This is a genomic window from Achromobacter sp. ACM04 (genome assembly GCF_014851465.1).
In the GTDB taxonomy this organism is placed as follows: Bacteria; Pseudomonadota; Gammaproteobacteria; order Burkholderiales; family Burkholderiaceae_B; genus Achromobacter; species Achromobacter aegrifaciens.
Genome location: NZ_JACUZS010000001.1, coordinates 502378 through 559853 on the forward strand (window position 1 = coordinate 502378; position 57476 = coordinate 559853).

Here is a 57476-nt window from a genome sequence, read left to right on the forward strand (position 1 = left end):
ATGCTGGAGCGCCTGAATCCCTCCGACGTGCCGCAGGTCAAGAGCGACGCCAGCCTGACCTTCGCGCCGGTGGCCGGCCTGGGCTTCCAGCAGTTCATGTTCAACGTCGCCAACGGCAAGCGCGCCGAGGACAATCCGTTCAAGAACAAGCTGGTGCGCCAGGCGTTCCAGTACGCCATCGACCGCAACGCCATCAGCGAAGTGGCCGGCGGCGGCATCTTCGATCCGGCGCAGCAGCCGTTCCCGCCCGCCAGCCCCTACCACAGCGACAAGTTCCCGCCGACCAAGCGCGACGTCGCCAAGGCCAAGGCGCTGCTCAAGCAGGCGGGCTTTGACCGCGTGAAGGCCGAGGTCATGTTCGGCAACAACACCACCACGTCCTCGATCGCCGAGATCGTGCAGGCCATGGCGTCCGAGGCGGGCTTCGACCTGTCGCTGCGCCCGACCGAGTACGCCGCGCTGCAAAAGGAATCGGCCGGCGGCAACTTCCAGGTCGTGATGCTGGGCTGGTCGGGCCGGGTCGATCCGGACGGCAACATCCACGCCTTCGTCACCTGCAAGGGCGCGCTGAACGATGGCCACTACTGCAACCCGGAAGTGGACAAGCTGCTGAACGAGGCCCGCACCGTGCCCGACGAGGCCAAGCGCCGCGCTATCTACGACCAGGCCCAGACCATCATCCAGGACGAATTGCCCGGGGTGTATAACTACTACCAGCCCTGGCCCTTCGCCATGGCCAAGAAGGTCAAGGGCTTCACGCCTTATCCTGACGGCATGATCCGCCTGAAAGGCGTGACCTACGCGCAGAAGTGATCGCGGCGCGGCAGTCAAGCGCCGCGCCAGCCGGACGCGCCTTGCGCGTCCGGTTGTCGTTTGCGGCGGCAGGGCGCGGTTTATCCTGCGCGTCCCGTCCGCCGTTCCTGTCTTACGGTTTCTCATATGCTTAAACTCATCTTGCGCCGCGTGCTCGTCGCGATACCGACACTGATACTGGTGTCGATGATCGTCTTCATGCTGCAGAAAATCCTGCCCGGCGACCCGGTGCTGACACTGGCCGGCGAAGAACGCGATCCCGCCGTCCTGGACTACCTGCGGGACAAGTACCGCCTCAACGATCCGCTGCCCGTGCAGTACGCCGCCTGGGCCGCGCAGGTCGTGCAAGGCGACCTGGGCAAGTCGCTGCGCACTGACGTCCCCGTCACCACGCTGATCGGCCAGAAGCTGCCGGTCACGCTGCAATTGGCCGCCATGGCCATGTTCTTCGCGCTGCTGATAGGCATCCCCATGGGGATCGTCGCCGCGGTGCGCAAGGGCAAGCCCATCGAAATGGGCGCCAACATCGCCGCGCTGTCCGGCATGTCCATCCCCAATTTCTGGCTTGGCATCATTCTCATCATGGTGGTGTCGGTGCAATGGAAGCTGCTGCCGGCCTCGGGCTATGTGTCGCCGTCCGAGGACTTCTGGCTGTCGATCAAGACCATGCTGATGCCGTCCCTGGTGCTGTCCACGGCCATCGCCGCGTATCTGATGCGCCATACCCGTTCGGCCATGCTGGAAGCCTTGTCGGCCGATTATGTGCGTACCGCCCGCGCCAAGGGCGTATCTCCGCGCAGCGTGGTGCTGCGCCATGCCTTGCGCAATGCGCTGATGCCCATTGTCACGCTGGTGACGCTGCTGTTCGGGGAACTGTTGGCGGGCGCCGTGCTGACCGAGCAGGTCTTCACGATCCCGGGCTTCGGCAAGCTGGTGGTCGACGCCGTCTTCACGCGCGACTACGCGGTGGTGCAGGGCGTGGTGCTCTGCGTGGCGGTGGGTTTCATCATCATGAACCTGCTGGCCGACATCCTGTACATCCTGGTCAATCCCCGCCTGAGGCACTCATGAGCGCAATTCCTGCAACGGCCGCAGCCGTCACGCCGCCCCGCAGCCGCAACCGCGCCTGGGGCAAATTCAAGCGCAACCACATCGCCATGCTGGGCCTGGGGATCGTGCTGTTCTTTGTCGTGATCGCCATCCTGGCGCCGCTGATCGCCAGCCACGATCCCTTCCAGACCAGCTTCACCACCATCCGCAAGGCGCCTTCGGCGTCCTACTGGCTGGGCACGGATGAATTGGGCCGCGACATCTTCAGCCGCATGGTCTATGGCGCCCGCGCCTCGCTGATGGCGGGCCTGGTGTCGGTCCTGATCGCGCTGGCGGTGGGCGTGCCCTTCGGTCTTGCCGCCGGCTATTTCGGCGGCTGGACCGACAGCATCATTTCCCGTGCCACCGAGGCGCTGCTGGCCATTCCCTTCCTGATCCTGGCCATCGCGCTGGCCGCCTTTCTCGGGCCCAGCCTGACCAACGCCATGATCGCAATCGGCGTCTCGGCCGCGCCCAAGTTCATCCGCCTCACGCGCGGACAGGTGCTCGCAGTCAAGAACGAGGATTACGTGCAGAGCGCGCGCGCCCTGGGCGCGTCCGACCTGCGCATCATCGGCCGGCACGTGTTCCCCAACGTGATGCCGCCGCTGATCGTGCAGGCCACCATCACCATCGCCACGGCCATCATCGCCGAGGCCAGCCTGTCGTTCCTGGGCCTGGGCCTGCAGCCGCCGAACCCGTCCTGGGGCTCGATGCTGAACACCGCCAAGAACTTCATGACCCAGGCGCCCTGGATGTCCATCTTCCCCGGATCGGCCATTTTCCTGGTGGTGCTGGGCTTCAATCTGCTGGGCGACGGCCTGCGCGACGCGCTCGATCCGCGTCAGGAAAAGTAATCACCATGGCAACAACAATGGACCCCAAGCGCGTCGTCCAGGTCAACGACCTGACCGTGCGCTTCAAGACCCCCGAGCGCACCGTCGAAGCGGTGCGCAAAGTCTCCTTCCACGTCGACCGCGGCGAAACCCTGGCCATCGTCGGCGAATCCGGCTCGGGCAAGTCGGTGACCTCGCTGGCGCTGATGCGCCTGGTCGAGTATGGCGGCGGCCGGATCGTCAATGGCGGCATGTTGCTGCGCCGGCGCAGCGGCGAAGTGCTGGATCTGCTCAACGCGCCCGACAGCACGCTGCAGCGCGTGCGCGGCGCGGACGTGGCGATGATCTTCCAGGAGCCCATGACGTCCCTGAACCCCAGTTTCACGGCCGGCAACCAGATTGCCGAAGCCCTGCAGCTGCACCAGGGACTGGACGCCGCCGCGGCCCGCGCCGAAACGCTGCGCATGCTGGAGCGGGTGCGCATCCCCGAAGCCCGCGCCATCCTGGACCGCTATCCGCACCAGTTGTCGGGCGGCATGCGCCAGCGCGTCATGATCGCCATGGCCCTGTCGTGCAAGCCCCAGTTGCTGATCGCCGACGAACCGACCACGGCCCTGGACGTGACCATCCAGGCCCAGATCCTGCAGCTGATCCGCCAGTTGCAGGAAGAAATGGACATGGGCGTGATCTTCATCACGCACGACATGGGCGTGGTGGCGGAAGTCGCCGACCGCGTGCTGGTCATGTACCGCGGCGACAAGGTCGAAGAGGGTAGCTCGGACGAGGTCTTCGCCCGCCCGCAGCACGCCTATACGCGCGCGCTGCTGTCGGCGGTGCCGCGGCTGGGCGCCATGCAGGGCACGGACGAACCCGCGCCGTTCCCGCTGCTGCGCGTGGACGACCCCACGGCGCGACCGCAAGCCGCCGCCGCGCCCGTCGCGGCTGCGTCCACCGTGCGCCGCGAGAACGGCCCGGTGCTGAAGGTGCGCGACCTGACCACCAGCTTCGATATCACCGGCGGCATCCTGGGCCGGGTGCAAAAGCGCGTGCACGCCGTGGAGAAGGTCAGCTTCGACCTGTATCCGGGCGAGACGCTGTCGCTGGTGGGCGAGTCCGGCTGCGGCAAGACCACCACCGGCCGTTCGCTGCTGCAGCTGGTCAAGAGCAAGGCCGGCAGTATCGAATTCGACGGCAAGAACATCGGCGCGCTGCGCGGCAGCGCCATGCAGACCCTGCGTCAGCACATCCAGTTCATCTTCCAGGATCCGTTCGCCTCGCTGGATCCGCGCATGACGGTGGGCTATTCCATCATGGAACCGCTGCTGATCCACGGCGTGGCGCGCGGCAAGGCGGCCCAGGACCGGGTGCGCTGGCTGATGGACAAGTGCGGCCTGCTGCCGGAAATGATCGACCGCTATCCGCACGAGTTCTCGGGGGGCCAACGCCAGCGCATCTGCATCGCGCGCGCGCTGGCGTTGAACCCCAAGGTGGTGATCGCCGACGAATCGGTGTCGGCGCTGGACGTGTCGATCCAGGCGCAGATCGTCAACTTGTTGCTGGACCTGCAGCGCGAGCTGGGCGTGTCGTTCCTGTTCATCTCGCACGACATGGCCGTGGTCGAGCGCGTCAGCCACCGGGTGGCGGTGATGTACCTGGGCCAGATCGTCGAGATCGGCCCGCGCCGGGCCATCTTCGAGAACCCGCAGCATCCCTACACCAAGAAGTTGATGGCGGCGGTGCCCATCGCCGACCCGCAGCGCCGCCACCGCGAGCGCTCGCTGCTGGTCGACGAGATCCCCAGCCCGATGCGCAAGCTGGGCGACGATCCGCTGGTCGAGCCGCTGGTCGCCGTGGGCGAGGGCCATTTCGTGGCCCGCCATTCGATCGGGGTCTATTGAGGCAGGTGGCCGCCCGCTGGCAGCCGGTGGCCGCTTGCATCCCCCCCGCTGCGCGCGGGGGGGGGGCCGAAACTAGCGCTTTTCCAGCGCCAGCTTCAGCCCGAAGGCGATGAAGACCGCGCCCGTCATGCGGTCCAGGCCGCGCATCACGGCCGGCCGCGACAGCCAGCGCGCCAGCGGGCGCGTCGCTGCCACCAGCACGCCAAACCACAGTATCCCCAGCATCGCGTGGATGCCTGCCAGCAGCAGGCTGAAGCGCAGCACGTCCGCGCCCGCGGGAATGAACTGCGGCAGGAAGGTGATGTAGAAGATCCCGATCTTGGGATTGAGGGCATTGGTCAGGCAGCCGCGCATGAACCAGCCGCCAGCGCTGGCTGCCGCGGCGGGGGCGGGCGGCGCGGAATCGGGTGCGGCCTGCTTGCCTGGCCGGGCGCCCCACAGCAGTTTCACGCCCAGATAAAACAGATACAGGGCCGCGCAGATGCGCAGCGTGTCATAGGCCAGGGTCGATACCAGCAGCAGCGATCCCAGGCCGAATGCCGCCACCACGCCCCACGCCAGGCATCCGGCGGCGACACCCAGGCCAGCCATGAGCGCGCGGCGGCCGCCCTCGACGGCGGCGGTGCGCAGCACCAGGGCGGTATCCATGCCGGGCGTGACGGTCAGGATGGCGGCGGCCAGGGTAAAGGCGAGCAGGGCGGCGGTGGCGGTCATGGGCGGGGTCCGGTGGCGGGCGCGGCGAAGCGGAGCCGTTCAGTGTAGCGCCGCCGGGCCGGCGCCTGCAGCCGTCTGTGGACGTGCCGCAGCGCCGCAGGCGTTATCATGGCGGCCTTCAGCAATTCGCTACATTCACCGGATTTACGCCATGGCCCTGCGCGCCACCATCTACAAGGCCGAGCTCAACGTCGCCGACACCGACCGTCACTACTACGGCAGCCACGCGCTGACGGTCGCCCGCCATCCCTCGGAAACCGACGAGCGCATGATGGTGCGGCTGGTCGCCTACGCCCTGCACGCGCAGGAAGAGCTGGCCTTCACCAAAGGCCTGAGCGACACCGACGAACCCGACCTGTGGGTCAAGGACCTGACCGGCGCGGTCAAGCTCTGGATCGAAGTCGGTCAGCCCGAAGAACGCCGCATCCTGCGCGCCTGTGGCCGCGCCGACGAAGTCATCGTCTATTGCTACGGTGGTTCCGCCAGCAAGATCTGGTGGGACGGCGTGAAGAACAAGCTGGAACGCACGCGCAACCTCAAGATCGTGAACCTGCCCTCGGAACAGACCCGTGCGCTGGCCCAGCTGGCCGAGCGCACCATGCGCCTGAATGCCAACATTTCGGACGGCGTGGTGTATTTCTCGGCCGACAAGGGCGAGGTCAGCGTCGAACCGGAAGCCTGGCGCTAGGCTCCCGGCCGCCTCAGTCGCAGGCGTCGGCGGCCTGGTTCGCGGGATCGGCGCAGGCGCGCCAGCGGGCCTCGTCCATCGCAGGCAGCAGCAGCACCCGGCTCATCAAGTCCGAATACCAGAAGATCCTGCCAGGCTTGTCGCGCATGGCCTGCCAGACGCGCGCCTGCGCGTCCGCCGCAAGCAGCGCGCGGCCTTGCGCATCGGTCACGCCCTGGGCCAGGATGGTCTGCGTGTCCGGATTCCAGGACTGCATGTCCGTGTCGTCCAGCGGCACGTCGTCGGCGATGCTGACGATGCGCCAGTCATTGCCCGGCACCTCGGTGGACAGCTGGTTCAACTCTTCCCGGTGCACCGGATAAGGGCGGGAGTCAGGGGAGGCGTGCGCGACATGGGCGTAGGATCTGGCGCCATCCCCGGGGGAATGGCGGCGCACATAACGTTGGTCCGGCTTGCCCTGGGCATCATAGGTCTGCACCTGGAACGCGCCGCCTTGCGCGGCGATATCGATGGCGCGCAGCAGGCGGCCCGCGGCGTCGCGCGCGTAGAACCGGCCGGCGGCCGGCTGTTGCTTGTCTTCGCAAGCCTCATTGGTGAAGGCGGTCAGCGCGCCCCGGGCATCGCGTTTCAGGCAGGCCTGGCCGCTTGCCTCGTAGGTGGCGGGCCGGCGGACCGCGGTCTGTTCGTACTCGACCACCCGCGTCAGGGCGCCGGCGCCGTCGTACTCCAGGGTGTAACCGCCCGACAGAAAGGGTGGGCCGTCGCCGCGCCGGGGAAGTTCATAGGATTCCGCGCGGCACAGCCGGCCATCGCCGTCGAAATACAGCCTGGCGGGCGCCCGAGACACGTTGTCCAGCCGGTAAGCGGACCAGTCGACCTTGTCCATCCAGGTCCGGGGCAGCGGATCGCCGGTTTCGTCGACCCATACCGGTTGGTTGCGGGCGGCAATGCGTTCGCCCTGTCGGCCCAGCAGGACACGGTCGCCGCCCAGGCCGACCGAGACGGGCACCGCCTTCAGCGGCACGGGCGCGGTGAAATCGACGGCGGCAGGGCCGCAAGCCGCGAGGGCTGGGCCAGCGTGCGCGATGGCCGCCAGCAGCAGGACCAGTCGCCTAGGCATATTGCAGCGTATCCATGAACCTCACCAGCTCCCAGAATTCCTTGGACACGCCGCCCAGCCGCAGCTTGCCGTCATGTTCCTCGAACAGCAGGAAGGGGTAGGCGTCGCGCTCCAGGGTGCCGGGCGCGGGCAGGCGGTAGGGTTTGAAGTGCTCGGGGTCGTTGAAAAAGGATTCCAGACGGCCGCCGCCATCCACGTGCATGTAACGCACGCGCAATACTTGTTTCTGATACTTGGCCTGCGTTTCCGGGTAGTCTCCGCCGTCGCCCGCCACCACGGCGTCGGCCAGGGCGGCCAGGAAGACACGTTGCAAGCCTGCGTAGTGGATCTCGCCGCTGGTGGAGTCGCCCGGCGCCTGCGCCAGCGTCCTGACCAGCTGGGTGCCGCGGGAACCCGGCACGATGGTCTTCGCGAACAGCCTGTCGATGTCGGCCTTGGCCGGATCGGGCGATTGCCGCAGACGCTGGAGGTCGGCGCGGAAGTCTTCCAGCCATTGCCGGTAACGGGCGTTCTCCGCCTGGCGATCGAACGCCTGGGCGTGGGCCAGGCCGCCGTGAAGGGTGATCAGCAAGGCCAGCAGCAGTAGCCAGGCGCGTTGCAGCACGCGGGTAGGGTGTTCCATAGGCCGGTGATCATATCGTTCAAAATGATGCTATTTTGGTGCAGAGCGTGACAAAATGTCAGACATGGCCACCGGCATGGCCATGTTTATGAATCTCGTGTTGAGTCAGGTCCAGACATGCCAGCAACAGGTGACGTTCCTCCTGCAAGCGCGCCGGCCGGCGGCGCGGAAAATGTGCAAGCGGGGCTCGACGGCCCCCTGGACCGGCTCGTCCGCTTGGCCAGGCGGCAGTTCGGCGTGGACATGGCGCTGGTCGCCTGCAGCGACGCCGATGGCGTCTGGCAGGCCCAGGCGGGCGCCTTGCCCGCAACCGCGGCCGGTACGCTCCCTTTCTCCGTGGATTGCCCGCTGCGCGCCAGCGATGGCCGCCGGCTGGGCACGTTCCGGCTGCTGCATGCCCAGCCGCGGGATTTCGGCGACGAAGACCTGGATGCCTTGCACGATTTCGCCGAGCTGGCCGTCGCGGCCGTCGAGAAGCGCGAGGCCCTGGCGGCGGAGCGGGCGGCGGAAGACGGCTGGCGCACCGAGGCGCGCAACCTCTCCATGGCCATCGCAGGCAGTGGCACGGGGATCTGGGATCGCAACGTCGTAACCGGCGAAATCACCTATTCGCCGGGCTGGAAGGCCCTGCTGGGCTACGCCGAATCCGAAGTCACCAACCGCATCGAAGACTCCTACAAGCGCCTGCACCCAGACGATGCCGACTATGTGCGCGCCGCCATGCAGGCGCATTTCGAGGGCAAGACCGAGAGCTACGAGGTCGAGCACCGCATCCTCTGCAAGGACGGCAGCTACAAGTGGATCTGCAGCCGCGGCAAGGTCGTCAGCCGCGACGCGCAGGGGCGGGCCTTGCGCATGATGGGCACCACCACTGACATCAGCGCCATGCGCGCGATGTCGGAGCGCCTGCGGCGCACGGCGGACCTGCTGGTCAACCTGACCGACGCCGTGCCGGGCATGGTATTCCAGTGCGGCCAGCGGCCCGGAGGCGGGTCGCGCTTCCTGTACGTCAGCGCGGGCATCTGGGACATGTTCGAACTCACGCCTTACGAGGTGCGCACCAGCCCCGCGGCGATCGAGCAGCGCGTCCATCCCGAGGACCTGGCGACCTACCACGCCTCGCTGCAGGCCGCGGCCGCGGCGCAGACGCCCTGGCACCTGGAGTTCCGGGTGTGCCTGCCGCAGCAGGGCCTGCGCTGGCGGCAGGGCGACGCCAGTCCGCGCAAGGCGGCCGACGGCACCGTGGTCTGGCACGGCTTCGTGACCGACATCACCGACCGCAAGCGCGCTGATTTCGAACTGCGTGAACTCGCCGCCACCGACGCCCTGACCACGCTGCCGAACCGCCGCCACTTCATGTCGCGCATCGCCGCGGAACTGGCCCGGATCAAGCGCCAGGGCAGCGATTGCGCCGCCGTGCTGATGTGTGACCTGGACCATTTCAAGCGCATCAACGACACCTGGGGTCACGCCATTGGCGACGGCGTGCTGCAGCACTTCGCCAACACGCTGCGGGCCCAGCTGCGGGCGGTCGACCTGGTGGGGCGCATCGGCGGCGAGGAATTCGCCGTGGTGCTGCCGGATACCGACATCGAGCGCGCGCACGCCTTCGCCACGCGGGTGCAGCAGCGCATCGCGGCGGCGCCGTTTTCGCTGGGCGACGACCGTCATATTCCGCTGACGGTCAGCATCGGCATCTCGACCATGCACACCATGGACGCGGACGCCGAACTGGCGCTCAGCCGCAGCGACCGCGCCCTGTATTACGCCAAGCAGCGCGGGCGTAACCGGATCGAATCCGCGCCCTCAGTGTTTTCCCGATAGAACAACCCTCAAAGCCATTTGTTCCATTGACGGTACATTAGGACACTCCTAGAGTTCCCGTCATGGGAACCTCATTACCTCTGCCGAAGTACCACCAGATCTACCTCGTCCTGCGCGAACAGGTGCAGGAAGGGCGCTTCGATCAGGACGGCGTGCCAGGCGAGCACGCGCTGGCCGACCAGTTCGACGTGGCCCGCATCACCATCCGCAAGGCCATGGAGATGCTGGTGGCCGACGGGCTGGTGTCGCGCCGGCCCGGCCTGGGCACCTGGCCGCTGCGCGCGCCGGCGACTCCGGCCAGCGCGCCCAAGGCCAATCCGCCGCAGAAGGCCCATCTGACCGGCCTGCTGGAAAACATCGTCAACATGGGCCTGCGCACCTCGGTGCAGGTGCTGGACAGCGCCCTGGTGTCGGCGCCGCCCGTGGTGGCCGAAGCGTTGGACCTCGCGCCCGGCGCGCCCGTGCACAAGAGCCTGCGGGTGCGCAGCACCGAAGCTGGGCCGCTGTCCCACATCACGACCTACGTGCCGCAGGCCGTGGCCGATTTCACGCGCGAAGACCTGGAGCGCGAACCCCTGCTGATGTTGCTGGAAGCGGCCGGCGTGGAGTTCGGCGGCGCTACCCAGACCATTTCGGCGCGGCTGGCCGATGCGCAGGTGGCGCGCCATCTGGACGTGGCCGTGGGCTCCGCGCTGCTGGCCGTGACGCGCATCGTGCGCGACGTGAACGAGCGGCCCGTGCAGCTGCTGCAAGGCCTGTATCGCCCCGATCGCTATCAGTACCAGTTGCAGCTGTCACGCGTCGGCAGCATCGACGCCAAGGTATGGGTCAGCGAAGAGCTGTCCGCCCAATTCCATTGAACTCTCGGAGATCGCCCATGAACTCGCGCCGCACTTTCCTCTATCAATCCGCCGCCGCAGCTGCCCTGGTGTCGGCGCCATGGGTGGTACGCGCCCAGGGCGCCAAACCCGTCAAGGTCGGCATCCTGCATCCGGTGACGGGGGCGCTGGCCTATTCGGGCCAGCAATGCCGCCTGGGCGCGCTGCTGGCGATCGAGGACATCAACAAGGCCGGCGGCATCAAGTCGCTGGGCGGCGCGCCGCTGGAAGCCATGCTGGGCGACGCGCAGTCGCGCCCCGAGGCGGGGTCGGCCGAGGTCGAGAAAATGAACGAGGCGGGCGTGTCGGCCATTGTCGGGGCCTATGCGTCGGCGATCTGCCTGGCCACCACGCAGACCGCCGCCAAGTACAACCTGCCGCACGTGGTGGACGTGGGCGTGGCCGACCAGATCGTCGAGCGCGGCCTGAAGAACACTTTCCGTTTCGGCCCGGGCTATCGCGCCTGTAGCGAACGCGCCATCACCGACCTGGCCGCGCTCAACGACGCGGCAGGCAAGCCCGCCAAGACCGTGATGATCGTGCACGAGGATTCGCTGTTCGGCACCGGCACCGCGGCGCTGCTGTCCAAGGCGCTGCCGCAGCATGGCTTCGAGGTCAAGGACGTGGTCAAGCACCCGAACCCCACCCGCGACTTCAACAACATCGTGCTGCGCATGAAGTCCCTCAATCCGGACATCGTGATCCCGGCCAACTACTACAACGAATATGCCTTGCTGCTGCGCGCCATGAAGCAGCAGAAGGTGCAGCCCAAGGCGATCTACTCGGTGCTGGGCGGCGCGGCCTCCAGCTACAAGTTCCTGAAGGAATTCCCCGACATCGCCAATGGCATCCTCGACTGCAACCACTGGTTCAACCCCAAGGATGCGCGCGTGGCCCCGTTGAAGGCGCGCGTCGAAGAGAAGGGCGCCTACTTCAGCTACGAGGTCTTCATGACCTACACCTCGGTGCTGCTGCTGGCCGACGCGCTGGAACGCGCCAAGTCGGCCGACCGCGCCGCCATCATCGACGCGCTGGCTTCCAGCACCTTCTCGGACCACATCATGCCCTACGGCCCGACCAAGTTCGTGAACGGCCAGAACACCGGCGCGCAGCCCCTGCTGACGCAGGTCATCGGCGGCGACATCAAGGTCGTCATCCCGGCCGACTACCGCCAGGCCGACGCCATCTTTCCGCTGAAGGCCTGAGCGTGCTCGATCCCGCCATCCTCTTTTCGTCGGTGCTCAACGGCCTGACCACGGGCGCGGTGTACGCGCTGATCGCCTTGGGCCTGACCTTGATCTACGGCGTGCTGCACATCATCAACTTCGCCCATGGCGCGGCGCTGATGGTGGCGCTGTACGCGGTGTATCTGCTGAAGGACCGCCTGGGCATCGACCCGTACGCCGCCTTGCCGCTGGTGGTGGCGGGCATGTTCGCGCTGGGCTACGCCTTGCAGCGTTACGTGATCAACCGCGCCAGCCACGGCAAGGACGAGAACATCCTGCTGGTGACGCTGGGCCTGGCCATCGTGCTGGAGAACCTGGCGCTGGTGTGGTTCAAGTCGGATACGCGCACCATCGACACGGCCTACACGCTGTCCACCGTGGAGATCGGGCCGGCCATGATCGCCTTGCCCAAGGTCATCGCCTTCTGTGGCGCGCTGGCGGTGGCGGCGGTGCTGTTCTGGATCATCCGCAGCACCGACCTGGGCCGGGCGATCCGCGCGGTGGCCAAGGAAAAGCAAGGCGCCAAGCTCATGGGCATAGACGTGGAAAAGGTCTATGCATTGTCGTTCGGCATCGGCATGGCCTGCCTGGGCGCGGCGGCCTGCTTCCTGCTGCCGGCCTACTACGTCAATCCGCAGGTCGGCGGCGGCTTCGTGCTGGTGGCCTTCACCATCGTGGTGCTCGGCGGCATGGGCAGCTTCGTGGGCGCGCTGGTCGGCGGCCTGCTGATCGGGGTGGTGGAGTCCATCGGGGGCCTGTTCCTGGGCGACTCGCTGGGCCAGATGGGCATATTCGCGATCTTCATCGCGGTGCTGCTGTTTCGCCCGCAGGGGCTGTTCGGGGCGAGGGGCTGAGCATGGGCAAGGATCTTTTGACTATCGCGCTGTTCGGCGCGGCGCTGGCGGCCGCCGCCACGCTGACCGAATCGGGCGTGGCGCTGACGTTCGTCATGATGTCGCTGTACGCGGCCCTGTTGTCGCAGGCCTGGAACATCCTGGGCGGCTATGGCGGCCAGCTGTCGTTCGGCCATGCGCTGTTCTTCGGCGTGGGCGCCTATGCCCAGGCGCTGGGGCAGCTGAACCTGGGCATCAATCCCTGGCTGGCGCTGCCGATGGCCATCGCGCTGGGCGCACTGGTCGGGCTGGCGGTGGGCGGGCTGACGTTCCGCTATGGCCTGAAGGGCTCTTACTTCGCGCTGGTGACGCTGGCGTTTGCGGAAGTGTTCCGCATCCTGGCGTTGTCGGTGTCGTTCACCGGGGGCGGCGTGGGCCTGATGGTGCCGTTGCAGGAGGGCGTGGCGAACATGCAGTTCGGTTCGCGCCGCGGCTACATCTACCTGCTGCTGGGCTTCGTGCTGCTGGCGCTGGTGGTCACGGCATGGCTGCGCCATTCGCGCTTCGGCGCCTACCTGCAAGCCGTGCGCGACAACGAGGACGCGGCGCGCGCCATCGGCGTGAATCCGCTGCGGGTCAAGCTCGGCGGCATCGCGCTGTCTGCGGCCTTCATGAGCGCCGCGGGCGCCTTCTACGTGCAGGTGTTCCAGTACATCGATCCGGGCATCGCCTTCGGCTCGGCCGTGTCGGTGGAGGCCCTGGTCGGCGCCATCGTCGGCGGCCTGGGCACCTTGTGGGGGCCGGTGCTGGGAGCGGTCACGCTGCATGCGCTGAGCGACCTGACGCGCAACCTGTTTGGCGAACTGCCGGGCATCAGCATGGTCATCTACGGCGTGGTGCTCATCGTGATCGTGATGTTCCTGCCCCGCGGCATCACCGGCAGCGGCCAGGCTTTGGGCCGGCTGTTCAGTGCCAAGGAGCGCGCCCGTGTCTGAGATCCTGCTGCAAGCGCGCAATCTTTCCATCACTTTCGGCGGCCTGAAGGCGGTCCAGGATGTGAGCCTGGACGTGCGCCAGGGTTCGCTGACGGCCCTGGTCGGTCCCAACGGCGCGGGCAAGACCACGCTGTTCGGCCTGTTGTCGGGCTTTCTCAAACCCGGTTCCGGCTCGGTGCATTTCGCCGGCACCGACATCACCGGCCGTCCGCCGCACGAATCGGCGCGGCTCGGGCTGACCCGCACCTTCCAGATCGTGCAGCCCTTCGGCGCGCAGACGGTGCGCCAGAACATCGCCGTGGGCGCGCATTTGCGCCTGGGCAATCGCCGCGAGGCGCTGCAAGCGGCCGAAGAGGTTGCGGCGCGGGTCAATCTGGGGGCCTTGCTGGACCGGCCGGCGGCGGATCTGACGGTGGCCGGCCGCAAGCGCCTGGAGCTGGCGCGCGCGCTGGCCACGCGGCCGCGCCTGCTGCTGCTGGACGAAGTGTTGGCGGGGCTCAACCCCAGCGAGATCGACGAGATGATACCGGTGGTGAAGAAGCTGGCCGAAGACGGCGTGACCGTGCTGATGATCGAACATGTGATGCGCGCGGTGATGAGCCTGGCCGAACATGTATGGGTGCTGGCGCAGGGCCGCCTTATCGCCTCGGGCACGCCGGGCGAGGTCACGCGCGATCCGGCGGTGGTCGAGGCCTATCTGGGCCAGGGCGCGGCGGCCAGGCTGGCCGCGCAGGGAGCGCCGGCATGAGCGCGCTGCTGGAAGTCCAGGGATTGCGCGCCGGCTACGGCCGCATGGAAGTACTGCGCGGCGTCGACCTGCGGGTCGACCAGGGCGAGATCGTGGTGCTGCTGGGCAGCAATGGCGCGGGCAAGTCCACGCTGAACAACACGGTCTGCGGTCTGTGCCGGCCCTGGGGCGGCACGGTCCGCTTCGAGGGCCAGGACCTGACCGGCCGCCATTACCGCGACGTGGTCAAGGCCGGGCTGATCCAGGTGCCGGAAGGCCGGCGCGTGTTCCCCAACCTGAGCGTGCGCGAAAACCTTGAACTCGGGTCATTCACCCGGGCGCGCGAGCGCCGCGCCGCCAACCTGGAGAAGGTGCTGCACATCTTCCCGCGCCTGCGCGAACGCCTGGCGCAACTGGCTGGCACCATGTCCGGCGGTGAACAGCAGATGCTGGCCATCGGCCGCGGCCTGATGGCCGAGCCGCGCCTTCTGATCCTGGACGAGCCGTCGCTGGGCCTGTCGCCGCTGATGGTCGAAGAGCTGTTCGGCCTGATCGCGCGCCTCCATGGCGAGGGACTGGCGATCCTGCTGGTGGAGCAGAACGTGGGGCAGTCCCTGGAGACGGGACAGCGCGCCTACGTGCTGGAAAACGGGGCGGTGCGCTATAGCGGCGCCTGTCCGGAACTGATGGCCAGCGACGACGTGCGCCGGGCCTATCTCGGGATGTAGCCATGGCCGAGCCTCAAACGCTGGCGCAGAAGCTGATCGCGGCGGCCTGTGGCCGTGCTTCCGTTGCCGAGGGCGAAATCGTCACCTGTGCGGTCGACCTGGCCATGTTCCATGATTCCAGCGGTCCGCGCCGCCTGCAGCCCATGTTGCAGGAACTGGGCGCCACGCTGTGGGATCCATCCAGGATCGTGCTGGTCATAGACCACTACGTGCCCGAATCCGATGACGAGTCGCGCCGCATCGTGCGCATCGCGCGCGATTGGGCGGCCGAACAGCGCTTGCCCAACGTCTATGACTCGCTCGGCATCTGCCACGTGGTGGTGCCGCAGCATGGGCATATCCGCCCCGGCATGTTCTGCGTGGGCGGGGACTCGCATTCGCCTACCGGCGGGGCATTCGGCGCCTACATGTTCGGCATCGGCAGCACCGAGATGCTGGGCGTGGCCGTCACCGGGCAGATCTGGGTGAAGGTGCCGCAGACCCTGATGATGCGCTGGAGCGGCCGGCTGGCGCCGGGCGTGACCGCCAAGGACATGATGCTGCACATGATAGGCCGCTACGGCATGAACGGCGGTCGCTACCAGGCGGTGGAATTCTGCGGCGAAGCGGTGCGCGCCTTGTCGATGCAGGAACGCATGACCCTGTCCAACATGAGCGCCGAACTGGGCTCGCAGGTCGGCCTGATCGCGCCGGATGCAACCACCGAGGCCTATCTGCGCGAGGCGGGCGTCACGGACAAGATCGATCTGGCGCGCTGGCGCAGCGACGAAGGGGCGCAGGCCGAATGGCACGATTTCGATGCCGCGGCGCTGGCGCCGCAGGTCGCCGCGCCGCACAGCCCGGCCAATGCGCGCGACGTGGATCAGTATGGCGACGTGCCGCTGCAAGTGGCCTATATCGGCGCCTGCACCGGCGCCAAGCTGGAGGACCTGCGCGCCGCGGCCAGCGTGTTGCGCGGCCACCGGCTGGCCGCCGGCATGCGCCTGATGGTGGCGCCGGCCAGCCGGCAGGACCAGTGCCAGGCCGAGGCGGAAGGGGTGATGCAGGCGCTGCGCGATGCCGGCGCGGACGTGCTGGCCACATCCTGCGGCGCCTGCGCGGGCTACGGCGGGTCCATCCCCGACGGCGCCAGCGTCATCGCCACCACGGCGCGCAATTTCAAGGGGCGGATGGGCTCGGAGACGGCCCAGGTCTATCTGGCTTCACCCTATACGGTGGCGGCATCGGCGATAGCCGGCCGCATCGCCGATCCGCGGGAGTTCATGGCATGACCGAGCAGTCCGTGACGCACCGCGTCTGGCGCGTGGGCGCAGATATCGACACCGACGCGCTGGCGCCTGGCGCGTATATGAAATTCGGCATCGACGAGATCGCGCGCCACTGCCTGCAGCGCGTTCGGCCCGAGTTCGCCGCCGGCGCGCGGCCGGGCGACGTGCTGGTGGCCGGTCCCAACTTCGGCATCGGCTCCTCGCGCGAACAGGCTGCCGCGGCGCTGGTGCGCCTGGGCATCGCCGCGGTGGTCGCGCCGTCCTTCAACGGCCTGTATTTCCGCAACGCCTTCAACGTGGGCCTGCTGCTGTTGACCTGCCCACAGGCCGAAACCCTGCAAGAGGGCGAGCGCATCGCCCTGGATCCCGCCGCCGGCCGCATCCGCCGCGCCGCGGGAGAACCTGCGGAACTGCATTGCGACACCGTGCCCGCCTTCCTGCTGGAAATGGTGCAGGCCGGCGGACTGCTGAATTTGCTGAAACAGCGCAAGACTCATTAGGAACCACATCATGCTTGACCCCGTCACACTCGCGGTCCTGAAAGGCCGCCTGGAACAGATCGCCGACGAGATGGACGCCACGCTGTACCGCAGCGCGTTCAACCCCATCATCGCCGAGGCCCACGACGCCTGCCACGGCATGTACGACGCCGCCACCGGCGCCACGCTGGTGCAGGGCAAGTCCGGCCTGCCGGTATTCGTGGGCGCGATGGCATTCGCCGTCAAGGCCGCGGCCAAGGCGGCCGCCGAGCGGGGCGGCATGGTCGACGGCGACGTCTGGCTGTTCAACGATCCCTACGAAGGCGGCACCCACGCCAACGACTTCAAGCTGGTGCGTCCGGTGTTCCGCGGCGGCAAGCTGTTCTGCTTCCTGGCCTCGGCGGCCCACTGGCATGACGTCGGCGGCGCGGTGCCGGGCAACTACAACCCCGCCGCCACTGAATGCTGGCAGGAAGCCGTGCAGATTCCGCCGGTGCGCATCGTGCGCGCGGGCGTGCTCGACCTGGACGTGCTGGCCATCCTGAAGGCCAATACGCGCCTGCCGGACAGCCTGTGGGGCGACCTGAACGGTCAGTTGGCGGCGCTGGAACTGGGCGCGGGCCGGCTGGATGGCCTGCTCGACGAATACGGCGACGCCACCGTGCTGGAATCGCTGGACACGCTGCGCGAACGGGCGCGCCGCCTGATGCGCGACCATATCTCGCGCCTGCCCGACGGCGAGTACGCCTTCGAAGACATGCTGGACAACGACGGCGTGCGCGACCAGCCGTTGCGCATCGCGCTCAATCTCATAGTCCAGGGCGAGCGTCTGACGCTGGATTTCACCGGTACCTCGCCGGCCTGCGCCGGGCCGGTGAACATCTCCCGCGCCACGGCGATCGCGGCCTGCTACGTGGCCCTGAAGCACCTGTTCCCGGACGTGCCGGCCAACGCCGGCGTGCTGGACGCGGTGGACGTGGTGCTGCCGGACGGCCTGGTGATCTCGGCGGACCGCCCGCGTCCGGTCGGCGGCTATACCGAAACCATCCTGCGCATGATCGACGTGATCTTCTGCGCCATGGCCCAGGCCGAGCCGGCGCGCGCGCTGGCGCAGGCCTACGGCACCATCAATGCCTTGTCGATCGCCGGCTACCGCAGCGACCCCGCCCGGCGCGGCCAGCGCTGGGTGATGTTCAGCTTCTTCGGCGGCGGCCACGGCGGCCATTCAGACGGCGACGGGCTCAGCCACGGCAATGCGCCCATCTCTACGGCCACCATTCCGCCGCTGGAGATCCTGGAGGCGGCCTATCCCGTGCGTTTCACGCAATGGGCGCTGCGGCCCGATTCGGCGGGCGACGGCCAGCACCGCGGCGGGCTGGGCGCCATCTATGAAATCGAACTGCTGGAAGACAGCGCCGAAGCCTTCATCTTCGGCGAGCGCGGCAAGAGCGCGCCCAAGGGCATCGCAGGCGGCAGGGAAGCGGCGCTGAACGTTTTCCGCTATCAGCAGGACGGTGGCTGGCAGACCCCGCCCATGCGTTCGAAGATGCTGGGCATCCAGCTCCAGCGCGGCGACCGGGTTCGGCTGGAAACGCCCGGGGGAGGCGGCTATGGCGAGCCTGCCGCGCGTACGCAGGCGGCGCGCGAGCATGACCGCAAGATGGGCTATGTAAGTGGAAATCTGAAGGAGCAGTCGGCATGAGCGCGGCACAAGGCTTGGTCGTAGGCGTGGACGTGGGCGGCACGTTCACCGATATATTCGTGCTGGACGAGGCGGGCGGTGGCGCCCGCGTGGTGAAGGTGCCTTCCACCCGCGGCGAGGAAGCGCGCGGCTTCATGAACGGCATTGCCCGCGTGGCCGATGGCGCGGACGCCATCGCCACCATCGTGCACGGCACCACGGTAGGCACCAACGCGCTGCTGGAGCGCAAGGTGGCGCGCACCGGCATCATCACCACGGCAGGTTTTCGCGACGTGCTGGAAATGCGCCGTCGCGACCGACCCCAGACCTGGGGCCTGCGCGGCAACTATGAGCCGGTGGTTCCGCGCGACCTGCGCCTGGAAGTCGAGGAGCGCGTGCTGGCCGACGGCACCATCGACACGCCGGTAAACCTGGCCCAGGTCGAGGCCGCGGCCCGCCAACTGCTGGAGCAAGGCTGTGAGGCGGTCTGCCTCTTCTTCGTCAATGCCTATGCCAATCCGGCCAATGAGGCGCAGGCCGCGGCCTGCGTGCGCGCGCTCTGGCCCAACGGCAACGTCACCGCCGCGACCGAGGTGCTGCCCGAGATCCGCGAATTCGAGCGCTGTTCCACGGCCGTGCTCAACGCCTCGCTGCAGCCGGTGGTCGGCGGCTATCTGACCCGGCTGGAAGCGGATCTGAAGGACAACGGCTTCGGCGGCGAACTGTTGGTGGTGCAGAGCAACGGCGGCGTGATGTCGCGCCAGACCGCTTGCGACGTGCCGGTGCGCACCGCGCTGTCGGGCCCGGCCGCGGGTGTCATCGCCTGCGCTGCGATCGCGCGCGCCGCGGGCTTTCCCAACGTGGTCAGCGGCGACATGGGCGGTACTTCCTTCGACGTGTCGCTGGTGGCGGACGGCGAGGCCTCGCTGTCGGCGCAGACCTCCATCGACTTCGGCATGGTGGTGCGCGCGCCCATGATCCAGATCGAAACCATAGGCGCGGGCGGCGGCTCGATTGCCAGCGTGGACGCGGGCGGCCTGCTGCAGGTGGGTCCCGAATCCGCCGGCAGCGTGCCAGGGCCGGCCTGCTATGGCCGGGGCAACACCCGTCCCACCGTGACCGACGCCAACGTGCTGCTGGGCCGCATCGCGGCCGAGCGCCCGCTGGGCGGTGGCCTGCTTGCCACCATGGACGTGGCGCTGGCGCGCGCCGCCATCGAGGAACACGTGGCCAAGCCGCTCGGCCTGGACGTGCATGCCGCGGCCGAGGCCATCCTGACCGTGGCCAATGCCAAGATGGCGGGCGCGATCCGCGTGGTGTCCATCGAGCGCGGCCACGACCCGCGCAAGTTCGCCTACATGCCGTTTGGCGGCGGCGGCGCGCTGCACGTCTGCGCCATGATGAACGAAGTGGACGCGGCACGCGGCATCGTGCCGCGCTACCCCGGCGTGACCTCGGCCCTGGGCTGCGTCATGGCCGACATGCGGCATGACGGCGTGCAGACCCTGAACGTGGCGCTCGCCGCCCTGGATGCCGACGACCTGCTGGCCCGCATCGATGGCCTGGCCCTGGCCTGCCAGGAGCGGCTCGATTCCGCTGGCGTGGGCTTTCAGGGCATACGCGAGAGCATCGAACTGGACATGCTGTACGTGGGTCAGAGCCATACGGTGCGAGTGGAAGTCGGCCGTGATGAACTGAACCGCGCCGGCATCGGCGCCGCCTTCGAGCGCGCTTACCGCGCTGCCTTCGGCCGCAGCCTGGACGGCATCGCGGTGCGCATCCTGAACCTGCGCTATGCGCGCATCGGCCAGCGCCCCAAGTTCGATCTGGCGCTGCTGGCGCCGACCAGCACCGCGATGCCGGACGCGCTGGGCACGCAGCCCGTCTTCCATGGCGGGCAATGGCATGACGCCGTGCGCTATGCGCGGCTGGACCTGCCGGTGGGCGCAGAGGTGGCGGGACCCGCCATCCTGGAGCAGCCCGACACCACGATCTGGATCGAGCCCGGCTTTGCCGGCCAGGTCGATTCCCTGGGCAATCTGCTGATCGCCCGCCAGGCTTCCTAGGAGCAGAGCCCATGTCAGCCTTCGATCCCCGCAGCACAGCGCTGGTCGTCATCGATCTGCAGAACGATTTCCTCGCGCCCGGCGGCGCCTACGACCGCGGCGGCGCCGTCAGTCCGCAGGCGCGGGCCTTGCCCGCCCGGGTCGCGCCCGTGGCCCGCAAGCTCAAGGAGCGAGGAGGCTTCGTGGCGGCCAGCCAGTTCACGCTATGGCCGGACGCGCACGGCGAACCCATGATCTCGCCGCATCTGCGGCAGTTGCGCCCGTTCCTGCGCAAGGGCGATTTCGTCGCCGGCTCCAAGGGGCAGGCCAACGTCGCCGAACTGGACGGACTGGTGGACGTGTCGGTCTGGAAGGTGGCGTATTCCGCCTTCTTCAATACCCAGCTGGACTGGGTGCTGCGGCGCGCGGGCATCTCCAACGTGGTGATCGCCGGCATCGTCACCAATGGCGGCGTGGCCAGCACCGCGCGCGACGCCCACATGCGGGATTATCACGTGGCGGTGCTGGCCGATGGCTGCGCCGCGCCCACGCCGGCCATGCATGATGCCGCGCTGGCGGATTTGCGCACCGTGGCCGATGTGCTGTCCTGCCAGGAATTCCTGGACAGGCTGGCCTCGTGAGCGCGCCGCAAGTCCTGCGGGGTGCAGCGCCTGGCGCGGACGCGATGCACGTGCCGGTGGCCATCATCGGCGCGGGCGCTTGCGGCCTGACCGCCGCGCTGCGCCTGGCCGATGCCGGCATCGAGACCGTGCTGATCGAGCGCGACGCCGCGCCCAGCGGCTCCACCGCCTTGTCGTCGGGCTTCATCCCGGCAGCGGGATCGGCGGCGCAGCGGGCCGCCGGCATCGAGGACGACGCGCAGCGCTTTGCCGCGGATATCCAGGCCAAGACCGGCGGCACGGCCGCGCCGCAGCTGGTCGATGCCTACACGGGCGCGGCAGCCGCCGCGATCGACAACCTTGCGCGCCACGGCCTGGATTTCCAGGTGCTGGACGGCTTCCTGTACCCGGGCCACAGCGCCCGCCGCATGCACACTTTGCCCGAGCGCACGGGCGCGGCCCTGGTGGCCGCGCTGGAGCGCGCCGCCACCGCAGCCGGAGCCTATCTGCTGACCCGCGCCCTGGCGCGGCAGATCTGGACGGACGAAGCCGGCCGCATCACGGCGGTGGGCTGCGAGCGGCCGGACGGCTCCATCGACGTGATCGGTTGCGACGTGCTGATCCTGGCCTGCAACGGCTTTGGCGGCAACGCGGCGATGGTGGGCAAACATCTGCCGGCCATGCGCGAGGCCGTCTACGGCGGCCACGTCGGCAACGACGGCAGCGCGATCGAATGGGGAGTGCAGCTGGGCGCGCGCCTGGCCGACCTGGGCGGCTACCAGGGGCATGGCTCCTGGGCCACGCCGCAGGGCGCACTGATCTCCTGGGCGGTGATGATGGACGGCGGCGTGCAGATCAATGGCGCGGGGCGGCGCTTTCATGACGAGACGCACGGCTATTCCGAGGCCGCGGTGCATGTGCTGGAGCAACCGGGCGGCGTGGCCTGGAACGTATTCGACGACCGCACGCTGGCGCTGGCGCGCGGTTTTCCAGACTTCGTCCAGGCAGAGGCGGGTCAGGCGCTGAAGACCTGCGCCGACGTTGCGGCGCTGGCGGGGGTAATCGGCTGCGACGAAGCGACGCTGCGCGCGACGCTCGCAAGCGTGGCCCCCGACGCCGCCGATCCGTACGGCCGGCGCTTCGAGCGGACGCTGCAGGCGCCATATCACGCCGTCAAGGTGACAGGCGCGCTGTTCCATACGCAAGGTGGCCTGGACATCGACGCGGATTGCCGCGTGCTGGACCAGATGGGCCATGCCTTGCCCAATCTGCTGGCCGCAGGCGGCGCGGCGCGCGGCGTGTCGGGCAACGACGTGTCCGGCTACCTGTCCGGCAATGGCCTGCTCAGCGCAGTGGCGGGCGGCCATATCGCCGCGGCGACCGCCGCATCCCTGCTGGGCCGCGAGCTTTCCTAGGATTTTCCAGACCATGCAAATACAGAATCTGCAAGCACAGCTGGCCGGCGGCGCCGTGCTGGCTCCCGGCGTCTACGATGCCTTGTCCGCGCTGATCGCCGAACAGGCGGGCTTCGGCGCGCTATACCTGTCGGGCGCGTCCATCGCATACACGCGGCTGGGCCGCTCGGATATCGGCCTTACCACGTACAGCGAGGTCGAGGACACGCTGGCCCGCATCACCGAGCGGGTGGCCACGCCCGTTATCGTCGACGCCGACACCGGCTTCGGCAATGCCCTCAACACGCAGCGCACCGTGCGCGGCCTGGAGCGCGCCGGCGCCGCCATGATCCAGCTGGAAGACCAGACCTTTCCCAAGCGCTGCGGCCATCTGGACGGCAAGGCCGTGATCCCGGCCGCCGAGATGCGCGGCAAGCTGCGGGCCGCGGTGGATGCCCGCGCGCATGCGTCCACCCTGATCCTGGCGCGTACCGACGCGCTGGCAGTGGAGGGACTGGAAGCGGCTATGGACCGCGCGGAATCGTATCTGGAAGCGGGCGCGGACGCGCTGTTCATCGAGGCGTTGCGCACGCCGGAGCAGATGCAGGCGGCGTGCAGCCGCTTTGCGCACCGCGCGCCGCTGCTGGCCAACATGGTCGAAGGCGGCAAGACCCCGGTGCAAAGCGCCGATGCGCTGACCGCGCTGGGATTCCGCATCGTCATCTTCCCGGGCGGCACGGCGCGCGCGGTGGCGCACACGCTGCAGGGCTACTACGCCAGCCTGCGCCAGCATGGCACGACCGCGCCCTGGCGTGAGGGCATGCTGGATTTCGACGGCTTGAACGCTGTGATCGGCACGCCCGAACTGCTGGAGCGCGGGCGCCGCTACGAAGGCTGAGGCCGGGGTGTCAGCGCGGCGTGCGCTGATGCGGCACCAGCGGCGGCACCGGCTGATCGGCGACCAGCTCCCAGAACGCCGGCAGGAAGCACTCGGCCACCAGCAGCGGCTGGCCCTGGCGCCAGAACACCGAGCGGCGCGCCCAGATGCGTCCGCCATCGCGGTCGCGCTGGCCGGCCGGCAATACGCTCAGCGCGGTGGCATGGAACGGCACCGGCGAGGCCAGCCGGCGGCAGGCAAACGGCGAACGCTCGACCGTGCTGTCGTGGTAAAGCATGTCCGCCAATGGCCGGGTCAGGAGGCGGCGCATGCCTTGCCAGGCGCCGTGAGAGGCGCGCAGCGGCGTCAGGCTGCGGGCAGGCACGCTGTCCACGCCATTGACCGACATCAGCACCTCGCGAATCCACACCGGCGTGCCGGGCGCGAGGCCCATCGCCCGGGCTTCGTCCGGCGGCGCGCCATCCGCGTATTCGGCCAGCACGCGCAGGCGCACCTGGCCAACCTGGCGCAAACCGGCGGTCAGCGCGCCGGGGCGGAACAGCCAGTGGCGCGGGGCAGGAGGCAGGATGGGAGGCGCGCTGGCCAGCCAGCCTGCGGCAAGGGGAGGGTGGTGTGCTGCGGGTTTGCTCATGGCTGCGTATTATGCCAAGCCGGGCGGGACGACCCAATGCGTCGCAATGACGCAGTGCCGGACTCCCGCCGGAATATCGTCCGGGAAAGCACTTATTGTCCCAGGAACCCGCGTCTCCCTATCATTCGCACACGGTCAACATTGACCTGAATGGCTTGCAGTACCCCGCAGCAATGATTGCTGCCTGAACATACAGTCTTGGCTATAGAAGCCCCCGACTTGCACGCAATGCGTGGTCGGGGGCTTTTTCGTTTTCAATTTCTGAATATGGAGCTCGCATGCAAGTGTCGGAACCGCAACGTTCTCCCGCCGCCGTGACCTGGGTGGCCAGCGTGCAGATGGAGCCCGCGATCGGCGAAACCGCCGCCAACATCGCGCGTTCCATCGAACTGGTGGAGCAGGCCGCGGCCCAGGGCGCGCGGCTGGTGGTGCTGCCTGAACTGGCCAACACGGGATATATGTTCGAGAGCCGCGAGGAGGCCTACGCCCTGGCTGAACCAGTGCCGGAAGGCCCCAGCTCGCAGGCGTGGATCGCGTTGGCGCAGCGCCTGGGCATCTATCTGGTGGCGGGCATCGCGGAGCGCGCCGGAGGGCGTCTCTACAACTCCGCACTGGTCGCGGGTCCGGATGGCTATCTGGGGACCTATCGCAAGCTGCATCTGTGGGGCGACGAGAACCTGTATTTCGAGGCGGGCGACCTGGGATTGCCGGTGTTCGACACCGAGCTGGGCCGCATCGGCGTGGCCATCTGCTACGACGGCTGGTTTCCCGAGGTCTACCGGCTGCTGGCGGTGCGCGGCGCGGACATCGTGGCGGTGCCGACCAATTGGGTGCCGATGCCGGGGCAGACCCGCGACGGACCGGTCATGGCCCATGCGCTGACCATGAGCGGCGCCCACAGCAACGGCTTAACAGTGGTGTGCGCGGACCGCGTCGGCACCGAGCGCGGCCAGCCCTTCGTGGGCCGCAGCCTGATCGTGGGGTCCCAGGGCTGGACGGCGGCGGGACCCGCCAGCATCGACCAGGAGGAGGTGCTGCTGGCGCCCATAGACCTGAAGGCGTCGCGCCGTGCGCGCCAGTTGAACGATTTCAACCATGTGCTGCGCGACAGGCGCCGCGACATCTATGACGAGCAGTTGGGCGCCGCCGCAGGCCCGCGGCAACGCTGAACGACGGTCCACGGCCGTACCCCCCCAAGGAGAAAACCCATGAAGAGCCTATTGAATAGCTGCCGGATCCGACTGTCGTTTGTCGCACTGCTGGCTGGCGCCGCCAGCGCGCACGCGGCCGAACCGCTGCGCATCGGCGTGCCCGTCGGCCTGTCCGGCGCCAACAGCGTGGTCGCGCCGGGCGTGGTGCAGGCCTCGCAACTGGCGGCCGACGAGATCAATGCGGCCGGCGGCATCCTCGGCCGCCAGATCGTGCTGGAGATCGCCGACGATGCCTCGGGCGCGGTCGGGGCGCAGAAGGCCTACGACACCCTGGTGTTCCAGAAGAAGGTCGATGCCATCATCGCCATGGAAACCAGCGCGGCGCGCAACGCCGCGCTGCCCATCGTGTCGCGCGGCAAGGTGCCCTATATCTACACGTCATTCTATGAAGGGCGGTCGTGCAACCGCTGGCTGCACGTGAACGGCTGGGTGCCGGAACAGCAGGTCGCGCCGGTGGTGGACCACTTCATGCAGGACCGCAAGGCCAAGACCTTCTTCCTGGTGGGCAGCGACTACGCCTTCGGCCGCGGCATGCTCAAGTTCACGCGGGAATACATCGAAAAGCAGGGCGGACGCGTGGTGGGAGAAGAGTACCTGCCGATCGACGGTTCCGACTGGACGCCGGTGGTCTCCAAGATACGCTCGGCCAACCCGGACGCGCTGATCAGCTCGACGGCGGGCGGCGGGCCCAACGTCAGCCTGGCCAAGCAGGTCAAGGCTGCTGGCCTGGCCATGCCCTACGGCAATCTGGCGATCGACGAAGGCACGGCCAAGACCATGGGCGACACGGCAGTGGGCATGTACATGTCGGCCTCGTACCTGACCAGCATCGACACGCCGCAGAACCGCAAATTTCTGGACGCCCTGAAGGCGAAGTTCGGCAACGACGCCAAGACCGCCAACGAATTCTCCGCGCCGCAGTATGAAGCCTTCTACCTGTACAAGGCGGCCGTCGAAAAGGCTGGCGGCACCGATGCGCCCAAGGTGGTGCAGGCGTTGAGCGCGGTCACGTTCGATGGCCCGCGCGGCCCGGTGACCATGGACCGCCAGCGCCACGCGGCGCTGACCATGCGCCTGGGGCAGGTGCAGCAGGACGGTTCCATCAAGATCCTGCAAACCTTCGACAAGGTCGACCCGGGCGCGCAGTGTCCGGACCTGAAGTGACGGCCATGCCATGACAAGCGCCGCCGGTCCTGCCGGCGGCGCCGGAGAGCGATATGGGTTTGCTGCTGGACATCCTGAGCACGGCCGCCATGCTGTTCATCGTGACGGCCGGGCTGATGATCATCTTCGGCGTGATGAAGATCGTCAACTTCGCGCACGGCGCGATTCTTACGCTGGGCAGCTACGCCAGCCTGGTGGTGACGCAACTGGGGCTGAATCCCTGGCTGGCGCTGCCGTTCGCGTTGGCGGTCGGCGTGCTGGTGGGCATGGGCGTGGAACGGCTGATCGTGCAGCCGCTGTACAAGCGGCCGCTGGACGCCATCCTGGCCACCTGGGGACTGGGCATCGTGATCGGCCAGCTCATCACCATGGCCTTCGGGCGCGAAGTGAAGTTCGCCGATTCGCCCATCCACGGCGCCGTGTCCTTTCTTGGGACGGAGTATTCGGCATACCGCCTGTTCCTGGTGCCGGCGGCATTGCTGATGTATGCCGCGATGACCCTGCTGCTCAGCGGCACGCGCTTTGGCGTGCGGACCCGGGCGGTCATCATGAACGAGGATCTGGCGCGCGGCCTGGGCATCAACGCCGAGCGCATCCGCTTCACCACATTCGGCCTGGGCGCGGGGCTGGGCGCGCTGGCCGGCGCGCTGATCACGCCCCTGTCCAGCGTCGACCCGAACATGGGGCTGCCGTGGCTGGTCAGCGCCTTCATGCTGGTCATGGTGTCGGGCCATTCGATCACCGCGCTGCTGCTGACCTGCCTGCTCTATGGCGCCTGCCAGGTGCTGGTGAGCGTCTACGTCAGCCCGATCCTGGGCGGCGTCACCATCGCCGTCCTGGCCGCGCTGACGCTGCGTCTGCGTCCTCAAGGATTCGCCCATGACTGACCGCGCATTGATCCCTCAAACGCTGGCTGGCGCCGCTGACGACGCCTCGGCGCAAAAGACCGCGCGCAGCCGCAGCCTGCTGGGCCTGGCCGGGCTTTGCCTGGTCCTGACCGCGGCGGGTCCCTGGCTGTTCGACACCTATTTGCTGAACGTGCTGATCAAGGCGCTGTTCTTCGCCGTGGCGGCGGTCACCGTGGACGTGCTGTGGGGCTACACCGGCTACCTGACTTTCGGCCAGTCCGCCTTTTTCGGGGTGGGCGCGTACGCCGCGGGCCTGGCCTTCACGCACTACGGATTCTCGCCCGCGATCGCCGCGCTGGCTGCCTTGGCCGCGGTGGGCGCCGCGGCGCTGCTGGCGCTGGTGACGGGCTGGCTGTCGTTCTACCGTGGGGCCTCGCCATTCTTCGCCACGGTGATTTCGCTGGTGCTGCCCATCGTGCTGATGCAGCTGGTGCTGTCCGGCGGCACCTACACCGGCTCTTCATCCGGCCTGACGGGCTACGAAACCTTCGACCTGTCGCTGGAGGCCTGGTACGTGATCGCGGCAGGCGGCCTGTCGGCGGTGGCGCTGCTGGCCTGGGTGGTGGTGCGCAGCGACGGCGGCCGCGTCCTGGTGGCGCTGCGCGACAACGAGGCGCGGTGCAGCTACCTCGGGTTGAACACCGCCCATTGGCGCATCGCGTTGCTGGTGGCCTGCGGCGCGGTGGCAGGCCTGGCGGGCTTCGGCTATGGCGCGTTCAGCGGCGTGGTGGCGCCGGAGCTGACGGGCTTCGTCTTCGGCACGGAACTGATCATCTGGGTCGCGCTGGGTGGGCGCGGCACCATCTGGGGGCCGGTGCTGGGAGCCATCCTCATCAACGTCGCGGGCTCCTATCTCAGCGGCAACATGCCGTTCGTCTGGCAACTGCTGCTGGGCGTGACCTTTGTGCTGGTGATCCTGCTGCTGCCGCGCGGGCTGCTTCCCCTGCTGACCGCGCCCTGGCGCGCAAGGGCAGGGCGCGCGGCCATGCCCGCGCTGGGCGAGCGCGTCGTCCCTGCGCGGCAGGCCGGCGGCGCGGCCCAGGCCTTGAGCCTGGCGGGCGTGTCCAAGCACTTCGGGAGCCTGAAGGTGCTGGAAGGCATAGACCTGCAAGCCCGCGGCGGCGAACTGCTGGGGCTGATCGGCCCCAACGGCGCCGGCAAGACTACGCTGATGCGCTGTATCGCGGACGGCGCCGAACGTTCCCAGGGCAGGCTGGAACTCTATGGCCACGAAGTGCTGCGGCGCGATGGTCCTGAACAATGCGTGCGCCACGGACTGGGCCGCAAGTTCCAGAACGCCAACGTGTTCGACACGCTGACGGTGGCCGAAAGCCTGCGCATCGCGACCACGCTGCGCGAACGGCCGTCTTGGTGGCGCCGATCTTCCACGCTGGATCTGCCGCCCTATGCGCTTGAAACGTTGCGCGTGACCGGCCTGGACCAGTGCCTGGACCGTGTGGCGCGCGACCTGTCGCACGGACAGCAGCAGGCGCTGGAACTGGCGATGGTGCTGGCGCTGGAACCGGGCATCGTGCTGCTGGACGAGCCGACGGCCGGGCTGAGCAAGGCCGAACGCCTGCAGATCGGCCACGTGCTGTCGTCCCTGGCGCACCGTTATGGCCTGTGCTGCCTGCTGGTGGAACATGACCTGGATTTCGTCAAAGAGATCGCAACGCGCATCGTGGTCCTGCACCAGGGCCGCATCGTCATGGACGGAGGATTCCGCGAGGTCGTGGAATCCGAACTGGTGCGCACCATTTACGCCGGCAGCGCGCCGGCCGCGCAAGGAGCAGGGCAATGACGAGCATCGCAGCGCCGGCGTTGCGCATGGAAGCGGTATCCAGCGGCTACAAGAGGGCCATGGTGCTGCATGACGTGTCGCTCACGGTCGAGCGCGGCGCCTGCGTCGCGCTGCTGGGCAAGAATGGCATGGGCAAGAGCACCTTGCTCAAGACCGTCATGGGCTATCTGCCCAAGCAGCGCGGGCGGGTCAGCGTGGGCGGAGTCGACGCCACCCGGCTGCGGCCGTACGAAGTGGCGCGTTGCGGCGTGGCCTACGCCGCCCAGGAACAGCCGCTGTTTCCTGACCTGAGCATCCGCGACAACCTGCGCCTGGGGCTGCCGCGCGACCAACTCTTCGACGAACGCTTCGCCGAGATCGCGGAGCTGTTTCCGGTGTTCACGAGCCGCCTGCGCCAGCACGCCGGCACCCTGTCGGGCGGAGAGCAGAAAATGCTGCTGGTGGCGCGCGGCCTGATGCAGCGGCCCGCGCTGCTGCTGTTGGACGAGATTACGGAAGGGCTGCAGCCCTCGGTGATCGAGCGCCTGGGCCGCGCGCTGAACTGGGAACGCGAGCGGCATGGCACGACGATGTTCATCGTGGAGCAGAACGTGGCGTTCGCGCTGGACGTGGCCGATCGCTACCTGGTGCTCAAGCAGGGCAGCATCGTCGATGAAGGCGAGGCTGGCGCGCCAGAGGCGGCGGGCAATATCATTGCTCATCTGAAAGTATGAAGGCCACGCGGCCCGGATTCGCCATGACGCACACGCGCACTACCCGTTCAAGGATTCCCTCATGAGTACGCCCCAGGACAAGCACGCAGAGCGGCCGGGCTGGCGCATCGGCGTGCTTTATTCGCGCAGCGGCGTCACCGGAACCACGGAATCGCAGCACTTCTTCGGCACGGTACTGGCGGTGGAAGAGATCAACGAACTGGGCGGCGTTCTGGGGCGGCCGCTGGCGCCGGTGGTGTACGACCCGCGCAGCGACGCCGAAGAGTACCGCCGGCTGGCGGCCAGGCTGCTGCTGGACGACGAGGTCAGCGTCATCTTTGGCGGCTGCACCTCGCACTGCCGCAAGGCCATGCTGCCGGTGGTGGAGCGCAGCAATTCCCTGCTGTGGTACGGCTCGGTCTACGAAGGCTTCGAGTATTCGCCCAACGTCATCTATACCGGCGCGGCGCCGAACCAGGGCAGCATGCAGCTGGCTGCATACCTGATCCAGAACTGCGGTTCGCGCATCTTCCTGGTGGGCGCGGACTATATCTACCCGCGCGAGACCAACCGCATCATGCGCGAGACGGTCGAGGAGCATGGCGGCGAGATCCTGGATGAAACCTATCTGCCGCTGGGCTGCGACGACAGCGAGATCAACGACGTGGTGGAGGACATCCGCCGCATCCAGCCCGACGTGGTGTTTTCCACCTTGATCGGCTCCGATGCGCAGCGCTTCTACCAGCGCTACCACGAGGCTTGCCAGGCCGAGGGCGCAGCCACCGCGCACATCCCCATCGCCAGCCTGACCATGGCGGAGTCGGAGGTGGCGGAGATCGGACCGCGGCGCTGCGTGGGCCACATCACCGCTGCGACCTATTTCAATACGGTGGATACGCCCGCCAACGCGCATTTCCTGGAACGCTGGCGCGCCCGCTTCGGCGACCATCCCGCCAGCGTCTATGCCGAGACCTGCTATAGCCAGATGCACCTGTTCGCACGTGCCTTGCAGCGCGTGGGCAGCATGGACACCCGCAAGCTGGTGCAGGCGGTGCATCAGGTGCAGTTCGACGCGCCGGACGGGCAGATGTCCGTGCTGGCGGAAAACAACCATAGCGTGCTGACGCCGCGCATAGGCGTGTGCCGCGAGGACGGTCGCTTCGACATCGTCTGGGAAAGCGACGAACCCGTGAAGCCGGACCCGTACCTCACCGCGTTCGGCCTGGACGAGTTCTGGTTGAAATAGCCATGGACCATAGCCTACGCCGCCTCTACGAGGACCTGCGCAGCGTGGCCGTCGCCGTGGTGTATCCGCCCGGCGAGGATCGCGACCTGCTGGTCGAACAGCTCAAGCGCATCGGTTGCCGCATCCATCTGCACTGGCCGTTTCCGGATGGCCCGCCCGCAGGGGTGGACGTCATCTTCTTCCAGGTATCGCAATGCGGCCGCAACAGCGCCGCCTGGACGGCCAGCGAGGTCGAGGCCACCCTGATCGCCTTGTCCGAGTACGAAACCCCGACCACGTTGAAGCAATTGCTAAAGACCAATGCGCACGGCGTGCTGACGCGGCCGTTCCGCTCGGCGGGCGTGCTCAGCACGCTGGTGCTGGCGCGTTCGGCCAAGCAGTTCCAGAGCCGCCAGCAGTCCAAGATCAACAAGCTGGAAAGCACGATCAAGGCGCGACGCGTCATCGAGAAGGCCATCCGCGTGCTGATGGACCACCAGCGCCTGGACGAGCGCGCCGCCTATGAGCACATGCGTACCCGGGCGACGGGCCTGCGTGTAAGCGTCGCGGAAGTGGCCGCGATGATCGTCGAGGCCAGCGAGGCCATGGAAAAGCTTGGCCTGGGGGCCTTGCGCCCGGGGCCGTCCCAGAACAACTGAACACACGGAATGCGCATGCAGAGGAGCCGGACAATGAAGGTCATGATCGCCCGCCTGAACCACGAGACCAACACGTTCTCGCCGGTGCCCACGCCGCTGTCCGCGTTCGGCAATGACGGTCCCGCCTTCGGCGCCCAGGCTTATGCCGAGAACAAGGACAAGCGCACGGCCATGTCGGCCTTCATCGATATTGCCGAGGCCAACGGCGCGACCGTGGTCACGCCGGTTTCCGCGACCGCCTACCCCAGCGGCCCGGTGTCGGCGGATGCCTATAGCCGACTGTGCGACGCGATCGTGGCCGGCGCGCAGGGCTGTGGCGCCATCCTGCTCGATCTGCATGGCGCGATGGTGGCCGAGACCACCGACGATGGCGAGGGCGACTTGTTGGAGCGCCTGCGGCGGCGCACGCCGGACGTGCCCATCGCCGTGGCGCTGGACCTGCACGGCAATGTCACGCCCAAGATGATGGCCAACGCCGACGTGATCGTCAGCTTCAAGACCTACCCGCATGTGGACATGTACGAGACCGGGGAGCACGCGGGCCGTATCCTGTATGACTGGCTCAACGGCGGTCCGCGCCCGGTCATGGCCTGGCGCCGCCTGCCGCTGATGACGCACACCCTGCGCAGCGCCACGTCCCAGGGCGCCATGCGCCGCGCGGTGCAGGCGGCGCGGGGCGCGGAAAAGGGCGGCATCCTGGGCGCCTCCGTGCTGGCGGGCTTCGCCCTGGCTGACATCCCCAACCCATGCCTGAGCGTGGTCGTGGTGGGCTCCGGGCCGCAGGAGCAGGCGGAACGGGTCGCAAGCGAAATGGCGCAGGCCATCTGGGCCGAGCGCGACGGTTACTTCTACGACAGCGAACCCCTGGGCGAGTCGCTGGCCCGCGCGGCGCAACTGGCCCATGGCGCGGACAAGCCCGTGCTTCTGCTGGATCATGGCGACAACTGCATGTCCGGCGGCACCTGCGACACCATGGAGGTGCTGACAGCCGCGGTCGACGCCGGCCTGACGGGCATCATTGCGGGCCTGTACTGTGACCCCGAGGCCGTCGCCGCGCTGATCGCGGCGGGCGAGGGCGCGCAGGTGGAGCTGGCGGTGGGCAACAAACGGCCGATTCCGGCCATCGGCCGCCCGGCGGCGCCCGTGTTGCTGCGCGGGGTGGTCCGCGCCGTGACCGGCGGCGAATATGTCATTACCGGTCCGACGTACACGGGGCAGACGGCATGCATGGGCCGCAGCGCGGTGCTGGACATAGGCGCTGCGCAATTGGTGATCACCGAGAGAACGCACGAGCCCTGGGACCTGGGCGTGTTCGAGAGCATGGGGCTGGACCCGCGCCGGGCGCGCTTCGTGCTGGTGAAGTCGCGCATGTATTGCCGCCCTGTGTTCGAACCTATCTCCCAGGCGCTGGTGGAATGCGCCAGCGCGGGCGTCACGAGCTCGGACTTCGCGCTGTTTCCCTATCAGCGGCGCAGCCGGCCGCTCCATCCGCTGGATCCGATGGCGCCGTCGGACTACGACCCCGCGGCATGAAGAGTGTGGCGCATGCCGTCCGCATACAATACCGGCCATGGAAAAAGTACGTATCTCCAAGCTCATGTCCGAGCGTGGGCTGTGTTCGCGCCGCGAGGCCGACACCTATATCGAGCGCGGCTGGGTCCGCGTGGACGGCGCCGTGGTGTCCGAACTGGGCGCGCGGGCCTACCCTGACCAGGTCATCACCCTGGAACGCGCCGCGCAGGCGCGCCAGACCTCGCGCGTCACCATCCTGATCAACAAACCCGTGGGCTACGTCTCGGGCCAGGCGGAAAAGGGCTACACGCCCGCCGTGGCCCTGATCGACTCCCGCTCCCGCTTTGCGGGCGACCGCGCGCCGCAGCGTTTCGAGCGTTCGCACCTGGACGGGCTGGCCGTTGCCGGCCGCCTGGACATCGATTCCCAAGGCCTGCTGGTGCTGACCCAGGACGGCCGCATCGCCAAGCACCTGATCGGCGAAGATTCCAGCGTGGACAAGGAATACCTGGTGCGGGTGCAGGGCAACCTGTCCGACAACGGGCTGGCGCTGCTGAACCATGGTCTGTCCCTGGACGGCAAGGCGCTCAAGCCGGCGCAGGTGCGTTGGCAGAACAGCGACCAGCTGCGTTTCGTGCTGCGGGAAGGCAAAAAACGGCAGATCCGGCGCATGTGCGAACTGGTCGGCCTGAAGGTAATCGGCCTGAAACGCGTGCGCATCGGACGCGTGTCGCTAGGCGACCTGCCGCTGGGCCAATGGCGCTACCTGCGTGAAGACGAGCGCTTCTGATTGGTCGAATTGACCGACAGGTGTTGTCGGCCAGTCCTAAATTTTTCAGTCTGTTTCCGGCTTCCGTTTATTTCATGAAAGCGGGAGTATTCTTCGCTTGCCCGACGTCGCCCAGGCGCTCCATCAGGAATTCGATGAAGATCCGGGTCTTGGCGGGCAGCAGCCGTGTCTCCGTCACCGCGTAGACCGGGAACGGACCCAGTTGCCAGTCGGGCAGCACTCGCTGCAATTGGCCGGACTGTTGTTCGGCCAACTGGTCGCCCAACAGCACCACGATGCCCGCGCCCAGCAGGGCCAGGCGCCGGGCCATGGCGACGCCGTTGACGGAAAAGCGGTTGCCGGGCGTGAATTCGATGTGCTGCTGGCCGTCGGTCAGGGGCCAGCGGGTCACCTGCCCGGCGCCCTTGGCGCGGAACTCTATGCACTCGTGGCGGGTCAAGTCGCTGGGATGCCGCGGTTCGCCGTGCTTCTCCAGGTATTCGCGCGAGGCGTACAACTGGGCCGGCAGCATGCCCAAGAGCCTCGCAATCTGTGACGAATCGGGCAGTTCGCCGATTTCGATCGAAACATCGCAGGTCTGGAACACGCGCTGCGCGTGGTCCGGGTTGGCCAGGTCCAGGAAAAACGTGACGTCGGGGTAGCGGCGGGAAAATTCCATGAACGATTCAGCCAGGAAGTCCGTGCCGAAATCCGCGGGCATGTTCACCCGCAGCGGCCCGGCCGGCGTATCGACCAGCTTCTGCAGTTCCTCATGGGCGATCTGCGCCTCGGCCACGATGCGCTGGCAGCGGTCGAAGTACAGCCGGCCCGCGTCGGTCAGTTCGACCTTGCGCGTGGTGCGGCTGAGCAGCCGCAAGCCGACGGAGCGCTCCAGCTCGGCCACCTGGCGGGACAGTGTCGATTTCGGCACGCCGAGCATCGCCGCCGCGCGGCTGAAGCTGCGTGTTTTGGCGACTTCGACGAATAGTTCCATGCCTTGCAAGCGTTTCATGGCGGAATTTTGTCATATTCAACGGTAAAGCCATTGTCCCATAAATGGAATGATGTTTTCTCAACATGCCTCTTTGTTTCTGGGGCGGGATAACGCAGAATGCGAGTTCTGCAATGCAGCAATGCGACAAAGCCCAGCCTGCGTGTTCGAGGCAAATCCACCCAATCGATGCGCACGGAACGCTCATTACGCGATCCGGGGCGGGCTTTTTTTTTGTTGAAATCGGGAATGCAATCTATGGATAAGAAAAGCGCTATGTGGCGCAGCGCGGCAGTCGTCACGCTGACGGCATCGGCCCTCACGCTGGCCGCTTGCGGCAAGAAGCAAGACGCTCCCCAGGCGGGCAAGCCCCAGGTAACGGTCGTGACGCTTGCCACGCAGCCGGTTTCGCTGACCACCGAACTGCCTGGCCGCACCTCGCCGTTCCGCGTGGCCGAAGTGCGTCCCCAGGTCAATGGCATCGTCCAGAAGCGCCTCTTTACCGAAGGCGGCGAGGTCAAGGCGGGCCAGCAGCTCTACCAGATCGATCCCGCCCTCTACCAGGCCAGCCTGGACAGCCAGAAGGCCGCCTTGGCACGCGCCCAGGCGCAGCAGAAGACGGCCGCGTTGCTGGCCGAACGTTACAAGCCGCTGGTCGCCACTCGCGCCGTCAGCCAGCAGACCTACGACAACGCCGTCGCCTCGCGCGATCAGGCCGCCGCCGACGTGCTGTCGGCCAAGGCGGCGCTGGACACGGCCCGCATCAACCTGGTCTACACCAAGGTGCTGTCGCCCATCGACGGCATCATCGGCCGTTCGGCGGTGACCGAAGGCGCGCTGGTCACGGCCAACCAGACCACGGCCCTGGCCGCGGTGCAGCAGATCGATCCCATCTACGTCGACGTGACCCAATCCAGCGTCCAGCTGCTGCGCCTGCAGAACGCGCTGGCCAGCGGCCTGCTGAAAAAGGCCGATGGCGAGCAGGCCGCGCTGGTGACGCTGACCCTGGAAGACGGCTCGCAGTACAGCCAGCCGGGCAAGCTGCAGTTCTCCGAAGTCACGGTGGACCAGGGCACCGGTTCGGTCACCTTGCGCGCGGTGTTCCCCAATCCGGAACGCCGCCTGTTGCCGGGCATGTTCGTGCGCGCCCGCCTGGCCGACGGCGTCGCCGCCGACGGCCTGCTGGTGCCGCAGCGCGGCGTGACGCGCAACCAGCGCGGCATCCCGACGGCGCTGGTGGTCAACGCCAAGAACCAGGTCGAATTGCGCGAACTGAAGACCGACCGCGCCATCGGCGACAAGTGGCTGGTCACCGACGGCCTGGCCGCCGGCGACAAGGTCATCGTGGAAGGTCTGCAGATGGTGCGTCCGGGGGCTGAAGTCGTCGCCACCGAAGCCAGCGCCGCGCAACCGGCGCAGCAGCCGCAAGCAGCCGCCGCGGCGGCCAAGCAGTAGTAGTCAGGAGCCTTGCATGGCAAAGTTTTTTATCGATAGACCGGTCTTCGCATGGGTGATCGCGATCGTGCTGATGATGGCCGGCGCGCTGTCCATCCTGAAGCTGCCGGTTTCCCAATACCCCAACATCGCGCCGCCAGCCATCGGCATCGCGGTGACCTACCCGGGCGCGTCCGCGCAGACCGTGCAGGACACCGTGGTGCAGGTGATCGAGCAGCAGATGAACGGCCTGGACGGCCTGCAGTACATCTCCTCGGAAAGCAACTCCGACGGCAGCATGTCCATCACCCTGACCTTCACGCAGGGCACCAACCCTGATACCGCGCAGGTCCAGGTGCAGAACAAACTGTCGCTGGCGCAGCCGCTCTTGCCGCAGGAAGTGCAGCAGCAGGGCATCCGCGTCACCAAGGCCACCAAGAACTTCCTGATCGTGGCGGGCTTCGTGTCCACCGACGGCTCGATGACCAAGGACGACCTGGCCGACTACGTCGCCTCGTATGTCCAGGATCCCATCAGCCGCACGCAGGGCGTGGGCGACTTCCAGCTGTTCGGCTCGCAGTACGCGATGCGCATCTGGCTGGATCCCGCCAAGCTCGTCAACTACGGCTTGACCACGGTCGACGTCGTGGCGGCGATCAAGGAACAGAACGTGCAGGTGTCGTCCGGCCAGCTGGGCGGCTTGCCGTCCGTGCGCGGCCAGCAACTGAACGCGACCATCATCGGGCCTTCGCGCCTGGAAAAGGCGGAAGACTTCGGCCGCATCCTGCTCAAGGTCAACGCCGACGGTTCGCAAGTGCGCCTGGGCGACGTGTCCAGCATCGAGCTGGGCGGCCAGACCTACGCCATCGACAGCTTCTACAACGGCAAGCCGGCCTCGGGCCTGGCGGTCAAGCTGGCGCCGGGCGCCAACGCGCTGGATACGGCCCAGGCGGTGCGCGACACCATCAACAACCTGAAGCCTTACTTCCCGCCGGGCATGGACGTCGTCTATCCGTACGACACCACGCCGTTCGTCAGCCTGTCGATCCATGAGGTGTTCAAGACGCTGATCGAGGCCATCATCCTGGTCTTCCTGGTGATGTACCTGTTCCTGCAGAACTTCCGCGCCACCATCATCCCGACGCTGGCAGTGCCGGTGGTGCTGCTGGGCACGTTCGGCGTGCTGGCGGCGTTCGGCTACTCCATCAACACGCTGACCATGTTCGGCATGGTGCTGGCCATCGGCCTCTTGGTGGACGATGCCATCGTGGTGGTGGAAAACGTCGAGCGCGTGATGGCCGAAGAGGGCTTGTCGCCCAAGCAGGCCACCCGCAAGTCCATGTCGCAGATCACCGGCGCCCTGATCGGCATCGCCATGGTGCTGGCGGCCGTGTTCATTCCCATGGCCTTCTTCGGCGGGTCCACGGGCGTGATCTACCGCCAGTTCTCCATCACCATCGTGTCCTCCATGGTGCTGTCGGTGATCGTGGCCATCGTGTTCACGCCGGCCTTGTGCGCAACCTTGCTCAAGCCCATCCCCAAGGGCCATCATGGCTCGAAGAAGGGCTTTTTCGGCTGGTTCAACCGCACGTTCGAGCGCAGCAGCAACGGCTACGCCAATACCGTCGCGCGCGGCTTGAACCGCAGCAAGCGTCTGATGGTGATCTACCTGGCGCTGGTCCTCGCCATGGGCTGGATGTTCACGCGCATTCCGACCGCGTTCCTGCCGGATGAGGACCAGGGCATTCTGTTCGCCCAGATCCAGACGCCTGCTGGCGCCACGGCGGAAGCCACCAAGGCCGTCATCGACGACGCCACCAAGTACTTGCTGAACGAGGAAAAGGACGCCGTCACCTCGGTGTTCGCGGTCAATGGCTTCAACTTCGGCGGCCGCGGCCAGAACGCGTCCATCCTGTTCATCAAGCTGCGCGACTGGGAAGAACGCGGCGACGCCCGCCTGAAGGCCGGCGCCGTGGCGGCACGGGCCAACGCGCACTTCCGCAAGACCGAGCGCCGCGGGCAATTGTTCGTGGTGCCGCCGCCGTCCGTGATGGAACTGGGCAACGTCACCGGTTTCGACTTCCAGTTGATGGACCGCGCAGGCGTGGGCCACGAGAAGCTGCTTGCCGCGCGCAACCAGTTGCTGGGCGAAGCCGCCAAGAGTCCGGTCCTGCAGGGCGTGCGCCCCAACGGCATCGAAGACGCGCCGCAGTACCAGCTGGACATCGACCGCGAGAAGGCGCGCGCCCTGGGCGTGGCGGTCTCGGACATCAACAGCACGCTGGCCACGGCCTGGGGTTCGTCGTACGTCAACGACTTCATCGACCGCGGCCGCGTGAAGAAGGTGTTCGCGCAGGGCGAGGCGTCGTCGCGCATGCTGCCGGAAGACCTGGACAAATGGTACGTGCGCAACAAGGCGGGCGACATGGTGCCGTTCTCGGCGTTCGCCAAGGCCACCTGGAGCTACGGTCCGCAAAAGCTGAACCGCTACAACGGCGTGCCGTCGTACAACATCCAGGGCCAGGCGGCGCCGGGCTACAGCTCGGGCGCGGCGATGGAAGAAATGGAACGCCTGGCGGGCAAGCTGCCGGTGGGCGTGGGCTTTGAATGGACCGGCCTGTCGTTCGAAGAACGCCTGTCCGGCGCCCAGGCGCCCGCGCTATACGCGATTTCGTTGATCGTGGTGTTCCTGTGCCTGGCGGCGCTGTACGAAAGCTGGACCATCCCGTCGGCGGTGATGCTGGTGGTGCCGTTGGGCATCATCGGGGCCTTGCTCGCCACCATGCTGCGGGGCCTGTCCAACGACGTGTACTTCCAGGTGGGCCTGCTCACAACCATCGGCCTGGCGGCCAAGAACGCGATCCTGATCGTGGAGTTCGCCAAAGAGCACTACGAGCAGGGCGCCAGCCTGACGGAATCGGCCATCCACGCCGCGCGGCAGCGCCTGCGTCCCATCCTGATGACGTCGCTGGCGTTCATCCTGGGCGTGACGCCGCTGGCGATCTCGTCGGGGGCGGGTTCGGGCAGCCAGAACGCCATCGGCACGGGCGTGATCGGCGGCATGCTGACCGGCACCTTCCTGGCCATCTTCTTTGTTCCGGCCTTCTTCGTGATCATGCTGCGCGTCTTCAAGGTCAAGCGCATGAGCGAAAACGTCGACGAGCACGACACCAGCGCCAATGGCACGCAGGGCGTCTCGACGGAGGGCCAACCGCAATGACATTCCCGATGAGAACCTTGCTGTCTGTTTCCCTGGCGGCGGCCCTGGCGGGCTGCTCGCTGGCCCCCACCTACGAACGGCCGGACGCGCCGGTCGACGCGGCCTATCCCACGGGTCCGTCCTACCAGGCGGCCCAGCCGGCCGACGCGGGCGGCCTGATGACGGCCGACATCGGCTGGCGCGATTTCTTCGGCTCGGACCCGCTGCTGCAACAGCTGATCGAGCAGTCGCTGGCCAACAACCGCGACCTGCGCGTGGCGGCCCTGAACGTCGAGGCGGCGCGCGCCCAGTACCGCATCCAGCGCGCCGACCTGATGCCCAGCATCGGCATCGCCGGCCAGGAAACGGCCCAGCGTTCGCCGGCCGATCTGTCGCCCAGCGGCCGCGCCACCACCAGCCACAGCTACCAGGTCGGCGCCGCCATGTCGGCCTGGGAGCTGGATCTGTTCGGCCGCATCCGCAGCCTGAGCGACAAAGCGCTGGAATCCTATCTGGCGCTGGACGAAACCCGCACGGCGACCCAGCTGACGCTGATCGCCGAAGTGGCCAACGCCTACCTGACCCTGCGCGCCGACCAGGAACTCGTCGGCCTGACGCGCGACACGCTCAAGAGCCAGCAGGATTCCTTCAAGCTCACGCAGCAGAGCTACGACCAGGGCTTGTCCACGGCGCTGGACCTGAGCCAGGCGGAAGTGTCGCTGCGCACCGCCGAGCGCAACCTGTCGCAATACACGCGCCAGGCCGCGCAGGACCGCAATGCGCTGGTCCTGCTGGTGGGCCAGCCGCTGTCGCCCGAGCTGACGGCGGCGCTGGATAACGCGGTCAAGCTAGACGATGCCATGCTGCCGACCACCTTGCCCGCCGGTCTGCCGTCGGACCTGCTGGCCCGCCGCCCGGACATCCGCGCGGCCGAGCACCAATTGAAGGGCGCCAACGCCAATATCGGCGCGGCGCGCGCCGCCTTCTTCCCGACCATCAGCCTGACGGGCTCGGCCGGTACCGCCAGCGCCAGCCTGGGCGGGCTGTTCGAAGGCGGCTCGGGCGCCTGGAGCTTCGTGCCCCAGATCACCGTGCCGATCTTCGCGGGCGGCTCGCTGCTTGCCGGCCTGGATCTGGCCAAGGTGCAGAAGAACATCCAGGTCGCGCAGTACGAGAAGTCGATCCAGACGGGTTTCCGCGAAGTGGCGGACGCCCTGGCCGGGCGCGGCACCCTGGACGAGCAGATCCAGGCGCAGCGGCTCCTGGTGGCCGCCAACCAGCGCGCCTACGACGCCTCGGATCAGCGTTTCCGCCAAGGCATCGACGACTACCTGAGCGTGCTGGATTCGCAGCGCTCCCTGTACAGCGCGCAGCAGGCCCTGGTGGACACGCGCCGGGCCAGGCTGTCCAACCTGGTTACGCTGTACAAGGTGCTGGGCGGCGGCTGGACCGAACGCACGGTGACCGCGCAGGCCCAGCAGCAATAAGGGCAGACGGAAAAAAAACGGGCCGATCGAAAGATCGGCCCGTTTTCATTTCAGGTCCAGCAGAACGTCAGGCGCGTTTCTTGGCGATCAGGCCCACCACGAACAGCACGACGATCGCGCCGACGACCGATCCGATCCACCCGGCGGGTTCGCCCGGCGCGTACCAGCCTAGCGATTGGCCCAGGAATCCGGCGACGACCGAACCGACGATACCCAGGATGGTGGTCATGATGATCCCCATGTTCTGGTCTCCGGGCATGATGGCGCGGGCGATCAGGCCCACGACGAACCCGACGATGATCATGATGATTATGCTCATGCGCGTACTCCTTGCTGGAAGTAAAAGGGGGCAGTGTGGCTAGATGATACTCACGCCCCGCGCGTAGCGGCTGTAACAACTGGTGTATGGGGCGCACGGGCAACATTGCGCCCCGCCGGCGCTCAGGAAGTCAGGTCGATCAACTGGCGCACGTCCTTGGTCATGGCCTCGATGCTGTCCGTGTCCGATGCCAGCAAGCGGGCCTTGCCGTCCTTGTCGAATATATACACGCCGCGGCTGTGCGTGACCTCGTACATATTGGCGTCGTCGCCCGGGCGCGGCTTCTCTATCTGGTAGGCCACGCGATAGCGGCGCGCCAGGTCGGCAATCTGCTTTTCATCGCCGGTCACGCCGATGGCGTTGTTGTTGAAGGCATTGACGTAGGCCTGCAGGATGTCCGGCGTGTCGCGGTGCGGGTCCACGCTGACGAACAGGATCCGTACATCGCGGGCCTTGTCGCCCAGGTTCTGCAGCACGGCCGTCAACTGCGCCATGGTGGTCGGGCAGATGTCGGGGCAACTGGCATAGCCGAAGAACAGCAGCACCGTCTTGCCTTTCAGGTCGTCGCTGCTGACCATCTTGCCGCCTGCGCCGGGCAGCGAGAACTTCAGGTCGGGCAGGTGTCCCTTCACGTTGTACAGGGTCCAATCGACGTTCCTGTCGCCGCAGGCAGCGAGAAACACGCACAGGGTCAGCAGCAGGCTGCGCAGGGCGCGGCCGGAAATGAGGTGTCGCATGAGTCCAAGGGCCGGTAGAGGGTAAACCTTTTGATTCTACCCGCAAGGCGCGGGCAGGGCAGGGTGCGGGGGGCGGGCGGACCTGGGGCCGGCTTGTCCTGGCGCAAGCCGCGGGGCCGGGACCGGCCGTCCGACTTGTAAAGCTTTGTCTGGTTATTGTTTGGAAGTGGCGAATTCGCCAGACCGGATGCCATGGCTGCCGCTACATTCAGGACCGTGTCAGATTTCAGAATCCAGAGGCGCCACATATGGACATGCCGGTCAGGAATTCCCTGGGCTACCCCTACTATCCCTACTACCCCGTCGTGCTCGAAATCCTGCGCAGCCGCCTGGCGGATTCGGTGCTGGACGCGCCCTGCGGCACGGGCTGGCTGGGCGACATGCTGCCCGCCGCCAGCGGCCGGCAGGTCGATATCGACGGCGTGGGCCTGTGGGAGTTTCCGCAGGCCGGCGGCTACCGCCGCGTGACGGAGCACGACCTGGAAACGCCGTTGACGGTTGCCGAACCCTATGACGCCGTGGTCTGCTGCGAGGCGATCCATCTGCTGACCAACCCCGGCGTGCTGATGCAGAGCCTTTACCGCGCGCTGCGCCCGGGCGGCACCCTGATCGTCACCACGCCCAACACCTGGTATTTCCGTTCGCGCCTGCAGTTCCTGCTGCGCGGCTTCCATTCGGGGTTCCGGCCCATGGTGGGACGGCAGCGCGGCGAGGATTACGTCACGTACTTCCCCTGGAGCTTTCCGCAGCTGCACCTGCTGTTCCAGCACTACGGTTTCAGGGACATCAGCTTGCACGATGTGGACGAGATCAAGCCCAAGCGCATGGTGGAGCATGTACTGGCCGTGCCGTCGCGCCTGTATTACGGCCGCCGGCTCAAACAGGCGCAGGACGAGGAAAGCCGCCGCTATTGGAAGCAGGCCGGTTCCGACCAGTCCGTGCATGGACGCTGGCTGGTGATGTCGGCGCGCCGGCCAGTCGACGACGCCGCCGCAACATAGCAAACGGCCCGCCAGGGCGGGCCGTCGGGTAGCGACCGGGAAGCGGACGCTCAGGCAGGCGTCATGCCGCTATGGCGCAGCAGGGCGTCGATGCGAGGCGCACGTCCGCGGAAGGCGGCGAAGGACTCGGCCGCCGGGCGCGAACCGCCTACTGCCAGCACTTCGCGCCGGAAGCGTGCGCCCGTTTCGGGATCCAGCGTGCCCAGCGCGTTGCCGGCCTGGCGGGCCGCCGCCTCTTCGAAGGCCTCATAGGCGTCGGCCGACAGCACCTCTGCCCACTTGTAGCTGTAATAGCCCGCGCCGTAGCCGCCCGCGAACAGGTGCGAGAAGGCATGCGGCAGACGGTGCCAGGCGGGCGGGAACAGCACGGCCACTTCCTGGCGCACTTCCTGCAGCAGTGCCAGCACTTCGGCAATCGACGCGCCCTGGGCGCGGTCATGCATCAGCATGTCGAACAGCGCGAACTCGATCTGGCGCACGGTCTGCATGCCGCTCTGGTAGTTGCGGGCGGCGACCAGGCGGTCGTAGAGCGCGCGCGGCAGGGGCTCGCCCGTGTCCACATGGGCGGACAGCTTCTGCACCACCGCCCATTCCCAGCAGAAGTTCTCCATGAACTGCGAGGGCAGCTCGATGGCGTCCCATTCCACGCTGGCGAAGGCCGCCGCGCCGGGCTCGTCGACTTCGGACAGCAGGGCATGCAGCGCATGGCCGGTTTCATGGAACAGCGTGATGACGTCGTCGTGCGTCAGGACGGCGGCTTTGTCGCCGTTGGGGCGCGAGAAATTGCAGGTCAGGTAGGCGATGGGCGTCTGCACCTTGCCAGCCACGACGCGGCGCGTGCGTTCGCTGTCGACCCAGGCGCCGCTTTGCTTGCCGGCGCGGGCGTACAGGTCCAGATACAGATAACCGATGAGTTCGCCCTTGGGGCTTTCCACGCGCACGCCGCGCACGTCGCCATGCCAGGACGAGACGGGCGTTTCAGCCAGGCGCACATCGAACAGGGTCTCGATGACCTCGAACAGGCCCGACAGCACGCGCGGCTCGGTGAAATACTGCTTCACCTCGTCTTCGGAATAGGCGTAGCGCGATTCGCGCAGGCGCTCGGAAGCGTAGGCCACGTCCCAGGGCTGCAGGTCGTCCAGGCCCAGTTCGCCGGTGGCGTAGGCTTTCAGTTCAGCCAGGTCGCGCTGGGCGTAGGGCTTGGCGCGCGCGGCCAGATCGCGCAGGAACACAGTGACTTCCTGCGCGTCGCGGGCCATGCGGGTCTGCAGGCGCAGCGCGGCGAAGGTGCCCAGGCCGAGCAGGCCGGCTTCCTCGGCGCGCAAGGACAGCAGCTCTTCGATGAGCGGCGAATTGTCGAATTTGCCGTCGCCGTGTTCCGACGCCACGGTGCCGTAGCCGCGGTACAGCGCCTCGCGCAGCGAGCGGTCCTGGGCGTACTGCATCACCGGCAGGTAGCACGGCATCTTCAGCGTGAGCTTCCAGCCCGGCTTGCCGTCTTCCTCGGCCGCGGCGCGGGCCGCGGCCTGTACGTCGGCCGGAATGCCGGCCAGGCGGGCTTCGTCCTCGACCAGCAGCGCCCAGGCGTCGATCGAGTCCAGCACGTTTTCAGAGAACTTCTGCGAGGCCTGGGCCTCGCGGTCGGAAATGGCGGCGTAGCGTTCGCGGTCTGCGCCTTGCAGCTCCACGCCGCTCAGGCGGAAGTCGCGCAGGGCCATTTCCACGATGCGGCGGCGCACTGGCGTCCAGGACGCGAAATCGGGGGCGGCGGCCAGGCGCTGGTACTGCTTGTACAGGCCTTCGTGCAGGCCGACCCAGGTGGAGAATTCGGTCACCAGGGGCAGTGCGGCGTTGTAGGCTTCGCGCAGTTCCGGGGTGTTGACCACGGCGTTCAGGTGGCCGGCGACCGACCAGGCGCGCCACAGGCGCTCCGAGGCCGTGTCCAGCGGCTCAACCACGGCTTCCCAGGTGGGCGCCAGCGCGGGATCGGCGGCGCGGTCCACGGCCTGGCGGGCGATGCCCAGCAGTTCCTCGACCGCCGGCACGATGTGTCCGGGCTTGACGGCCGCGTAGTCGACGAGGTCGGAGACAGGGGCGAGCAGGGGGTTCTGGGTCATGGTGTTACAGGCTGGGAAGAGGTGAGCAGCGCCACGAGGCGCCGGCAAGGGCATGAGAATCAGGTGAGGGCGATCTGCCCGAACGCAAGGGCAGATCGCAATCCCCGTCCCGCGGCCTGGCCGGCCGCGGGTACGCCGGCCGTCAGGCTGCGGCGCGTTCGGCCGCTTCGATGGTGTTGACCAGCAGCATGGCGATGGTCATGGGGCCCACGCCGCCCGGAACGGGCGTGATGGCGCCGGCCACTTCCTTGGCCGAGGCGAAGTCCACATCGCCGCACAGCTTGCCGTCGGCGCCGCGGTTGATGCCCACGTCGATGACGACCGCGCCGGGCTTGATCATCGAACCGTCGATCATGCCGGGCTTGCCGGTGGCGACCACCAGCACGTCGGCGCGGCGGGTCTGGGCCGCCAGGTCGCGCGTCTTGGAATTGCAGATGGTGATGGTGGCGCCGGCCTGCAGCAGCAGCATCGCCATGGGCTTGCCGACGATGTTGCTGGCGCCCACGATCACGGCCTCGGCGCCGCGCAGCGTCACGCCTTCCGATTCCAGCATCTTCATCACGCCATAGGGCGTGCAGGGGCGGAACAGCGGCTGGCCGGTCATGAGCAGGCCGGCGTTGCTGATATGGAAGCCGTCCACGTCCTTCTCGGCCGCGATGGCCTCGATGACCTTGTGCGAGTCCATGTGCTTGGGCAGCGGCAACTGCACCAGGATGCCGTGGATGGTCGGGTCCTGGTTCAGGATGGCGATGCGGGCCAGTAGTTCGGCCTCGGTCATGTCCGCGGGGTACTGCTCCTTGACGGAATGCAGGCCGGCCTTTTCGCAGGCGGCTACCTTGTTGCGGACGTACACCTGGGAAGCGGGGTCTTCACCCACCAGCACCACGGCCAGGCCGGGGCGCGTGCCCTTGGCGGCCAGGGCCGCAACGCGTTGGGCAGCTTCTTCGCGAATGCGCGCCGACAGGGCCGCGCCGTCGATAATCCTTGCCGTCATGCCGTCGCCTCGGGTTTGGCCAAGGCCACTTTCATCAAATCAGCTACGGTGGTCACTTCAAGTTTTTCCATGATGTTGGCGCGGTGCGCCTCTACGGTCTTGATGCTGATGCCCAGGTCGTCGGCGATCTGCTTGTTCAAGCGGCCGGCGACGATGCGCTCCAGCACCTGCTGCTCGCGCGCGGTCAGGCGCGCCAGCATGGCTTCGTGGTCTTTCTGGGCCTGGTGCTTGCTCACGCGCTGCGTGGCCTGCTCCAGCATGCGCGCCACGATCTCGCGCAAATCGGATTCATTGAACGGCTTTTCCAGGAAGTCGACCGCGCCTTTCTTCATGGTGGACACGGCCATCGGTACGTCGCCGTGGCCGGTGATGAACACGATGGGCAGCGGCGCATTTCGGGCGATCAGCTGCTCCTGCAGTTCCAGGCCGCTCATGCCGGGCATGCGCACGTCGGCGATCAGCACGCCGATCTGGCTGGCGTCGTAGTCTTCCAGGAAGGACTCGCCGCTGGCGTAGGCGCGAACGCGATAGCCATTGGCCTCCAATAGCCAGCGCAGCGAATCGCGGACCGCTTCGTCGTCGTCAACAATGAAAACCGTGCTCGACAGGTGGGGCGTGTTCATGCGTGCAACTCCTCGGACTGATCGTTCTGGGCCTGCGACTGGGGTGCAGCGCAGGGCAGGGTAAAGCGGAAAATGGTGCCACCGGCGGGATTGGGATCCGCCCACAAGCGGCCGTGGTGCGATTCAATAATGGTACGGCAGATGTTCAGCCCCATGCCCAGGCCCTGGGTCTTGGTGCTGAAGAAGGGTTCGAACAGGCGTTCGGGTTCGGCCAGGCCGTGGCCGCGATCGACCACCGCGACCTCGATGTGCTGTTCATGCAGGATCACGGCGACCTTGAGTTCGTCGGATTCGCTTTTTTCCATGGCCTCCAGCCCGTTCTTCAGCAGGTTCAACAGCACCTGCTCGATCAGGATGGGGTCGGCCAGCACGTCCGGCGCGTTGGACGGCACGAAGCGGTCGATGCGGATACGGCGCTTGCGGGCGTCGATCTCGGCGAAACCGATGGCATTGTCCACGATCCGGCTGATGGCCACGCGCTGGCGGCGGGGCTCGCTGCGCTTCACGAATTCGCGGATGCGGCTGATGATCTTGCCGGCGCGCTCGGCTTGCGAGGCGGCCTTTTCCAGGGCCGGCAGCAGCATGTTGGGGCTGGTGTGGCCGGCCTTGACCAGGGCGACGGCGCCCATGCTGTAGTTGGCGATGGCGGTCAGCGGCTGGTTCAGTTCATGCGCCAGCGAAGACGCCATTTCGCCCATGGTGGTCAGGCGGCTGGTGAGCTGGATCTTTTCCTGCTGCACACGCGAGGCTTCCTCGTGCACGCGGCGCTCGGTGATGTCGCGCGCCACCTGCATGCGCACGCGGCGGCCGTCTGTCCAGGCCAGCATGCGGTGGTGCACTTCGAACCAGCGCTGCACCGAGGGCGCGAAGACTTCCACGGATTCGTCGGTGAAGCGGCCGCGGCGGCCGGCCAGCAGCTCGTCGTGGCCGCCGGTCTGGGCGCCGAACACGCGGCGGTAGGTGCGGTTGGCGAACAGCAGTTCCAGGCCGTCGTGGGTGTCGGCGGTGACCGAGATGGCGTCGTCCAGGCCTTCCAGCACCGTCATGAAGCGCTCGTGCGCGGCGGTCAGGGCCTCGCGGATGCGCTTGGGCTCGGTGATGTCGGTCATGGAGGTCATCCAGCCGATCTGATTGCCGTTGGGGTCCAGTAGCGGGGACACATACATGCGCGCCGTGAATCGCGATCCGTCGCGGCGCTGCGCCTCGACCTCCAGGCCGCTGCTGGGCGTCTTGCCGGACATCAGCACGTCCAGGGTGTGCTGATGCTGTTCATGGCGGCCCGGCACCCAATAAGGGAAGGGCGGGCTGCGGCCGATCAGGTCAGCCTCGTTCCAGCCGATCATGCGGCAGAAGGCCGGGTTCACGTAGGCGATGCGGCCTTCCATGTCCAGCACGCGCATGCCGGTGGACATGGAGTTCTCCATGGCGCGGCGGAATCCGGTTTCGGCGATCAGGGCGGCTTCGGCCGCCGAACGGAAACGGGTATAGCGCCACAGCATCAGCAGGCTGATGACGATCACACAGGACAGGGCCAGCACTACCCAGATCAGGCGCTGCTGGCGCATTTCCTGGTCGATGGTGACAAACATGACACTGTCGTCATGGATGCGCTGCAGCCAGAAAAACACCGCCATCACACAGATATAGAGGATCAGCACCATTGCTGGCGTGACCCAGTACACCCCGCGTCGGCGAGTGCGGGCGTGATCGTGGAACGGCGTAGGAATATTGGACTTGGGCGCGCTGGACATGGAATTCGGGCCGGATAGACCGCGCATTTTAGTGCGTGTTGGCAGGGATTTGCCGGGAATCGACTCGTCCTTTTGGAGTACCTAAGTAAAAGTATGACGCCAAAGCGTTCAGCTGGCTTTAAATTTTCCGCATTATGAAATGCCGTACCGCAACATGAAATTTTTCTTGCGACCGGTTAATCTTCTTTCTTAGAATGCCGGCTGATAGGGAACCGACCCAGTAGCAGGTCTCTAGAACAACCCGACCCCATGCCTTGCATGGTAGCCCGGATGATCCCGGCTACCATGCAATGTCCGCGAGTAGATAAGTAAGCGGGTGCGGTCACGAACATTCCAACAGGAGACACACGATGTCCTCTTACGCCCAGGCTGGCGCCGTACAGGCTGCCAACGACGAAGACACCCTTGAAACCCAGGAGTGGCTCGAAGCCCTGGCGGCTGTCCTTGATCGTGAAGGACCGCAGCGCGCCCACTATCTGCTCGAACGCCTGATCGACGAAGCCCGCCGTTCCGGCGCGCATATCCCGTTCTCGCCCAACACCGCCTACGTCAACACGATTCCCCCCGGCCTGGAGCCGGCGCACCCGGGCAACCTGGAGCTGGAATCGCGCATCCGTTCGTACGTGCGCTGGAACGCCATGGCCATGGTGGTCAAGGCCAACAAGCACAATCCGCCGGACGGCGGCGACCTGGGCGGCCACATCGCCTCCTTCGCCTCGCTGGCCACCATGATCGGCTGCGGCCAGAACCATTTCTGGCACGCCGAAGACGAAAACCACGGCGGCGACCTGGTCTACTTCCAGGGCCACACCTCCCCCGGCATGTACGGCCGCGCCTACCTCGAAGGCCGCCTGACCGAAGACCAGCTGAACCACTTCCGCCAGGAAGTGGACGGCAAGGGCCTGTCCTCGTACCCGCATCCCAAGCTGATGCCGGACTTCTGGCAGTTCCCGACGGTGTCGATGGGCCTGGGCCCGCTGATGGCCATCTACCAGGCCCGCTTCCTGAAGTACCTGCACGCCCGCGGCATCGCCGACACCAGCAAGCGCAAGGTCTGGGTGTTCTGCGGCGACGGCGAAATGGACGAACCCGAATCCCTGGGCGCCATCGCCTTGGCTGCCCGCGAAAAGCTGGACAACCTGATCTTCGTCATCAACTGCAACCTGCAGCGCCTGGACGGTCCGGTGCGCGGCAACGGCAAGATCATCCAGGAACTCGAAGGCGACTTCCGCGGCTCGGGCTGGAACGTGATCAAGCTGATCTGGGGTGGCTACTGGGATCCGCTGCTTGCGCACGACAAGGAAGGCATCCTGCGCAAGATCATGGAAGACACCGTCGACGGCGAGTACCAGGCGTACAAGGCCAACGACGGCAAGTTCGTGCGCGAACACTTCTTCGGCAAGCATCCGAAGCTGCTGGAAGCCGTGTCGCGCATGAGCGACGAAGACATCTGGCGCCTGAACCGCGGCGGCCATGACCCGCACAAGGTGTACGCCGCGTTCAACGCCGCCGCCACCCACGAGGGCCAGCCCACCGTCATCCTGGCCAAGACCATCAAGGGCTACGGCATGGGCCACGTCGGCCAGGCCAAGAACCCCACCCACCAGCAGAAGAAGCTGGAGCTGGACTCGATCCGCGAATTCCGCGACCGTTTCGGCATCCCCATCCCGGACGACCAGCTGGCCGACCTGCCGTACTTCAAGCCGGCCGAAGACTCGCCCGAAATGAAGTACCTGCACGAGCGCCGCGCCGCGCTGGGCGGCTACCTGCCCCGCCGCCGCGCCAAGGCCGACGAGCAACTCAAGGCCCCGGCGCTGGACGCCTTCAAGGCCGTGCTGGAACCCACCGCCGAAGGCCGTGAAATCTCCACCACCCAAGCCTTCGTGCGCATCCTGAACCAGGTGCTGCGCGACAAGGAGCTGGGTCCGCGCGTCGTGCCGATCCTGGCCGACGAATCGCGCACCTTTGGCATGGAAGGCCTGTTCCGCCAAATCGGCATTTATGCGCCGGAAGGCCAGAAGTACACCCCGGTCGACAAGGACCAGGTCATGTACTACAAGGAAGCGGCCGACGGCCAGCTCCTGCAGGAAGGCATCAACGAAGCGGGCGCGATGAGCTCCTGGATTGCGGCGGCCACGTCGTACTCCTCGAACAACCGCATCATGATCCCGTTCTTCATCTACTACTCGATGTTCGGGTTCCAGCGCATCGGCGACCTGGCCTGGGCGGCCGGCGACATGCAGGCGCGCGGCTTCCTCCTGGGCGGCACCGCCGGGCGCACCACGCTCAACGGCGAAGGCCTGCAGCACGAAGACGGCCACAGCCACATCCTGGCTTCCACCATCCCGAACTGCGTCTCGTACGACCCGACCTTCGGCCACGAACTGGCCGTGATCATCCAGCATGGCCTGAAGCGCATGGTGGAAGACCAGGAAAACGTCTACTACTACCTGACGGTGATGAACGAAAACTACCCGCAGCCCGGTCTGACCCAGGGCGACGAGGAAGGCATCATCAAGGGCATGTACAAGCTCAAGTCGCACGGCAAGGGCAAGAACCGCGTGCAGCTGATGGGCTCGGGCACCATCCTGCGCGAAGTCATGGCCGCGCAAGAACTGCTGGAAGCCGACTGGGGCGTGGCTTCGGACCTCTGGAGCGTCACCAGCTTCACGGAACTGCGCCGCAACGGCCTGGACGCCGAACGCCACAACATGCTGCACCCCGACGAGAAGAAGCCGCAGGTGGCTTACGTCACGGAACAGCTGGCCAAGACGGAAGGCCCGATCATCGCGTCGACCGACTACATGAAGCTCTTCGCCGACCAGATCCGTCCGTTCGTGCCCAAGGGCCGCGAGTACAAGGTGCTGGGCACCGACGGTTTCGGCCGCTCGGATTTCCGCTCGAAGCTGCGCGAGCACTTCGAAGTGGATCGCCACTTCGTCGTCGTCGCCGCGCTGCGCGCGCTGGCCGACGAAGGCAAGGTGCCGGTCGCCAAGGTGGCCGAAGCCATCAAGAAGTACGGCATCAATCCGAACAAAGCCAACCCGCAATACGCCTGAGGGTAAAGAGACATGAGCAACATCGTGCAAATCAAGGTTCCCGACATCGGCGACTTCAAGGAAGTGGAAGTCATCGAAGTGCTGGTGGCGGTGGGCGACACGATCAAGGCTGAACAAAGCCTGATCACCGTCGAGTCCGACAAGGCCTCGATGGAGATCCCCGCGTCGCAAGGCGGCGTGGTGAAGTCGATCAGCGTGAAGGTGGGCGACAAGGTTGCCGAAGGCACGGTCGTGCTGGAAGTGGAAGCGTCGGGCGCGGGCGAGGCTGCGGCCCCCGCGGCTGCGCCGGCCAAGGAAGAGGCTCCCAAGGCCGAAGCCAAGGCTGCCGCGCAGCCGGCCGCTGCTGCCGCTGCCGCCGCACCGGCCGCCTCCAGCGGTCCGGTGAACATCGAAGTGCCCGACATCGGCGACTTCAAGGAAGTCGAAGTCATCGAAGTCATGGTCGCGGTGGGCGACACCATCAAGGCCGAGCAAAGCCTGATCACCGTCGAGTCCGACAAGGCCTCGATGGAAATCCCCGCCTCGCAAGGCGGCGTGGTCAAGGAAGTGAAGGTCAAGGTCGGCGACAAGGTTGCCAAGGGCTCGGTCGTGGTCGTGGTGGAGGGCGCCGCGCCCGCCGCCGCTGCCGCCGCAGCCCCGGCTCCGGCCGCCAAGGCAGAGGCCGCTGCCGCGCCCGCCGCCAAGGCCGAAGCGCCTGCGCCTGCCGCGCAGCGTCCGGCTCCGGCCGCCGCGCTCGAAGACGCCAACCTCAAGCCCGGCCAGCTGCCGCACGCGTCCCCCTCGGTGCGCAAGTTCGCGCGCGAACTGGGCGTCAACCTGAGCAAGGTCAAGGGCTCCGGTCCCAAGGACCGCATCACCGCCGACGACGTGCGCGGCTTCGTCAAGCAGGCGCTCGCAGCTGGTCCGGTGGCCGCTGCCGGCGGTTCGGCCGATGGCGCCGCGCTGGGCCTGTTGCCGTGGCCGAAGGTCGATTTCACCAAGTTCGGCCCGATCGAAGCCAAGCCGCTGTCGCGCATCAAGAAGATCTCCGGCGCGAACCTGCATCGCAATTGGGTCATGATCCCGCACGTCACCAACAACGACGAAGCGGACATCACCGACCTGGAAGCGCTGCGCGTCACGCTGAACAAGGAAAACGAGAAGTCGGGCATCAAGGTCACGATGCTGGCCTTCCTGATCAAGGCCGTGGTCGCGGCCCTGAAGAAGTTCCCCGAGTTCAACGCCTCGCTGGACGGCGACAACCTGGTGCTCAAGCAGTACTACCACATCGGCTTCGCCGCCGACACGCCCAACGGGCTGGTGGTGCCGGTGATCCGCGATGCCGACAAGAAGGGCATTCTGCAGATCGCCCAGGAAATGACCGACCTGTCCAAGAAGGCGCGTGACGGCAAGATCTCGCCCGCCGAAATGCAGGGCGGCTGCTTCTCGATCTCGTCCCTGGGCGGCATCGGCGGCACCTCGTTCACGCCCATCATCAACGCCCCTGAAGTGGCGATCCTGGGTGTGTCGCGCTCCTCGCACAAGCCCGTGTGGGACGGCAAGCAGTTCGTGCCGCGCCTGATCGTGCCGCTGTCGCTGTCGTACGACCACCGCGTCATCGACGGCGCCGCGGCCGCGCGCTTCAATGCCTATCTGGGCGCCTTGCTGGCCGACTTCCGCCGCATCGCGCTGTAAACGGGGAGCCCCATGAGCAATACCGTTCAAATCAAAGTGCCGGACATCGGCGACTTCAAGGAAGTGGAAGTCATCGAAGTGCTGGTGGCGGTGGGCGACACGATCAAGGCTGAACAAAGCCTGATCACCGTCGAGTCCGACAAGGCCTCGATGGAAATCCCCGCGTCGCAAGGCGGCGTGGTGAAGTCCATCAACGTCAAGGTCGGCGACAAGGTTGCCGAAGGCACGGTCGTGCTGGAAGTGGAAGCAGCGACGGGTGCCGCCGCAGCCGCGCCCGCCGCCAAGGAAGCCCCCAAGGCCGCCGAGGCGCCCAAGCAGGCGGCTCCGGCTCCCGCCGCCGCGCCCGCCGCGGCCAGCTTCAAGGGCTCGGCCGACGGCGAATACGACATGCTGGTGCTGGGCGCCGGCCCCGGCGGCTACTCCGCCGCCTTCCGCGCCGCCGACCTGGGCCTGTCCGTGGTCCTGGTCGAACGCTACGACACCCTGGGCGGCGTCTGCCTGAACGTGGGCTGCATTCCGTCCAAGGCGCTGCTGCACAACGCCGCCATCATCGACGAAGCCCGCGAGCTGGCCGCCCACGGCATCAGCTTCGGCGAGCCCAAGATCGACCTGGACAAGCTGCGCGGCTACAAGGACAGCGTGGTCGCCAAGCTGACCGGCGGCCTGGCCGGCATGGCCAAGGCCCGCAAGGTCACCGTGGTGCATGGCGTGGGCGAGTTCGCCGACCCCAACCACCTGACCGTCAAGGCGGCCGACGGCAAGACCCAGACCCTGCGCTTCAAGCAGGCCATCATCGCCGCCGGCAGCCAGTCGGTGAAGCTGCCGTTCCTGCCCCAGGACGACCGCATCGTCGACTCCACCGGCGCCTTGTTGCTGCGTGAAGTCCCCAAGAAGATGCTGATCATCGGCGGCGGCATCATCGGCCTGGAAATGGGCACGGTGTACTCCACGCTGGGCGCGCGCCTGGACGTGGTGGAAATGCTGGACGGCCTGATGCAGGGCGCCGACCGCGACCTGGTCAAGGTATGGCAGAAGAAGAACGCCTACCGCTTCGACAACATCATGTTGAAGACCAAGACCGTGGGCGCGGAAGCCAAGAAGGACGGCATCTACGTCAGCTTCGAAGGCGAGGGCGCGCCCAAGGAGCCGCAACGCTACGACCTGGTGCTGCAAGCCGTGGGCCGCAGCCCCAACGGCAAGAAGATCGGCGCTGACAAGGCTGGCATCGCCGTGACCGACCGCGGCTTCATCGAAGTCGATCGCCAGATGCGCACCAACGTGCCGCACATCTACGCTATCGGCGACATCGTCGGCCAGCCCATGCTGGCGCACAAGGCCGTGCATGAAGGCCACGTCGCCGCCGAAGCCGCCGCAGGCCAGAAGTCCTTCTTCGACGCCCGCGTCATTCCGTCGGTGGCCTACACCGATCCGGAAGTGGCCTGGGTCGGCCTGACGGAAGACGAAGCCAAGAAGCAGGGCATCAAGATCGAGAAGGGCGTGTTCCCCTGGGCCGCCTCCGGTCGCGCCATCGCCAATGGCCGCGACGAGGGCTTCACCAAGCTCATCTTCGACGCGGAAACGCATCGCATTCTGGGCGGCAGCATCGTCGGCACCCATGCGGGTGACCTGATCAGCGAACTGGCCCTGGCCGTGGAAATGGGCGCCGACGTCGTCGATATCGCCAAGACCATCCACCCGCACCCGACCCTGGGTGAGTCGGTGGGCATGGCCGCCGAAGTTGCAGAAGGTGTTTGCACCGACTTGCCGCCGATGAAGAAGAAGTAATGCGCAGGAGGGCGGTCATGCCGCCCGCGCAATGCAAAAGCGCCGGCCCTGGACAGGGACCGGCGCTTTTTTTGTGCGCCTGCGGCGCGGCGTTCAGGCGTGCGTATCGATGCGCGAACCCAGCGTGGCGTCCACTGCCAGCACCGGCAGCGACTGCATCAGCGTCAAGGCCGTGTCCGCTTGCGCATTGAGCGCCTTCTTCAGTACGCGGGCCTGTACTTCCTGCATGAGGTTCGCGTCCTGCAGGGCCAGGGCGGTATTGACGGTGTTGCTGATCGATGCGTCCATGCTTGGGGTGTCCTAGTGTTTGGTAGGGGGCTTAAGCCGGTATTGGATTATCGCGTGGGCCGCACCCGGATGCACGGGATTCGTGGCGGTCATCACGGCCGATTCGGGCATTCCTTGATGGTGCCCCAAGCGCGATTGGGCTCGCAGAACTGCCGGCGTGCGGCCCAGGCGCAGTCGGGGCGATCGAAGAACCCCAACGTCGCGCAACGCGCCATCTCGTTTTTCAGTTCTTCCACCCAGGCCATGGGGTCTGCGGCGGGGATCTCAGTGATCCGCAGGGTAGACCTGGGTGCAGTGTTCATCGTGTCCGCCGCTGCGGGCGGCGCCGGGGCGTGCTCGGGTTGCGCCTGCGAGGCGGGTTGCTGCTCGGCAGGGGCGGGCTGCGGCGCTGGGTTGGGCTCAGGTTGCGGTTCTGGCGAACCTGGGCCCGAATCCGAATCGGAGTCCGAATCTGGAACGGGTGTTGGCATCGCCGCCGGCGTCATTTCCGGGTGACCGAATACAGGTTCGGCGTTCGCAGGCGGTGCCGGCGTCAGAGGTATCCGTACCGGGCCGGCAGCCGTGGAGCCCGAAACTGTCGTATTCGGCGAGCTCCATGACACCACCAGCAAAACCAGCGCGCCATAGATTGCCAGCGTATACAGCACGGTCAATGTGGCATATCCCACGCGTTTACCCGTGATCGGCCGCGCGTCTTCGCGTCCTACCAGGGCGCGCCAGCGGACCAGTGCAGCGCCAGGCGCCGATATCAACCACCAGAACATCCGCCGTAGCGGACCGGGTTCCTGCGGCGCGGGCGCGGCCTGCGCCTGCGCCACCAGCAATTCGCGCAAGGCGCGGTTCTCTTCGCGCAGACGCAGGGTCTGCTCATCCATCGGCGCCTGGGCATCGGGATCCGGAATGCTGCTGTGCTGCGTAGCGAGTGGATCGGGAGGCGTCGCGGTCATGTTGTGAAAATTATTGATACAAAGCGTGCAGCCGCGAGTATGAGGCAATCGGAGGAAGTGAAAAAGGGGAATAGTCCGAAAAAATGGGGCTTGATTGGGACTGGGGTATATGCCGGTTCGGCGCCGGATCCGTATCGTTGCCGGGCTGATCCAATCTCATGGATGCGGTGAACAAATTGCGCCGGCTTGGAGCGCTAGCGACAAGTTGGGCCAAAAAGAAACAAGCCGGCGGATGCCGGCTTGTTGGTCTCGACCAGAGCGTGAGGGCCCTGGGTCGGTGCCGGGAGGGCAGGGCAAGGCCCTGCATCTACCCGACCGTCAAGCGTTGCGGCGTGATTAACGCAGCAGCGACAGAACGGTTTGCGGAACTTGGTTGGCTTGCGCCAGAACCGAGGTGCCAGCCTGTTGCAGGATCTGGGCCTTGGTCATGTTCGACACTTCCGTGGCGTAGTCGGCGTCTTGAATACGCGAACGGGCGGCGGACAGGTTGGTGATGGTGTTGTTCAGGTTGGCGATCGTCGATTCGAAACGGTTCTGAACAGCGCCGAGCTCACCGCGCAGGGAGTCAACGTCCGACAGCGCCTTGTCCAGCTTGGCCAGCGGGTTGGCGGTGGAGCCGGTGGTCATGGCGGCCACGCTAAGGTCGCTGCTGCCGAGCGTGAACGCGGCAGTGGCGGTACCCGTCGAGGTGGTCGATTGCGGGTTCACGGCGATGTAGAACGTGGAAGCCGCGCCAGATGCCAGCGCCTGGCCGTTCGAACCGACCGTGATGCCACGGCTGGCCAGGTTTTCGACTTCAGTAGCGGTCGACGGGGTGACGGTCACGGTGGCGTACCAGTTGCCGCGGCCATCGGACTTCAGGTCGGTGCCGAGCGCGATGCTGCCCGACGCGACACCCAGCTTTTGGGCGAAGTCAGCCTGAGCGCCAGTGCCGAAGCTGACCGACGAAGACGTGAATTGGGTGTCGTCGCCGAAGACTTTCTTGAATTCGGTCGCGCCCACGCTAGCGGCTGCAGCGCCGGTCGAATCCGTGATCACGCCAGTCGAGTTGACGGTCGGACCCGCAACGCTGAAGCTGCCCAGGCCCAGCGTGCCAGCGGTGATCTGCTTCAGGTCGATGCT

The 57476-nt window shown here is 67.0% G+C and carries 49 protein-coding genes (2 of these 49 only partly in view); 35 read left to right on the forward strand and 14 right to left on the reverse strand.

What is annotated here, in order from left to right:
- The 4 genes from IB259_RS02465 to IB259_RS02480 all read left to right on the forward strand — a co-directional run.
- Window positions 1–813: the 3' portion of an ABC transporter substrate-binding protein gene (locus IB259_RS02465; protein WP_175182115.1), read on the forward strand. It extends 699 nt beyond the left edge of the window; only the last 813 of its 1512 coding nucleotides appear in the window; its start codon lies off the left edge, out of view; the stop codon is at window positions 811–813.
- A gap of 126 nt (window positions 814–939) precedes the next feature.
- Window positions 940–1884, forward strand: coding sequence for an ABC transporter permease (locus IB259_RS02470; RefSeq protein WP_054456607.1), 945 nt, complete (start codon window positions 940–942; stop codon window positions 1882–1884).
- Entirely contained in the window at window positions 1881–2759 is an 879-nt protein-coding gene (locus IB259_RS02475; RefSeq protein WP_054456608.1) for an ABC transporter permease, read from the forward strand. The genes IB259_RS02470 and IB259_RS02475 overlap by 4 nt, the downstream gene beginning before the upstream one ends.
- 17 nt (window positions 2760–2776) lie before the next feature.
- Entirely contained in the window at window positions 2777–4636 is a 1860-nt protein-coding gene (locus IB259_RS02480; RefSeq protein WP_119449505.1) for a dipeptide ABC transporter ATP-binding protein, read from the forward strand.
- Window positions 4637–4708: 72 nt separating this feature from the next.
- Here IB259_RS02480 and IB259_RS02485 read toward each other — a convergent pair whose 3' ends face one another.
- A complete protein-coding gene (locus IB259_RS02485; protein WP_119449506.1) occupies window positions 4709–5350 on the reverse strand; it encodes a LysE family translocator in 642 nt (213 codons plus the stop codon).
- A gap of 151 nt (window positions 5351–5501) precedes the next feature.
- Between IB259_RS02485 and IB259_RS02490 the strand changes: the two genes are divergently transcribed.
- A complete protein-coding gene (locus IB259_RS02490) occupies window positions 5502–6038 on the forward strand; it encodes a YaeQ family protein (protein ID WP_119449507.1) in 537 nt (178 codons plus the stop codon).
- Between the two features lie 13 nt (window positions 6039–6051).
- Here IB259_RS02490 and IB259_RS02495 read toward each other — a convergent pair whose 3' ends face one another.
- Window positions 6052–7158, reverse strand: a complete 1107-nt coding sequence (locus tag IB259_RS02495) for a hypothetical protein (RefSeq protein ID WP_192327383.1) — start codon at window positions 7156–7158, stop codon at window positions 6052–6054.
- Window positions 7151–7780 carry a hypothetical protein gene (locus tag IB259_RS02500; RefSeq protein WP_192327386.1) on the reverse strand — a complete coding sequence of 210 codons (630 nt, stop codon included), beginning with the start codon at window positions 7778–7780 and terminating at the stop codon, window positions 7151–7153. Before IB259_RS02500 ends, IB259_RS02495 begins: the two co-directional genes overlap by 8 nt.
- A gap of 117 nt (window positions 7781–7897) precedes the next feature.
- Here IB259_RS02500 and IB259_RS02505 point away from each other — a divergent pair, with 117 nt between their 5' ends.
- The 14 genes from IB259_RS02505 to IB259_RS02570 all read left to right on the forward strand — a co-directional run bounded on the left by IB259_RS02505 (window position 7898) and on the right by IB259_RS02570 (window position 23376).
- Window positions 7898–9604, forward strand: coding sequence for a sensor domain-containing diguanylate cyclase (locus IB259_RS02505; protein WP_054456614.1), 1707 nt, complete (start codon window positions 7898–7900; stop codon window positions 9602–9604).
- Between the two features lie 62 nt (window positions 9605–9666).
- Window positions 9667–10464: a GntR family transcriptional regulator gene (locus IB259_RS02510; protein ID WP_054456615.1), complete on the forward strand. Its 798-nt coding sequence runs from the start codon at window positions 9667–9669 to the stop codon at window positions 10462–10464.
- A gap of 17 nt (window positions 10465–10481) precedes the next feature.
- Window positions 10482–11687 (forward strand): ABC transporter substrate-binding protein, encoded by a 1206-nt coding sequence (locus IB259_RS02515; protein WP_119449510.1) that lies wholly within the window; start codon window positions 10482–10484, stop codon window positions 11685–11687.
- 2 nt (window positions 11688–11689) lie between these two features.
- Window positions 11690–12562 (forward strand): branched-chain amino acid ABC transporter permease, encoded by an 873-nt coding sequence (locus tag IB259_RS02520; protein ID WP_013393327.1) that lies wholly within the window; start codon window positions 11690–11692, stop codon window positions 12560–12562.
- Between the two features lie 2 nt (window positions 12563–12564).
- Complete coding sequence (locus IB259_RS02525) at window positions 12565–13536, forward strand: branched-chain amino acid ABC transporter permease (RefSeq protein ID WP_119449511.1); 972 nt, start codon at window positions 12565–12567, stop codon at window positions 13534–13536.
- The gene (locus IB259_RS02530) at window positions 13529–14284 is read left to right on the forward strand and encodes an ABC transporter ATP-binding protein (protein ID WP_175163260.1); all 756 of its coding nucleotides are present in this window, start codon (window positions 13529–13531) and stop codon (window positions 14282–14284) included. The genes IB259_RS02525 and IB259_RS02530 overlap by 8 nt, the downstream gene beginning before the upstream one ends.
- Window positions 14281–14991 carry an ABC transporter ATP-binding protein gene (locus IB259_RS02535; RefSeq protein ID WP_119449513.1) on the forward strand — a complete coding sequence of 237 codons (711 nt, stop codon included), beginning with the start codon at window positions 14281–14283 and terminating at the stop codon, window positions 14989–14991. Before IB259_RS02530 ends, IB259_RS02535 begins: the two co-directional genes overlap by 4 nt.
- Window positions 14992–14993: 2 nt before the next feature.
- Window positions 14994–16262 carry a 3-isopropylmalate dehydratase large subunit gene (locus tag IB259_RS02540; RefSeq protein WP_192327389.1) on the forward strand — a complete coding sequence of 423 codons (1269 nt, stop codon included), beginning with the start codon at window positions 14994–14996 and terminating at the stop codon, window positions 16260–16262.
- On the forward strand, window positions 16259–16759 hold the full coding sequence (locus tag IB259_RS02545; RefSeq protein ID WP_054456621.1) for a 3-isopropylmalate dehydratase: 501 nt from the start codon (window positions 16259–16261) through the stop codon (window positions 16757–16759). The genes IB259_RS02540 and IB259_RS02545 overlap by 4 nt, the downstream gene beginning before the upstream one ends.
- 10 nt (window positions 16760–16769) lie before the next feature.
- Window positions 16770–18440 (forward strand): hydantoinase B/oxoprolinase family protein, encoded by a 1671-nt coding sequence (locus IB259_RS02550; RefSeq protein WP_054456622.1) that lies wholly within the window; start codon window positions 16770–16772, stop codon window positions 18438–18440.
- Window positions 18437–20485 (forward strand): hydantoinase/oxoprolinase family protein, encoded by a 2049-nt coding sequence (locus IB259_RS02555; RefSeq protein WP_192327392.1) that lies wholly within the window; start codon window positions 18437–18439, stop codon window positions 20483–20485. Before IB259_RS02550 ends, IB259_RS02555 begins: the two co-directional genes overlap by 4 nt.
- Window positions 20486–20496: 11 nt before the next feature.
- Window positions 20497–21105 (forward strand): cysteine hydrolase family protein, encoded by a 609-nt coding sequence (locus IB259_RS02560; RefSeq protein ID WP_054456624.1) that lies wholly within the window; start codon window positions 20497–20499, stop codon window positions 21103–21105.
- Entirely contained in the window at window positions 21102–22499 is a 1398-nt protein-coding gene (locus IB259_RS02565; protein ID WP_119449515.1) for an FAD-dependent oxidoreductase, read from the forward strand. Before IB259_RS02560 ends, IB259_RS02565 begins: the two co-directional genes overlap by 4 nt.
- Before the next feature lie 13 nt (window positions 22500–22512).
- Window positions 22513–23376, forward strand: coding sequence for an oxaloacetate decarboxylase (locus IB259_RS02570; RefSeq protein WP_192327395.1), 864 nt, complete (start codon window positions 22513–22515; stop codon window positions 23374–23376).
- A 10-nt stretch (window positions 23377–23386) separates the two neighbouring features.
- Here IB259_RS02570 and IB259_RS02575 read toward each other — a convergent pair whose 3' ends face one another.
- Window positions 23387–24007: a chorismate lyase gene (locus IB259_RS02575; protein ID WP_192327398.1), complete on the reverse strand. Its 621-nt coding sequence runs from the start codon at window positions 24005–24007 to the stop codon at window positions 23387–23389.
- A 278-nt stretch (window positions 24008–24285) separates the two neighbouring features.
- Here IB259_RS02575 and IB259_RS02580 point away from each other — a divergent pair, with 278 nt between their 5' ends.
- The 9 genes from IB259_RS02580 to IB259_RS02620 all read left to right on the forward strand — a co-directional run bounded on the left by IB259_RS02580 (window position 24286) and on the right by IB259_RS02620 (window position 33969).
- Window positions 24286–25176 carry a nitrilase family protein gene (locus IB259_RS02580; protein WP_192327401.1) on the forward strand — a complete coding sequence of 297 codons (891 nt, stop codon included), beginning with the start codon at window positions 24286–24288 and terminating at the stop codon, window positions 25174–25176.
- A gap of 39 nt (window positions 25177–25215) precedes the next feature.
- Complete coding sequence (locus tag IB259_RS02585; RefSeq protein ID WP_054456629.1) at window positions 25216–26382, forward strand: substrate-binding protein; 1167 nt, start codon at window positions 25216–25218, stop codon at window positions 26380–26382.
- A 53-nt stretch (window positions 26383–26435) separates the two neighbouring features.
- Window positions 26436–27269, forward strand: coding sequence for a branched-chain amino acid ABC transporter permease (locus tag IB259_RS02590; protein WP_054456630.1), 834 nt, complete (start codon window positions 26436–26438; stop codon window positions 27267–27269).
- On the forward strand, window positions 27262–29091 hold the full coding sequence (locus tag IB259_RS02595) for an ATP-binding cassette domain-containing protein (RefSeq protein WP_192327404.1): 1830 nt from the start codon (window positions 27262–27264) through the stop codon (window positions 29089–29091). Before IB259_RS02590 ends, IB259_RS02595 begins: the two co-directional genes overlap by 8 nt.
- Window positions 29088–29804, forward strand: coding sequence for an ABC transporter ATP-binding protein (locus IB259_RS02600; RefSeq protein WP_192327407.1), 717 nt, complete (start codon window positions 29088–29090; stop codon window positions 29802–29804). The genes IB259_RS02595 and IB259_RS02600 overlap by 4 nt, the downstream gene beginning before the upstream one ends.
- A gap of 61 nt (window positions 29805–29865) precedes the next feature.
- The gene (locus IB259_RS02605) at window positions 29866–31029 is read left to right on the forward strand and encodes a transporter substrate-binding domain-containing protein (RefSeq protein WP_192327410.1); all 1164 of its coding nucleotides are present in this window, start codon (window positions 29866–29868) and stop codon (window positions 31027–31029) included.
- A 2-nt stretch (window positions 31030–31031) separates the two neighbouring features.
- Complete coding sequence (locus IB259_RS02610; protein ID WP_054456633.1) at window positions 31032–31667, forward strand: ANTAR domain-containing response regulator; 636 nt, start codon at window positions 31032–31034, stop codon at window positions 31665–31667.
- Window positions 31668–31700: 33 nt separating this feature from the next.
- The gene (locus IB259_RS02615; RefSeq protein ID WP_192327413.1) at window positions 31701–33200 is read left to right on the forward strand and encodes a M81 family metallopeptidase; all 1500 of its coding nucleotides are present in this window, start codon (window positions 31701–31703) and stop codon (window positions 33198–33200) included.
- A 37-nt stretch (window positions 33201–33237) separates the two neighbouring features.
- The gene (locus IB259_RS02620) at window positions 33238–33969 is read left to right on the forward strand and encodes a pseudouridine synthase (protein ID WP_054456635.1); all 732 of its coding nucleotides are present in this window, start codon (window positions 33238–33240) and stop codon (window positions 33967–33969) included.
- 67 nt (window positions 33970–34036) lie between these two features.
- On the opposite strand, the gene IB259_RS02625 is transcribed toward IB259_RS02620, so the two are convergent.
- Window positions 34037–34942 carry a LysR family transcriptional regulator gene (locus tag IB259_RS02625; protein WP_054456859.1) on the reverse strand — a complete coding sequence of 302 codons (906 nt, stop codon included), beginning with the start codon at window positions 34940–34942 and terminating at the stop codon, window positions 34037–34039.
- Window positions 34943–35197: 255 nt separating this feature from the next.
- Between IB259_RS02625 and IB259_RS02630 the strand changes: the two genes are divergently transcribed.
- The 3 genes from IB259_RS02630 to adeC are packed head-to-tail and all read left to right on the forward strand — an operon-like array spanning window position 35198 to window position 41059.
- Entirely contained in the window at window positions 35198–36394 is a 1197-nt protein-coding gene (locus IB259_RS02630; RefSeq protein WP_054456636.1) for an efflux RND transporter periplasmic adaptor subunit, read from the forward strand.
- A 16-nt stretch (window positions 36395–36410) separates the two neighbouring features.
- On the forward strand, window positions 36411–39593 hold the full coding sequence (locus tag IB259_RS02635; RefSeq protein WP_054456637.1) for an efflux RND transporter permease subunit: 3183 nt from the start codon (window positions 36411–36413) through the stop codon (window positions 39591–39593).
- Window positions 39590–41059, forward strand: a complete 1470-nt coding sequence (gene adeC / locus IB259_RS02640; RefSeq protein WP_054456638.1) for an AdeC/AdeK/OprM family multidrug efflux complex outer membrane factor — start codon at window positions 39590–39592, stop codon at window positions 41057–41059. The genes IB259_RS02635 and adeC overlap by 4 nt, the downstream gene beginning before the upstream one ends.
- Before the next feature lie 67 nt (window positions 41060–41126).
- On the opposite strand, the gene IB259_RS02645 is transcribed toward adeC, so the two are convergent.
- Window positions 41127–41378: a GlsB/YeaQ/YmgE family stress response membrane protein gene (locus tag IB259_RS02645; RefSeq protein WP_013393352.1), complete on the reverse strand. Its 252-nt coding sequence runs from the start codon at window positions 41376–41378 to the stop codon at window positions 41127–41129.
- 122 nt (window positions 41379–41500) lie between these two features.
- The gene (locus IB259_RS02650) at window positions 41501–42115 is read right to left on the reverse strand and encodes an SCO family protein (RefSeq protein ID WP_119449524.1); all 615 of its coding nucleotides are present in this window, start codon (window positions 42113–42115) and stop codon (window positions 41501–41503) included.
- Window positions 42116–42363: 248 nt separating this feature from the next.
- Between IB259_RS02650 and IB259_RS02655 the strand changes: the two genes are divergently transcribed.
- Window positions 42364–43116, forward strand: coding sequence for a bifunctional 2-polyprenyl-6-hydroxyphenol methylase/3-demethylubiquinol 3-O-methyltransferase UbiG (locus IB259_RS02655; RefSeq protein WP_192327416.1), 753 nt, complete (start codon window positions 42364–42366; stop codon window positions 43114–43116).
- A gap of 50 nt (window positions 43117–43166) precedes the next feature.
- Here IB259_RS02655 and IB259_RS02660 read toward each other — a convergent pair whose 3' ends face one another.
- The 4 genes from IB259_RS02660 to IB259_RS02675 all read right to left on the reverse strand — a co-directional run bounded on the left by IB259_RS02660 (window position 43167) and on the right by IB259_RS02675 (window position 48601).
- Window positions 43167–45233: a M3 family metallopeptidase gene (locus IB259_RS02660; RefSeq protein ID WP_192327419.1), complete on the reverse strand. Its 2067-nt coding sequence runs from the start codon at window positions 45231–45233 to the stop codon at window positions 43167–43169.
- Window positions 45234–45375: 142 nt separating this feature from the next.
- Window positions 45376–46227, reverse strand: a complete 852-nt coding sequence (gene folD, locus IB259_RS02665) for a bifunctional methylenetetrahydrofolate dehydrogenase/methenyltetrahydrofolate cyclohydrolase FolD (protein WP_042793255.1) — start codon at window positions 46225–46227, stop codon at window positions 45376–45378.
- A complete protein-coding gene (locus IB259_RS02670) occupies window positions 46224–46850 on the reverse strand; it encodes a response regulator transcription factor (protein ID WP_054456641.1) in 627 nt (208 codons plus the stop codon). The genes folD and IB259_RS02670 overlap by 4 nt, the downstream gene beginning before the upstream one ends.
- The gene (locus IB259_RS02675) at window positions 46847–48601 is read right to left on the reverse strand and encodes a PAS domain S-box protein (protein WP_013393358.1); all 1755 of its coding nucleotides are present in this window, start codon (window positions 48599–48601) and stop codon (window positions 46847–46849) included. Before IB259_RS02675 ends, IB259_RS02670 begins: the two co-directional genes overlap by 4 nt.
- A gap of 350 nt (window positions 48602–48951) precedes the next feature.
- On the opposite strand from IB259_RS02675, the gene aceE reads away from it, so the two are divergent.
- Genes aceE through lpdA form a run of 3 tightly spaced genes read left to right on the forward strand, consistent with a single transcriptional unit; the run spans window position 48952 to window position 55119 of the window.
- Window positions 48952–51660, forward strand: a complete 2709-nt coding sequence (gene aceE, locus IB259_RS02680; protein WP_054456642.1) for a pyruvate dehydrogenase (acetyl-transferring), homodimeric type — start codon at window positions 48952–48954, stop codon at window positions 51658–51660.
- A 12-nt stretch (window positions 51661–51672) separates the two neighbouring features.
- The gene (gene aceF / locus IB259_RS02685; RefSeq protein WP_192327422.1) at window positions 51673–53334 is read left to right on the forward strand and encodes a dihydrolipoyllysine-residue acetyltransferase; all 1662 of its coding nucleotides are present in this window, start codon (window positions 51673–51675) and stop codon (window positions 53332–53334) included.
- 12 nt (window positions 53335–53346) lie between these two features.
- Entirely contained in the window at window positions 53347–55119 is a 1773-nt protein-coding gene (gene lpdA / locus IB259_RS02690; RefSeq protein ID WP_192327425.1) for a dihydrolipoyl dehydrogenase, read from the forward strand.
- A gap of 93 nt (window positions 55120–55212) precedes the next feature.
- On the opposite strand, the gene IB259_RS02695 is transcribed toward lpdA, so the two are convergent.
- The 3 genes from IB259_RS02695 to IB259_RS02705 form a co-directional block, all read right to left on the reverse strand.
- Window positions 55213–55407 (reverse strand): YjfB family protein, encoded by a 195-nt coding sequence (locus IB259_RS02695; RefSeq protein WP_192327428.1) that lies wholly within the window; start codon window positions 55405–55407, stop codon window positions 55213–55215.
- 92 nt (window positions 55408–55499) lie between these two features.
- The gene (locus tag IB259_RS02700) at window positions 55500–56354 is read right to left on the reverse strand and encodes a hypothetical protein (protein ID WP_192327431.1); all 855 of its coding nucleotides are present in this window, start codon (window positions 56352–56354) and stop codon (window positions 55500–55502) included.
- A 336-nt stretch (window positions 56355–56690) separates the two neighbouring features.
- Window positions 56691–57476: the 3' portion of a FliC/FljB family flagellin gene (locus IB259_RS02705; RefSeq protein WP_192327434.1), read on the reverse strand. The gene runs 468 nt beyond the window's last position; only the last 786 of its 1254 coding nucleotides appear in the window; its start codon lies off the right edge, out of view — the gene reads right to left on this strand; its stop codon occupies window positions 56691–56693.

Bases quoted from the DNA above. Each gene is read 5' to 3' on its own strand.
- IB259_RS02470 (WP_054456607.1), top strand. From the start codon at position 940: ATGCTTAAACTCATCTTGCGCCGCGTGCTCGTCGCGATACCGACACTG.
- IB259_RS02475 (WP_054456608.1), top strand. From the start codon at position 1,881: ATGAGCGCAATTCCTGCAACGGCCGCAGCCGTCACGCCGCCCCGCAGC.
- IB259_RS02480 (WP_119449505.1), top strand. From the start codon at position 2,777: ATGGACCCCAAGCGCGTCGTCCAGGTCAACGACCTGACCGTGCGCTTC.
- IB259_RS02485 (WP_119449506.1), bottom strand. From the start codon at position 5,350: ATGACCGCCACCGCCGCCCTGCTCGCCTTTACCCTGGCCGCCGCCATC.
- IB259_RS02490 (WP_119449507.1), top strand. From the start codon at position 5,502: ATGGCCCTGCGCGCCACCATCTACAAGGCCGAGCTCAACGTCGCCGAC.
- IB259_RS02495 (WP_192327383.1), bottom strand. From the start codon at position 7,158: ATGCCTAGGCGACTGGTCCTGCTGCTGGCGGCCATCGCGCACGCTGGC.
- IB259_RS02500 (WP_192327386.1), bottom strand. From the start codon at position 7,780: ATGGAACACCCTACCCGCGTGCTGCAACGCGCCTGGCTACTGCTGCTG.
- IB259_RS02505 (WP_054456614.1), top strand. From the start codon at position 7,898: ATGCCAGCAACAGGTGACGTTCCTCCTGCAAGCGCGCCGGCCGGCGGC.
- IB259_RS02510 (WP_054456615.1), top strand. From the start codon at position 9,667: ATGGGAACCTCATTACCTCTGCCGAAGTACCACCAGATCTACCTCGTC.
- IB259_RS02515 (WP_119449510.1), top strand. From the start codon at position 10,482: ATGAACTCGCGCCGCACTTTCCTCTATCAATCCGCCGCCGCAGCTGCC.
- IB259_RS02525 (WP_119449511.1), top strand. From the start codon at position 12,565: ATGGGCAAGGATCTTTTGACTATCGCGCTGTTCGGCGCGGCGCTGGCG.
- IB259_RS02535 (WP_119449513.1), top strand. From the start codon at position 14,281: ATGAGCGCGCTGCTGGAAGTCCAGGGATTGCGCGCCGGCTACGGCCGC.
- IB259_RS02540 (WP_192327389.1), top strand. From the start codon at position 14,994: ATGGCCGAGCCTCAAACGCTGGCGCAGAAGCTGATCGCGGCGGCCTGT.
- IB259_RS02545 (WP_054456621.1), top strand. From the start codon at position 16,259: ATGACCGAGCAGTCCGTGACGCACCGCGTCTGGCGCGTGGGCGCAGAT.
- IB259_RS02550 (WP_054456622.1), top strand. From the start codon at position 16,770: ATGCTTGACCCCGTCACACTCGCGGTCCTGAAAGGCCGCCTGGAACAG.
- IB259_RS02555 (WP_192327392.1), top strand. From the start codon at position 18,437: ATGAGCGCGGCACAAGGCTTGGTCGTAGGCGTGGACGTGGGCGGCACG.
- IB259_RS02560 (WP_054456624.1), top strand. From the start codon at position 20,497: ATGTCAGCCTTCGATCCCCGCAGCACAGCGCTGGTCGTCATCGATCTG.
- IB259_RS02570 (WP_192327395.1), top strand. From the start codon at position 22,513: ATGCAAATACAGAATCTGCAAGCACAGCTGGCCGGCGGCGCCGTGCTG.
- IB259_RS02575 (WP_192327398.1), bottom strand. From the start codon at position 24,007: ATGAGCAAACCCGCAGCACACCACCCTCCCCTTGCCGCAGGCTGGCTG.
- IB259_RS02580 (WP_192327401.1), top strand. From the start codon at position 24,286: ATGCAAGTGTCGGAACCGCAACGTTCTCCCGCCGCCGTGACCTGGGTG.
- IB259_RS02585 (WP_054456629.1), top strand. From the start codon at position 25,216: ATGAAGAGCCTATTGAATAGCTGCCGGATCCGACTGTCGTTTGTCGCA.
- IB259_RS02590 (WP_054456630.1), top strand. From the start codon at position 26,436: ATGGGTTTGCTGCTGGACATCCTGAGCACGGCCGCCATGCTGTTCATC.
- IB259_RS02595 (WP_192327404.1), top strand. From the start codon at position 27,262: ATGACTGACCGCGCATTGATCCCTCAAACGCTGGCTGGCGCCGCTGAC.
- IB259_RS02600 (WP_192327407.1), top strand. From the start codon at position 29,088: ATGACGAGCATCGCAGCGCCGGCGTTGCGCATGGAAGCGGTATCCAGC.
- IB259_RS02605 (WP_192327410.1), top strand. From the start codon at position 29,866: ATGAGTACGCCCCAGGACAAGCACGCAGAGCGGCCGGGCTGGCGCATC.
- IB259_RS02610 (WP_054456633.1), top strand. From the start codon at position 31,032: ATGGACCATAGCCTACGCCGCCTCTACGAGGACCTGCGCAGCGTGGCC.
- IB259_RS02615 (WP_192327413.1), top strand. From the start codon at position 31,701: ATGAAGGTCATGATCGCCCGCCTGAACCACGAGACCAACACGTTCTCG.
- IB259_RS02620 (WP_054456635.1), top strand. From the start codon at position 33,238: ATGGAAAAAGTACGTATCTCCAAGCTCATGTCCGAGCGTGGGCTGTGT.
- IB259_RS02625 (WP_054456859.1), bottom strand. From the start codon at position 34,942: ATGGAACTATTCGTCGAAGTCGCCAAAACACGCAGCTTCAGCCGCGCG.
- IB259_RS02630 (WP_054456636.1), top strand. From the start codon at position 35,198: ATGGATAAGAAAAGCGCTATGTGGCGCAGCGCGGCAGTCGTCACGCTG.
- IB259_RS02635 (WP_054456637.1), top strand. From the start codon at position 36,411: ATGGCAAAGTTTTTTATCGATAGACCGGTCTTCGCATGGGTGATCGCG.
- adeC (WP_054456638.1), top strand. From the start codon at position 39,590: ATGACATTCCCGATGAGAACCTTGCTGTCTGTTTCCCTGGCGGCGGCC.
- IB259_RS02645 (WP_013393352.1), bottom strand. From the start codon at position 41,378: ATGAGCATAATCATCATGATCATCGTCGGGTTCGTCGTGGGCCTGATC.
- IB259_RS02650 (WP_119449524.1), bottom strand. From the start codon at position 42,115: ATGCGACACCTCATTTCCGGCCGCGCCCTGCGCAGCCTGCTGCTGACC.
- IB259_RS02655 (WP_192327416.1), top strand. From the start codon at position 42,364: ATGGACATGCCGGTCAGGAATTCCCTGGGCTACCCCTACTATCCCTAC.
- IB259_RS02660 (WP_192327419.1), bottom strand. From the start codon at position 45,233: ATGACCCAGAACCCCCTGCTCGCCCCTGTCTCCGACCTCGTCGACTAC.
- folD (WP_042793255.1), bottom strand. From the start codon at position 46,227: ATGACGGCAAGGATTATCGACGGCGCGGCCCTGTCGGCGCGCATTCGC.
- IB259_RS02670 (WP_054456641.1), bottom strand. From the start codon at position 46,850: ATGAACACGCCCCACCTGTCGAGCACGGTTTTCATTGTTGACGACGAC.
- IB259_RS02675 (WP_013393358.1), bottom strand. From the start codon at position 48,601: ATGTCCAGCGCGCCCAAGTCCAATATTCCTACGCCGTTCCACGATCAC.
- aceE (WP_054456642.1), top strand. From the start codon at position 48,952: ATGTCCTCTTACGCCCAGGCTGGCGCCGTACAGGCTGCCAACGACGAA.
- aceF (WP_192327422.1), top strand. From the start codon at position 51,673: ATGAGCAACATCGTGCAAATCAAGGTTCCCGACATCGGCGACTTCAAG.
- lpdA (WP_192327425.1), top strand. From the start codon at position 53,347: ATGAGCAATACCGTTCAAATCAAAGTGCCGGACATCGGCGACTTCAAG.
- IB259_RS02695 (WP_192327428.1), bottom strand. From the start codon at position 55,407: ATGGACGCATCGATCAGCAACACCGTCAATACCGCCCTGGCCCTGCAG.
- IB259_RS02700 (WP_192327431.1), bottom strand. From the start codon at position 56,354: ATGACCGCGACGCCTCCCGATCCACTCGCTACGCAGCACAGCAGCATT.